The organism is Bowmanella yangjiangensis (genome assembly GCF_018531185.1).
GTDB lineage: Bacteria > Pseudomonadota > Gammaproteobacteria > Enterobacterales > Alteromonadaceae > Bowmanella > Bowmanella yangjiangensis.
On the sequence record NZ_JAHDJU010000002.1, the window covers coordinates 571932 to 629602 of the forward strand.

At 49.7% G+C, this 57671-nt stretch carries 43 protein-coding genes and 1 tRNA gene (2 of these 44 cut by a window edge); 13 read left to right on the forward strand and 31 right to left on the reverse strand.

What is annotated here, in order from left to right; translation table 11 throughout:
- Together KJY73_RS12235 and KJY73_RS12240 are read right to left on the reverse strand one after the other, a co-directional pair.
- Positions 1–167, reverse strand: partial view of an outer membrane protein assembly factor BamB family protein gene (locus KJY73_RS12235; RefSeq protein WP_214344015.1) — the 5' portion only. Its footprint begins 1012 nt before the window's first position; the window shows 167 of its 1179 coding nt (coding positions 1–167); its start codon is at positions 165–167; its stop codon lies beyond the left edge, outside the window.
- 206 nt (positions 168–373) lie between these two features.
- A complete protein-coding gene (locus KJY73_RS12240; protein ID WP_214344016.1) occupies positions 374–487 on the reverse strand; it encodes a helix-turn-helix domain-containing protein in 114 nt (37 codons plus the stop codon).
- Positions 488–799: 312 nt separating this feature from the next.
- Between KJY73_RS12240 and KJY73_RS12245 the strand changes: the two genes are divergently transcribed.
- Positions 800–2026, forward strand: coding sequence for a threonine/serine exporter family protein (locus KJY73_RS12245; protein WP_214344017.1), 1227 nt, complete (start codon positions 800–802; stop codon positions 2024–2026).
- Positions 2027–2067: 41 nt separating this feature from the next.
- On the opposite strand, the gene KJY73_RS12250 is transcribed toward KJY73_RS12245, so the two are convergent.
- The 6 genes from KJY73_RS12250 to pepA all read right to left on the reverse strand — a co-directional run bounded on the left by KJY73_RS12250 (position 2068) and on the right by pepA (position 10188).
- Entirely contained in the window at positions 2068–2421 is a 354-nt protein-coding gene (locus KJY73_RS12250) for a RidA family protein (protein WP_214344018.1), read from the reverse strand.
- The gene (locus tag KJY73_RS12255; RefSeq protein WP_214344019.1) at positions 2418–2747 is read right to left on the reverse strand and encodes a hypothetical protein; all 330 of its coding nucleotides are present in this window, start codon (positions 2745–2747) and stop codon (positions 2418–2420) included. Before KJY73_RS12255 ends, KJY73_RS12250 begins: the two co-directional genes overlap by 4 nt.
- Before the next feature lie 94 nt (positions 2748–2841).
- Positions 2842–5250 carry a S9 family peptidase gene (locus KJY73_RS12260; protein ID WP_332874197.1) on the reverse strand — a complete coding sequence of 803 codons (2409 nt, stop codon included), beginning with the start codon at positions 5248–5250 and terminating at the stop codon, positions 2842–2844.
- Between the two features lie 196 nt (positions 5251–5446).
- Positions 5447–8221: a valine--tRNA ligase gene (locus KJY73_RS12265; RefSeq protein WP_214344020.1), complete on the reverse strand. Its 2775-nt coding sequence runs from the start codon at positions 8219–8221 to the stop codon at positions 5447–5449.
- Position 8222: 1 nt separating this feature from the next.
- Positions 8223–8675: a DNA polymerase III subunit chi gene (locus tag KJY73_RS12270; RefSeq protein ID WP_206593525.1), complete on the reverse strand. Its 453-nt coding sequence runs from the start codon at positions 8673–8675 to the stop codon at positions 8223–8225.
- A 4-nt stretch (positions 8676–8679) separates the two neighbouring features.
- Positions 8680–10188, reverse strand: coding sequence for a leucyl aminopeptidase (pepA, locus tag KJY73_RS12275; protein ID WP_214344021.1), 1509 nt, complete (start codon positions 10186–10188; stop codon positions 8680–8682).
- A gap of 242 nt (positions 10189–10430) precedes the next feature.
- On the opposite strand from pepA, the gene lptF reads away from it, so the two are divergent.
- Together lptF and lptG are read left to right on the forward strand one after the other, a co-directional pair.
- Positions 10431–11543, forward strand: a complete 1113-nt coding sequence (gene lptF / locus KJY73_RS12280) for an LPS export ABC transporter permease LptF (RefSeq protein WP_214344022.1) — start codon at positions 10431–10433, stop codon at positions 11541–11543.
- A complete protein-coding gene (gene lptG / locus KJY73_RS12285) occupies positions 11540–12601 on the forward strand; it encodes an LPS export ABC transporter permease LptG (protein WP_214344023.1) in 1062 nt (353 codons plus the stop codon). Before lptF ends, lptG begins: the two co-directional genes overlap by 4 nt.
- Before the next feature lie 36 nt (positions 12602–12637).
- Here the strand turns inward: lptG and KJY73_RS12290 are convergent, their stop codons facing one another.
- The 3 genes from KJY73_RS12290 to KJY73_RS12300 form a co-directional block, all read right to left on the reverse strand.
- Entirely contained in the window at positions 12638–13087 is a 450-nt protein-coding gene (locus KJY73_RS12290; RefSeq protein WP_214344024.1) for a c-type cytochrome, read from the reverse strand.
- An 84-nt stretch (positions 13088–13171) separates the two neighbouring features.
- Positions 13172–13678 carry an RDD family protein gene (locus tag KJY73_RS12295; RefSeq protein ID WP_214344025.1) on the reverse strand — a complete coding sequence of 169 codons (507 nt, stop codon included), beginning with the start codon at positions 13676–13678 and terminating at the stop codon, positions 13172–13174.
- A 90-nt stretch (positions 13679–13768) separates the two neighbouring features.
- Complete coding sequence (locus KJY73_RS12300) at positions 13769–14689, reverse strand: SMP-30/gluconolactonase/LRE family protein (RefSeq protein WP_214344026.1); 921 nt, start codon at positions 14687–14689, stop codon at positions 13769–13771.
- 622 nt (positions 14690–15311) lie between these two features.
- On the opposite strand from KJY73_RS12300, the gene KJY73_RS12305 reads away from it, so the two are divergent.
- Both KJY73_RS12305 and KJY73_RS12310 read left to right on the forward strand, forming a co-directional pair.
- Positions 15312–15398, forward strand: a tRNA-Leu gene (locus tag KJY73_RS12305).
- A 205-nt stretch (positions 15399–15603) separates the two neighbouring features.
- Positions 15604–15906: a hypothetical protein gene (locus KJY73_RS12310; RefSeq protein ID WP_214344027.1), complete on the forward strand. Its 303-nt coding sequence runs from the start codon at positions 15604–15606 to the stop codon at positions 15904–15906.
- Positions 15907–16076: 170 nt separating this feature from the next.
- On the opposite strand, the gene KJY73_RS12315 is transcribed toward KJY73_RS12310, so the two are convergent.
- From KJY73_RS12315 to KJY73_RS12345, 7 genes are all read right to left on the reverse strand, one after another.
- Entirely contained in the window at positions 16077–22079 is a 6003-nt protein-coding gene (locus tag KJY73_RS12315) for an nSTAND1 domain-containing NTPase (RefSeq protein WP_214344028.1), read from the reverse strand.
- A gap of 969 nt (positions 22080–23048) precedes the next feature.
- Positions 23049–23891, reverse strand: a complete 843-nt coding sequence (locus KJY73_RS12320; protein ID WP_214344029.1) for a hypothetical protein — start codon at positions 23889–23891, stop codon at positions 23049–23051.
- Positions 23892–23909: 18 nt separating this feature from the next.
- Positions 23910–25700: a hypothetical protein gene (locus KJY73_RS12325; RefSeq protein ID WP_214344030.1), complete on the reverse strand. Its 1791-nt coding sequence runs from the start codon at positions 25698–25700 to the stop codon at positions 23910–23912.
- Between the two features lie 13 nt (positions 25701–25713).
- Entirely contained in the window at positions 25714–26865 is a 1152-nt protein-coding gene (locus KJY73_RS12330) for a hypothetical protein (RefSeq protein WP_214344031.1), read from the reverse strand.
- A gap of 307 nt (positions 26866–27172) precedes the next feature.
- Positions 27173–28267 (reverse strand): type 1 glutamine amidotransferase domain-containing protein, encoded by a 1095-nt coding sequence (locus KJY73_RS12335; RefSeq protein ID WP_214344032.1) that lies wholly within the window; start codon positions 28265–28267, stop codon positions 27173–27175.
- A 155-nt stretch (positions 28268–28422) separates the two neighbouring features.
- Positions 28423–29202, reverse strand: coding sequence for an alpha/beta hydrolase (locus tag KJY73_RS12340; protein WP_214344033.1), 780 nt, complete (start codon positions 29200–29202; stop codon positions 28423–28425).
- Positions 29203–29232: 30 nt separating this feature from the next.
- Entirely contained in the window at positions 29233–30801 is a 1569-nt protein-coding gene (locus KJY73_RS12345) for an MBL fold metallo-hydrolase (RefSeq protein ID WP_232848588.1), read from the reverse strand.
- A gap of 161 nt (positions 30802–30962) precedes the next feature.
- Here KJY73_RS12345 and KJY73_RS12350 point away from each other — a divergent pair, with 161 nt between their 5' ends.
- On the forward strand, positions 30963–31598 hold the full coding sequence (locus tag KJY73_RS12350; protein ID WP_214344034.1) for a glutathione S-transferase N-terminal domain-containing protein: 636 nt from the start codon (positions 30963–30965) through the stop codon (positions 31596–31598).
- 46 nt (positions 31599–31644) lie between these two features.
- Here the strand turns inward: KJY73_RS12350 and KJY73_RS12355 are convergent, their stop codons facing one another.
- Positions 31645–32205: a hypothetical protein gene (locus KJY73_RS12355; RefSeq protein ID WP_214344035.1), complete on the reverse strand. Its 561-nt coding sequence runs from the start codon at positions 32203–32205 to the stop codon at positions 31645–31647.
- A 138-nt stretch (positions 32206–32343) separates the two neighbouring features.
- Between KJY73_RS12355 and KJY73_RS12360 the strand changes: the two genes are divergently transcribed.
- From KJY73_RS12360 to KJY73_RS12370, 3 genes are read left to right on the forward strand one after another with little or no spacing between them, the layout of a single operon-like run.
- A complete protein-coding gene (locus KJY73_RS12360) occupies positions 32344–33747 on the forward strand; it encodes a S41 family peptidase (RefSeq protein WP_214344036.1) in 1404 nt (467 codons plus the stop codon).
- Positions 33748–33797: 50 nt separating this feature from the next.
- Positions 33798–34481 carry a response regulator transcription factor gene (locus KJY73_RS12365; protein ID WP_214344037.1) on the forward strand — a complete coding sequence of 228 codons (684 nt, stop codon included), beginning with the start codon at positions 33798–33800 and terminating at the stop codon, positions 34479–34481.
- Between the two features lie 2 nt (positions 34482–34483).
- Positions 34484–35761 carry a sensor histidine kinase gene (locus KJY73_RS12370; protein WP_214344038.1) on the forward strand — a complete coding sequence of 426 codons (1278 nt, stop codon included), beginning with the start codon at positions 34484–34486 and terminating at the stop codon, positions 35759–35761.
- Positions 35762–36277: 516 nt separating this feature from the next.
- Here KJY73_RS12370 and cspE read toward each other — a convergent pair.
- Both cspE and KJY73_RS12380 read right to left on the reverse strand, forming a co-directional pair.
- Positions 36278–36490, reverse strand: coding sequence for a transcription antiterminator/RNA stability regulator CspE (cspE, locus tag KJY73_RS12375; RefSeq protein WP_214344039.1), 213 nt, complete (start codon positions 36488–36490; stop codon positions 36278–36280).
- Positions 36491–36836: 346 nt separating this feature from the next.
- Positions 36837–37757, reverse strand: a complete 921-nt coding sequence (locus KJY73_RS12380; RefSeq protein WP_214344040.1) for a hypothetical protein — start codon at positions 37755–37757, stop codon at positions 36837–36839.
- Positions 37758–38067: 310 nt separating this feature from the next.
- Between KJY73_RS12380 and KJY73_RS12385 the strand changes: the two genes are divergently transcribed.
- Positions 38068–40098, forward strand: a complete 2031-nt coding sequence (locus tag KJY73_RS12385) for a toll/interleukin-1 receptor domain-containing protein (protein ID WP_214344041.1) — start codon at positions 38068–38070, stop codon at positions 40096–40098.
- Between the two features lie 11 nt (positions 40099–40109).
- Entirely contained in the window at positions 40110–42005 is a 1896-nt protein-coding gene (locus KJY73_RS12390; protein ID WP_214344042.1) for a DUF4231 domain-containing protein, read from the forward strand.
- Between the two features lie 80 nt (positions 42006–42085).
- On the opposite strand, the gene KJY73_RS12395 is transcribed toward KJY73_RS12390, so the two are convergent.
- Genes KJY73_RS12395 through KJY73_RS12415 form a run of 5 tightly spaced genes read right to left on the reverse strand, consistent with a single transcriptional unit; the run spans position 42086 to position 49750 of the window.
- Positions 42086–43339 carry a dipeptidase gene (locus tag KJY73_RS12395; RefSeq protein ID WP_214344043.1) on the reverse strand — a complete coding sequence of 418 codons (1254 nt, stop codon included), beginning with the start codon at positions 43337–43339 and terminating at the stop codon, positions 42086–42088.
- 9 nt (positions 43340–43348) lie between these two features.
- The gene (locus KJY73_RS12400) at positions 43349–44443 is read right to left on the reverse strand and encodes a serine hydrolase domain-containing protein (protein WP_214344044.1); all 1095 of its coding nucleotides are present in this window, start codon (positions 44441–44443) and stop codon (positions 43349–43351) included.
- A complete protein-coding gene (locus tag KJY73_RS12405; protein ID WP_214344045.1) occupies positions 44440–45633 on the reverse strand; it encodes a MalY/PatB family protein in 1194 nt (397 codons plus the stop codon). The genes KJY73_RS12400 and KJY73_RS12405 overlap by 4 nt, the downstream gene beginning before the upstream one ends.
- Positions 45630–47033: a Na+/H+ antiporter NhaC family protein gene (locus tag KJY73_RS12410; RefSeq protein ID WP_214344046.1), complete on the reverse strand. Its 1404-nt coding sequence runs from the start codon at positions 47031–47033 to the stop codon at positions 45630–45632. Before KJY73_RS12410 ends, KJY73_RS12405 begins: the two co-directional genes overlap by 4 nt.
- Before the next feature lie 56 nt (positions 47034–47089).
- Positions 47090–49750: a TonB-dependent receptor plug domain-containing protein gene (locus KJY73_RS12415; protein ID WP_214344047.1), complete on the reverse strand. Its 2661-nt coding sequence runs from the start codon at positions 49748–49750 to the stop codon at positions 47090–47092.
- A 205-nt stretch (positions 49751–49955) separates the two neighbouring features.
- Between KJY73_RS12415 and KJY73_RS12420 the strand changes: the two genes are divergently transcribed.
- Positions 49956–51353: a Na+/H+ antiporter NhaC family protein gene (locus KJY73_RS12420; RefSeq protein WP_214344048.1), complete on the forward strand. Its 1398-nt coding sequence runs from the start codon at positions 49956–49958 to the stop codon at positions 51351–51353.
- A 33-nt stretch (positions 51354–51386) separates the two neighbouring features.
- Positions 51387–52070, forward strand: coding sequence for a response regulator (locus tag KJY73_RS12425; protein ID WP_214344049.1), 684 nt, complete (start codon positions 51387–51389; stop codon positions 52068–52070).
- Positions 52071–52139: 69 nt separating this feature from the next.
- Here KJY73_RS12425 and KJY73_RS12430 read toward each other — a convergent pair whose 3' ends face one another.
- The 5 genes from KJY73_RS12430 to KJY73_RS12450 all read right to left on the reverse strand — a co-directional run.
- Positions 52140–53309 (reverse strand): porin, encoded by a 1170-nt coding sequence (locus tag KJY73_RS12430; protein WP_214344050.1) that lies wholly within the window; start codon positions 53307–53309, stop codon positions 52140–52142.
- A 137-nt stretch (positions 53310–53446) separates the two neighbouring features.
- Positions 53447–54496, reverse strand: a complete 1050-nt coding sequence (locus KJY73_RS12435; protein ID WP_214344051.1) for a cyclase family protein — start codon at positions 54494–54496, stop codon at positions 53447–53449.
- A 70-nt stretch (positions 54497–54566) separates the two neighbouring features.
- On the reverse strand, positions 54567–56018 hold the full coding sequence (locus tag KJY73_RS12440) for an NAD-dependent succinate-semialdehyde dehydrogenase (RefSeq protein WP_214344052.1): 1452 nt from the start codon (positions 56016–56018) through the stop codon (positions 54567–54569).
- Positions 56015–57391, reverse strand: coding sequence for a sigma-54 interaction domain-containing protein (locus KJY73_RS12445; RefSeq protein WP_214344053.1), 1377 nt, complete (start codon positions 57389–57391; stop codon positions 56015–56017). Before KJY73_RS12445 ends, KJY73_RS12440 begins: the two co-directional genes overlap by 4 nt.
- On the reverse strand, positions 57378–57671 hold the 3' portion of the coding sequence (locus KJY73_RS12450) for a hypothetical protein (protein WP_214344054.1). 1101 nt of this gene lie beyond the right edge of the window; only the last 294 of its 1395 coding nucleotides appear in the window; the start codon falls outside the window, past its right edge; the stop codon is at positions 57378–57380. The genes KJY73_RS12445 and KJY73_RS12450 overlap by 14 nt, the downstream gene beginning before the upstream one ends.

Below are 57671 nucleotides of genomic sequence, written 5' to 3' on the forward strand. Positions count from 1 at the left end.
AGCAGCGTACCGCTTTGGTTATAACAAAACACCGAGAAGTCACCATTACCATATTCCTGAGAAGTGCCAAGCACACATACTTGGCCGTTAGCACTGATGGCGGTTGAGTTAATTTGATAGCTTGCTTGCGGCTCTGTGGTCCAGACCGGTTGTGATGAGATTCCCATTTGTATACCCCTTCTTCCATTGATACATGTATTACGGAAGCCGCTGAAAACTGCGCTGCCGGTTAATTTGATTGAACCAGCATTCCCGTAATGGGTCAATTTGAACGCTGACCGTGGTGGATGTTCAGCTTTGGCCGGCTTTTTAGGGCGGACAGATACAAAACGGGTGCCTACTATGTCAATTGGTGTCCATAACTAGCAAAACATCAGCCCCATACCCCGGATAAGTATGATGGTTCAGTATCTGCCTCTGAAATCAGTTGCAGCCGACTCAGGCCGGTTTCATTACGTAGTTGCTTTATCCTTTCACCGAAGGTCATGTTTGTTCCTTTTGCTAAACAATTTAATTTGCAGTCAACGCTTTGATTGCATTGGTTATTCTTGGGAATGACTGCAGAAATAGATAGTGGTATTCGCTTGAATATACGGGAATACTGATATCGATCAGACGTTTTTTGTTTGGCAGCGCGTAGAATTAGTCAGGCTAATGCGAATTGTATAAAAAATATGCGTTGTATGTGCGGGGCACTGACATTACAATCCGCGCCCGATTTAGCCCCTTTTCCTTGGATATCAGCTAACTAAGCCTATCCGAGGCAGGCAAGACAGTTAGTTATTGAGGAACAGGTAAGGTGCATAAGGCCGATTTTATTCAGATAAGACGTTTTATCGTTAAGCTTGGCAAAATGCTGCATAAATACGGTACGCCAGCCTTTCGTCAGGAAGCGCACCTTACCGAAGTCGCTACTTATCTGGGCGTACATGCATCATTTATCTCCACGCCGACGTCACTGACCTTTGTGATCTGGAGCGATAAGCACGAGGATGAGTATACGCATGCCGCCAGAGTACAGCCAGGTGAGCTGGACCTGGGCTCCCTGTCGCGTACCGATGAGTTGGTGACACAGTTGCTGGAAGGCAAGTTGACGCTGACAGAGGCAGACAAGCTTCTGGATGAAATTGACGCCCTGCCTAACCCTTACAACCTTTTGGCGACTGGTGGTGCATTCTGTTTATCCAGTGGCGCCTTTGCTATGTTGCTGGGCTCCGGCTGGCATGATGTCTTATGGTCCAGCCTGATTGGCTTAGTGGTGTACTGCTGGGTGCTGTGGGCTAGTAAATCACGTCGCGTCACCCACATGTTGGAGCCTATGGTTGCGATGACAGCGGGCCTGCTGGCTTGTGCCATTAGCAGTTATTTGGATGCCAGTATCAATATCCGTTTGGTGGTGTTGTCTTCCATTATCGTGTTTATACCCGGCCTGGCCTTGGCATTAGGATTGGCAGAGCTTTCTTCTCGGCATTTGGTATCAGGTACCGCCAGGGTGATGGATGCCATTATGCTGCTGTTTAAATTGTACTTTGGGGCGTTTCTCGGCATTGCTTTTGGCTTCGGTATGTTTGGCCAAGCCGAGTTTGTGCCTGCTGAGCCTTTACCGCGATGGATGGCCTGGCTGGCTATCTTACTGCTCTGCACATCTTTGATTGTTATCTTCCGCATCCGTCTTAAGCACGCACCCTGGGCTTTACTGTCGGGTTTTATCGCCTACGGTGCGAGTATTTTCAGTGCCCCTTATCTGGAACACGGGCTGGCTACCTTTGTGGGGGCTTTTGCGGTGGGGGTATATTCTAACCTCTTTACCCGCTTGGCCAATGCGCCGGCGAGTATCGTGGTGATGCAGGGGTTGATTGTATTGGTGCCTGGCTCAAAGACCTATATAGGTTTGAATTCCTTTGTTTCAGGGCAGGACTTCGTGCACGCCGAGCATGTAGGTCAGGAAACCTTCCTGATCTTTATGTCTTTGGTGGCAGGCTTGATTTTTGCCAACGTGGTAATGCCAACCAAAAAGGCACTCTAGTGAAAGTGTTCAAGCCGAGCGGGGGCTCGGCCCGATGGGGATTATTGGTCGCCAGTCGCGGCGGTAAAGACTATCTCAACCAGCATGTCCGGGTTCACCAGCTCGGCAATAATGCAGGCCCTTACCGGCGCTTGGCCCTCAGGTAGCCAGGCATCCCATATCTTATTGAAGCCATCAAACAGGCTTCTATCCTTCAAATAGATGGTGGCACTGATAAGCCCTGCTTTGCTGCTACCTACTTGTGCCAACGTACCTTCCGCCAGCTTTAATAGGTCTTGGGCTTGTACTTCGATATCTGCTTGCAGATTTTCCGGCACCTCTGCCCAGTATGCGGTCTGATTGTGAATACAAATATCCGACATGCGTTTCCCAGGATTAATGCGCTGGATACTCATTTTGCGTGCTCCAATTTAATTCTGTGTACGCCGAAGCGACCAAAGAAAAAATACAAATAGGTTATGGCCAATATAATCAGGGCAATTGCCACTAGCTCCTCCATGGGACTTATGGCCAGCATGGTAAAGTCTATAAAGGCTGGTGTGGCGCTGTAAAATAGAAACCAAACGGCGTTGGTGAAACCATTACGACTCATTCGAAAGTAGCGTAACGGGATAAACAACAGCATCATGGCGCTGAATAGAAAAGGAATATTCAGCTCAAAGTACACCAAAAACAAACAAGTAAACGCCAGATTGGCGCAGAATATATGACTGATCTTCACAGATACCTCAAAACTCTATAAATATCAGTGTGTTAATTTTTATGACCGATTTTTCGCCGTCAGGCAAAAGGAGGGCATAAGCCCTCCATATAAACTATTTCGCTGTTTTAACGTGTGTTTCAAGCCATTGATGTTGCTCCCACAGCATATGCAGCAATGACTCTCGTGCCCGGTAGCCATGCTGCTCATGTGGCAGCATCACCAGCCGAGCTTTTCCACCCAGGCCTTTTAAGGCTGCAAACATACGTTCAGACTGCATGGGGTAGGTGCCCGAGTTAGGATCATCCTCGCCATGTAACATCAACATAGGTTCGTTGATTTTCTCAGCGTGGAAAAACGGCGACATGGTGGAATAAACATCCTGCGCTTCCCAGAAACTGCGTTCTTCACCCTGGAATCCAAACGGCGTCAGGCTGCGATTATACGCACCGCTTCTGGCGATGCCAGCTTTAAACAGGTCACTGTGTGCCAATAAATTTGCCACCATAAAGGCGCCGTAAGAATGCCCACCTATGGCGATGCGATTTGGGTCGGCTATGCCTTTATCCACCAGGGTTTTCACTGCCGCTTCGGCACTTTGCACCAGTTGGGTGCGGAAGCTGTCGTTGGGCTCGGCATCCCCGTCACCCACAATGGCCATAGTCGGATCGTCAAATACCGCAAAGCCCTGTGCAAGGTGAGGCATGGGGCCCCAGTAGCTGACCCGCACAAACTCATATGGGGAGTCTTTTACCTGACTGGCTACGTCTTTATCTTTGAACTCGCGCGGGTAAGCCCACATCAACACTGGCAACGGCCCCTGAGATTTATCATAGCCAGGCGGCAGATACAGTGTGCCATTTAAAGCGACGCCATCGGCGCGTTGGTATTGAATACGCTCTTTGCTGATCCCTACAAACCCTGGGCTAGGATGTGGAAAATCACTGAATTTATCCAACTTGCCTGAGCTCAGATCGCGCACAAAGAAATTAGGTTGCTCTGTTTGTGATTCACGCATGGTCAGCAACTTGCTGACCTTATCGTCCAGCACCAGCATAACCTGCTCATAATAAGGTGCTTCAGATTGCCAGAGGCGCTCTTTATTGGCGTTGCTAAAGTCATAGCGCTCAAGAAACGGCACATTGCCCTGAGGAGAGGCACCGCGTCCACTAAGGTAAACCTGGCTGGCATTGTCTATTTTGATCACCGACTGGCCATATTGATTGCGCTGGCGAACAAAACTGCCGGGATCTTTGTATCTGTCGTTGTAGGAACGCTCCTGGAACAATACCCACTGTGCTTTAGGATCGGCGGGCTGGAATTTCCAGCTACGCAGCATGCGATCGCTGAAGCGCCATTCGCTGACCACGGCCAGACTCTGATTTCCCCATTGAATGCCACTATAGCGACGCTCCAGGCGCAACATTTCACTTGGCTCAGCGGAGAAGGGGGCTGCCAAACTGTATACCGCGTCATGATGGGCGATTTCTTTACTCATATCGCCGCCATCCAATGCTTCAGCCCAGACCAAGGTGGCAGCCACATCGGCACGCCAGTGAACATCCCTGGGGCCTTCACGAACCGAGTCGAAGCCCTTCGGAATAGTTTCACCTGATGGCAGCTTGGCCAGGGTTTTAACCACCTTGCCGCTGGTATTCCAGACTTCAATCAGCTCAGGGAAACGGCTATAAGGCACCATATATGAGAAGGGCTTTTGCAACTGTGAAACCAACAAATATTGGCCATCCGGGGAGGGGGCATATTCACTGATCATCCCTGCTTCACCGAGAAGCGTAACTTTGCCGCTCAGGTCAATTCTGGCCAGTTGTGAGCGCGTAAGAAACTCAAACAATGCTTCATCGTATGGGGATTTAAGTAAGTCAGAATAGGTACGTACTGCTGCTTTTTTGCCGTCTGTGGTCTGAATCACTGGCTTAGTGGCTGCCAGTGTCTGTTTAGGGCGGGCATCAGCGGAGGCCACCGTTAATCTGGTATACAGACCACTTGAATCGTCGAGCCATAGGTATTTTTCACCCCGCAGTGAAGCACTAATGAAGCGGTCACTGGCCTTGTGCAGACGTTTGTTGGCTAAGTGGTAAACCCAAAGCGTTAGCCCCTGCTCATTTTCTAGCACGAAGGCTAATTTTTGTGAGTCTGGGGCAAAACTCACATCCATAATCTTACCTTGGGGCAGATTGTTTAAGGTGGTATCTACGCTGCCATCCACACTCTTAATGCGAATGCCCTTATAACCTTGTGCCCGGCTGGGCGCGAAGATGGTAGGGTTAATCTTCAGACCGGCCAGCTTTTCTTCTGGCTGTGCCAACTCGGCCAGCGTTTGGGTGCTTGGCCTTTCCATAAAGGCCAGCCACTTCTTGTCATCGGAAACGGTAACGCCGGGAGCGCGGGGCGCATCCACCAGATCGGCGATGATTTGCGGAGGGGAGCGGTAGCCTTCATCCTGTTCGGTCGTCGCCTGCAGGCTTAGCGGTATAGCCAGCAGAATGCATAGTAATCGTTTCACGCTTTGTCCTTTTTATAATTGCTATTGTATCCGCTTCGATAGTAGCGCAATTCTCCTATTGCTGGGGGAGGATTTTCGATAGATTGAAACTGCGGTGAGACGGAAATCTGGCCGGATGCGAGCGAATGCTGATACTAAGCCGTGAGATAAAAAAGCCCTGCAAAGAGCAGGGCTTTTAGATAACTAACGCAATGCGTTACAGGTTTTCGATGGTTTGTTTTTGTTCCAACAGCTTATCTACCTGAGTCTGGAACTCCGCTAGCTTGGCCTGCTCCTTTTCGATTACCGCAGGTGGCGCTTTGCTGACAAAGCTGTCATTGCTCAGCTTGCCCTGAGTACGGGCCATATCCGCCTGAAGTTTTTCCAGCGCTTTGCCAATTCGAGCTAGCTCGGCGTCTTTGTCAATCAGGCCGGCCATGGGGATCATCACTTCCATTTCACCAACAATGGCGGTGGCAGAAGCAGGGCCCTTTTCTCCTTCGGGCAATACTGTGATGCTTTCCAAGCGCGCCATTTTGCTCAGTAGCAGCTTGGTATCGGCCAGACGGCGCTTGTCTTCACTACCTGCATTACGCAACAACACCGACAGTGGCTTGCTAGGGCTGATATCCATTTCACCACGGATATTACGTACACCAACAATCACTTGTTTTACCCATTCGATATCGCTTAGTACTTGTTCATCAATCAGGCTGGTATCTTGCACCGGAAAGGCTTGCAGCATGATGCTGTCGCTATCCTGGTAATCAGCCTTACAAAGTGGTGCTACGCGCTGCCAAATTTCTTCAGTGATAAAAGGCATGATGGGGTGCATCAAACGCAGCAGGCTCTCCAGCACGTTTACCAGCGTATGGCGGGTGCCACGTTTTTGCGCTTCGCTGCTGGTGTCGGCATTCAGTACTGGCTTGGACAGCTCCAGATACCAGTCGCAGAACTGGTTCCAGGTAAACTCATAAATAGCCTGTGAGGCCAGGTCAAAGCGGTAATCTTTAAGTGCCGCTTCGAAAGCCGTCAGGGTTTGCTGGAAGCGCGCCCATATCCACTTATCGGCCAGGCTCAGTTCCAGCTCGCCACCATTGACGCCGGTATCCTGCTCTTCGGTATTCATCAGCACAAAGCGCGAGGCGTTCCACAGCTTGTTGCAGAAGTTACGATAGCCTTCTACCCGGCCCATATCGAAGTTGATATCACGGCTGGTGGACGCCATGGCGGTAAAGGTAAAGCGCAGCGCGTCGGTACCGTAAGCGGCAATACCGTCCGGGAACTGGGCACGGGTGCGCTTGGCAATCTTCTCGGCCAGTTGAGGCTGCATCATGCCGGCGGTGCGTTTGGCCACCAAGGATTCTAAGTCGATACCGTCTATCAGGTCGATAGGATCCAATACGTTACCCTTGGACTTGGACATCTTGTTGCCCTGCTCGTCGCGGATAAGGCCGGTAATGTAGATTTCTTTAAACGGAATACGGCCGGTGAATTTCTTGGTCATCATGATCATTCTGGCTACCCAGAAGAAGATGATGTCAAAACCTGTAACCAACACGGAAGAGGGCACAAAGGTATCCAGTTCCGGGGTTTTCTCTGGCCAGCCCATCGTAGCGAATGGCCATAGCGCCGAGGAGAACCAGGTATCCAGTACGTCTTCGTCCTGACGCAGTACCACATCCTCAGCCAGGCCGTGCTTGGCACGTACTTCAGCTTCGCTGCGACCTACGTAGACATTTTCCTTGTCGTCATACCAGGCTGGAATACGGTGTCCCCACCACAATTGACGGGAGATACACCAATCCTGAATGTTGTACATCCACTGGTAGTAGGTTTTGTTCCAGTTCTCTGGGATAAAACGGATCTCACCCGATTCCACCGCATCAATGGCAGGTTTTGCCAGTGATTCTACCGCCACATACCATTGGTCGGTCAGATAGGGCTCGATAACCGCGCCGGTGCGATCACCGCGAGGTACTTTGAGCTTGTGATCTTCAATCTTGACCAGCAGACCTAATGCATCCAGATCCTGTACCACTTTTTCACGGGCAGCGAAGCGGTCCAGGCCCTGATAGGCTTCAGGCGCGTTGTTATTGACCTTGGCGCCGCTGGTGAAAATGTTGATCATGTCCAGGTTGTGACGCTTGCCAATTTCATAGTCATTGAAGTCGTGGGCTGGTGTGATTTTCACGCAGCCGGTGCCAAATTCCGGGTCAACATAATCGTCGGCGATGACTTTGATCAAACGGCCGGAAAGCGGCAGGAGAATGTCTTTACCAATAAAGGCCTGGTAGCGTTCGTCATCAGGATGTACAGCCACGGCGGTATCGCCGAGCATGGTTTCCGGACGCGTGGTAGCAACCACCAACTCGCCGCTGCCATCGGCCAGCGCGTAGCGCATATGCCACATATGGCCGGCTTCTTCTTCACTGACCACTTCCAGATCGGATACGGCGGTGTGCAGCACAGGATCCCAGTTAACCAGGCGCTTACCGCGATAGATCAGACCTTCTTCATGCAGTTGTACAAAGACTTCCTGCACGGCATTGGACAAGTCGTCGTCCATGGTGAAAGCTTCACGAGTCCAGTCACATGAAGCACCTATGCGACGCATTTGCGAAGTGATAGTGCCACCGGAATGTTCTTTCCATTCCCAGATCTTCTCGATAAAGGCGTCGCGACCTAAATCGTGACGGCTTTTACCCTGGGCAGCCAACTGGCGCTCGACGACCATTTGGGTGGCGATACCGGCGTGGTCGGTACCTGTTTGCCATAAGGTGTTGTCACCTTTCATACGATGATAGCGGGTCAGCGCATCCATAATGGTTTGCTGGAAGCCGTGGCCCATATGCAGGCTGCCGGTCACATTTGGCGGTGGCAACAAAATACAGTAAGGCTCACCTTTACCGCTGGCTTTGAAATAGTTGCTCTGTTCCCATTGCTGGTAACGGCTTTGTTCGATGTTCTGTGGATTAAAAGTCTTATCCATCTCAGCTCTCATTTAAACTTGAAGCGGCCCGGGTATCCAACTGGTGGCCCTGACCTCGGTATTGTTTGTATCGCTCTCTGGCCTGCGGCTTTTGCTGCTCTGATGCCGGCACAAAGTCATAAATCTTTCTGGCTCGTTGATGTTGCGGTGGCAACAGTTCGGCAAGGTTAATCAGTACCGGGCGGGCATTGGCCTGTTGTCCAACCCAGCTGATCTCCACAGGCGTTCCTTTAGACGGGCCTTCTCCGCTAAGGTTATGCGGAATAAAGGCATTGCTGGGCCGCTGCCACAGCAGTTCATCCAAGGCTTCAGCCATCTGTTGATCCTGGCACCACAACAGGCAGGACTGCTTATTGCGAAATGCCTGGGCCGCTAATTGACAAGCCAGCGCAAGGGGCGCTGGCTGATTGTCGAGTTTATCCTGCTCCAGCAGGTAGAATATTACTTCTGCCAAAGCATCAGTCTTCCATTTCCACGCCGGCGCGGTTCATCAGAAACTGAGTCAGCATAGGTACCGGTCGGCCTGTAGCGCCTTTGGTTTTACCACCACTTACCCAGGCAGTACCGGCGATGTCCATGTGCGCCCAATTGTACTTCTTGGTAAAGCGGGACAGGAAGCAGGCGGCGGTAATAGTACCGGCCGGGCGTCCACCCAAATTAGACATATCGGCGAAGGGGCTTTCGATCTGCTCCTGGTACTCATCCCACAGCGGCAGGCGCCAGGCTCTGTCACTGCTTTGCTCTGATGCATTAATCAGCTCATGCGCCAGTGGGTTATGGGTACTCATAATGCCAGAAGCGTGTTTACCCAGCGCAATCACGCAAGCACCGGTCAGGGTAGCCACATCCACCACGGTATCAGGGTTAAAGCGCTCTACATAGGTTAGCGCATCGCACAATACCAAGCGGCCCTCGGCATCGGTATTTAGTACCTCAACGGTTTGACCCGACATAGTGGTGAGAATATCACCGGGGCGATAGGCATTGGCATCCGGCATGTTTTCACAGCCAGCCAGCACGCCGATGACGTTTATTGGCAAGTCCAATTGCGCCAACGAAGCCATTACACCCAGTACAGAGGCGGCACCGCCCATGTCGTATTTCATTTCGTCCATGGCTTCGCCTGGCTTGATAGAGATACCGCCGGAGTCGAAGGTCAAGCCTTTACCAACCAGTACAATAGGGGCCTGGCTGTTATTACCGCCCTGATAGTGCATGACGGTCATGATAGATTCGTTGTGTGAACCACGACCAACTGCCAGGTAGGTGTGCATGCCAAGCTCAGCCATCTGCGCTTCGCCAATGCCTTCCACCGACAGCTTACCGTGCTGTTCGGCCAGCTCTTTGGCTTGCTCCAGCAAATAGGCTGGGTTACAGATATTGGGTGGCATGTTGGCCACGTCTTTACAGATTTTTACACCAGTGGCCACCGCCAGACCGTGATTGATAGCACGCTCACCAACGGGCAATTCACGTCGGGTTGGTACGTTAAACACTATCTTACGCAGTGGGCGGCGTGGTTCTTCTTTCTTGGTCTTCAGTTGGGTAAAGCTGTACAGCGAATCCTGAGTGGTTTCCACCGCCTGGCGGACTTTCCAATAGGTATCGCGGCCTTTAACATGCAATTCAGTAAGGAAGCAGACGGCTTCCATGGAGCCGGTTTCATTCAAGGTACTGATGGTTCGGGCAATAATCTGCTTATACTGGCGTTCATCCAGCTCCCGCTCTTTACCACAGCCAACCAACAATACCCTTTCACTGAGAATGTTCGGCACATGGTGCAGTAAAAGCATTTGGCCGGCCTTGCCTTCCAAATCCCCGCGACGCAGCAGGTTACTGATATAACCACCGCTGATTTCATCCAGTTGTTCGGCGACCGAGCTCAGTCTGCGTGGTTCAAACACACCCACTACAATACAAGCACTGCGCTGTTTTTCCGGACTGCCACTTTTTACACTAAATTCCATCCTTCACCCCATTAACACTGGTGTTCAACCATCTGGTGCGTTAGCCTTTTTGTTGATGTCTGCCCGGGCAAGAAAAGAAGGATGTTGCCGGGCTACTTGATATGGCAGGGAATTTTTTAGATATCCCGTTGCCAAAACCGCTAAAAAAGGCCGGAATCGCAAATTAAACTTGTGAAAACATTAAGTTTACTTAAAAATTTACAGCATTCCACTAAAAATCCCGCTTTTCTATTGGACCGGACGTGCTGATTTTCCGCTATTTACTCAAAGAAACCCTTAAGTCCCAGGTCGCGGTTTTTCTGGTGTTGATGGCGATTTTCGTGATCCAGAAATTTGTCCGTGTGCTGGCAGAAGCCACAGATGGTGATATCCCGGCCGGACTGGTATTGGGCTTTTTAGCCCTGAATATGCCGGTGTTGGCGTCCTTGATCCTGCCCCTTAGTTTGTTCCTTGGCATTATGCTCGCCCATGGTCGTTTCTATGTGGACAACGAGATGGCGGTTATGCGTGCCTGCGGTATTAGTGAATGGTATGTCACTCGGGTAATGCTGGTACTGGCCGTCATGGTGGCTATGGTTTCCGGGGCATTAACCTTGTGGCTGGCACCACTTTCCATGGAGGTGGAATACCAGCTTGAAGAACAAATCAGTGCTGAGTCGGGGCTGACCAGTTTGATCCCAGGGCGATTCCAGCAGACTGCTAATCAGAAAGCGGTAATTTTTGTGCATGACATCGGCTCGGGTGACAACCAGCTTGAGCGCATATTCCTAGCTCAACAGGATGCTACCAAAGGCGAAAACGCGTTTCGGGTTATCTACGCCAGTAACGGCTCTGTTCAGCAAGCGTCTGACGGCTCCGAGAAATTAGTCCTACGTGGTGGTGTGCAATACGAAGGTGAACGGGACAAGCTGGATTATCACGTGGTGAAATTCGACGAGTACCAAGTGCAAATTGCTGAACGTACCCCCGAGCATAAGGCACGTAAATTGGCCGCTTACCCAACCAGCCAGCTATGGGGTGATAAGGATTTAGATGCTATTGCCGAAATGCAGTGGCGTCTGGCTATTCCTTTGTCATTGCCTTTTTTAGTGTTGATTGCCGTTCCTTTGAGTGCGGTAAACCCGCGTCAGGGACGTTTTGGTCGAATATTTCCGGCCTTGTTGCTGTATTTGGGGTACTACCTGTTGCTGATGGCCGGTCGTAAGGTGCTGGAGAACGGTAAGGTCCCACCAGAATTAGGCCTCTGGTGGGTGCATGCGGTGATTTTCTGCATTGGCGTACTACTAATTGTACGGGGGCGTTCGTTTGGCGTGAAATTGCGGGCAAGGCTTAAAGGCCAGGGGAGGCCGGCATGATTAAAACCCTGGATCTGTATCTGGCCAGAACCCTGATTAGCACCATTTTCATTACCTTGCTGGTGTTGGTAGGGCTGTCTAGCCTGATTAAGTTTGTCGAGCAGCTTAAGTACCTGGATCGCGGCAACTACGACATGATGGTGGCCGGTATCTATGTGCTACTGAGTATGCCGCGGGAGATAGAACAGTTTTTCCCTATGGCCACCCTGATTGGGGGGCTGATAGGCATGGGGATGCTGGCCAGTAATAGCGAGCTGGTGGTGATGCAGGCAGCCGGTATGAGCCGCTGGAATATTATTGCCTCGGCGATGAAATCAGCCTTATTGATGGTGGTGTTTGTAATGGCTCTGGGTGAATGGGTGGCGCCGGCTACCGAAGCCCATGCCAAGGCTATCAGAACCCAAGCTATATCAGGCGGTAGCCTGTTTTCCTCTGAGCGCCTGGAATGGGCCAAAGACGGCAGAAATTTTGTCAGTATTGGTGAAGTGGTCACCAAAGATCAGTTACTGGATGTCAGCATTTACGAATTTGATGAGCAGTTGCACCTGACTCGTATCGTGCATGCGGCGCAGGCCAACTTTGTCGGCCAAAGCTGGCGTCTAAACAAGGTTTCGACCACGGAGTTTTCCGAAAATCGGGTGAGTAAAAGCACGGAAAAACAAGGTAAATGGGAGTCGAGTCTGACTCCGGATAAACTGGAAGTGGTGAAAATCAAACCCGAGGCCCTGTCAGTACGGGGGCTGATTGATTACGTCACCTACTTGGAAAATAACAGTCAGGACGCCGCCCGCTATGAGCTGGCCTTATGGCGCAAAGTGATTCAACCTGTGACTGTGGGTGTGATGCTGCTGGTGGCGCTGTCCTTTATCTTTGGCCCACTGCGCAGCGTAACCATGGGCGCGCGGGTGATCATGGGCGTATTAACCGGTTTTGGTTTCTTTATTGCCAATGAAGTGTTCGGCCCCCTGAGCCTGGTGTATCAATTGCCCGCCGCGGTGGGGGCGCTGCTGCCCAGCCTGCTGTTTGCCTTACTGGCAGCACATTTGTTACGCCGCTGAATTATTAAGGCATGATAATTCATGCCTTAACCTTAATCAGGGAATATAGGTTGGGTAATCCGTGCGTTTATAGGGCACCAACTGATACTGGGGTTGCAGAAAGGCAACCAGATCAACTAACTCATTTACCGTCATCACATCATTATAATTTCGCATTTTCGAATGGCCCTGTTCATCCGATACCTGGGATGGCACATAATTTTGCGCAATTTTATGTGAAGGGTTGATTACCGAGGTGACGAGCTCGGCATAGGTTTTAATCTGGCTGACATTACCGCCAAGTAGGACTCTGGTTGCTATCTCGGGCTTTATGCCGTCCGTGTCGTAACCTTTAAGGCTATGGCAGGAAAGACATTGGTACTTCATAAATACCTGCTCTCCTTTGCTTACATCGCCCTCGGGCAGGCTAAAACCTCGTGGTGAGTCGGCCCCCTTGTCACAGCCTACAAGTGTCAGAACTACAGCTATTGGTATTAGTGCTTTCATGGTTCGCTCCCTTGTGTTTTCCAGCAAGGTTAGCATAAGCACCTGAGTTTGATTAAGTTTTGACCAAGAACAAAGAACCTCTTGTCAGAGATTCTTCCAGGACTTGTGGTGATTGGCATCCTTAGTCAGCACTAACATCTCTGTTTGTGCCAAGCGATCCTGCAATGACTGTTTGTTCTTAATATCTACCAGTACCAGTAAGGTCCCTAGGCCGCCTAAGGAACATACAAGCCTTAGCAAGGCTCTGCCGTAGCCCATGGGTTTATCATTGGTGCTGAATAGCCTTAGTCGCCAGGCGCGCATACCTATGGTTTGTCCACCATTGCGCCAGAACCACAGGAAGAAGCCCACTGTCCAGATTACGCCCCAACTGAAAATCAGTGTGGAAAGCGTGCGTGAATGGCCAATCACTTCCATGCTGTGTTGATAGCCGTTTTTGTCCAGTACGCCGTTTTCCAGCAAGATAATCAGCAATACCGTGATCAGAATACCGGCCACCATAAAAACTGCCAGCGCCACTAAGGCATCATAAATAATGGCGGCTAAACGGCGTAAAAATCCGGCGCGGGGAAAAGCGGCTTGTTCGGTCATAAGAAAACCCGGCTAGTCAAATCAGTGCGGAGTCTACCAGCACTGAAGCTGATGGGGTAGCCGGGGAGGGCCATTCGGCCCCATGGCTAGTTAAGGATAGGGCTGATCTTTCGCCTGCTCGCGGAGCATGAAGGCGCGGCCTGGGTGCTCTACTTGCAAAGTTTCAACAGCGCCGCGTTGCTGCATCGTGACGTATAAGGTTCTGCCATCGCTGCCACCAAATGCCACGTTTGTTGGATGCTGACCTTTAAGGCGATACTCCCGAACTAATTCCCCCTTAGGAGATAACACCGCTATCGTACCCGCGCCGTAACGCGCGATATACAGATTTCCCTGGGTATCGGTGCGCATTCCGTCCAAGCCATGGTCGCTGAATTGATAAAACAGGGTTTTGTTGACAGGTTTTCCTTTGCCATCCAGTTCATAGCGCCATACTTTGCGCTGCACGGATTCATTCACATACAAGAACTGCTCGTCAGGGCTGACTTCCACGCCATTGGTGGTGCCCATCTCAGCTTCAACCAGTTGCACTTTACCATCTGCAGTAATCATCCATAACTGGCCGGTGCTTTTTGACCAGTTAGGGTCACTGGCATAAACCGTATCGCTCGCGCTAATAGCGATATCATTGGGCTGGTTCATTGCAGGTTCATGGGCAAAGACACTGACATCACCACTTTGTATATCAACGGCCAGCACATTGTGATTCACATAGTCCGCAACCAGCAGTTGCCCTTTGCTGTTAAAACGCAGGCCATTACCAATAGAATTGCCAGGGAGCTTGACCAGTAAGCTTGCCTCGTCTTTGGCTGTAATACGACCGATAGTGCCCTGCTCAGCAAAATTCACGGCGTAAAGTACCCCATTAGCATCAACCACCGGGCCTTCTACACCTGTGGTAAAAACGCCGTCAGTGATGTAATCGGTACTGTCTGGTTGGGTGCCTTCCTGGGCGCAGGCAAACAATGGCACTAGTAACGCCGCAGTATAAAAAGAGGTGCGGTAATTCATTTATTGTATCCAGTCGGGGCAAAGACAAATTACCTGTGATCCTCAAAGCGCACAGCAATGACTTTGAATACGTGGGTAATTAACCAAACTGCCAGGTTAGATTGTTAATTATTCACATGATGTCTAAGCCTTATTAAAAATTCAACTGTCTTCAAGCGCCTTATCTTGATGAGCTTGCCTTACCTGGGGCTACCTGTTTCTTGCGCCTTTCAATAAACAGGGCTTCATCGAAGACCTGATGGTTTCAAACGAAATTGGATCTAAGCTCTGATAAGGTACAAAACGATAGCAGAAGCACTTTGATAGGTGAGAGTTGCCAACTGATTGGCATCATTGCATTAGCTATGTGAACTGAGGTGGTTGTTTATTAAGCATTTGTGACGCTGTTGCACACAAAGTACTTGCATGGCTAAAGCCAGTCGCTATAATGCGTGCCACTCTGATAGCCAAGCCCTTGGCATCATTATCGGAACTAAGACCTCACTTAACTGAGAGGCCAGATTGGTAGACAACGTGCAGGATGCACGAGTGTCGCGAGAAATAGGAAGTCGAAAGCGACCGCAGCGAGAGTGCAAAGCGCTCTTAGATATAGCAAAGCCAAACTGTTTAAAAGACCTCCCTTGCCTGGGTGGCGAAATTGGTAGACGCAGCGGATTCAAAATCCGCCGATGGCAACATTGTGTCGGTTCGAGTCCGACCCCAGGCACCATAACTTCTTCATCATTTTAATTTAAAAGACCTTAATAAGTTTTTGGCTCCCTTGAATAGCTAAAAACCATGCCCAGACCTATAGCGACAACGCTCGGCACAAACTGACCGGCTTTAGTGATGGCACCAATAGCCTAAGCTACCAATACAACCCCGATGGCGTCCTTATTGCCAATACCCTAAATGGCACTAAAACTCGCTATGTGGTGGATAGCAACCGCGACTATGCCCTGGCAGCAGCAGAGTTGGATAGCACAGATTCGCTGCTGAAGGCCTATTTGTATGGTACTGACCTGATTGCTGAGGAAGTTGAAGGTGATTGGCGTTTCTATCACTACGATAGCTTGGGAACTACCCGTGACCTTTCGGACAATTCCGGGCAGCTAACGGACAGTTATGACTATGAGGCTTTGGGGACCATCCTGAATCGGGATGGGAAAACAGATAATACCTACCTCTTTATCGGTGCGCAGCATGATCCTGAGATGAATAGTTGCCGAAAAGAGTAACTCTGGTTTTTAGAAAATCTTATTTTTAATAAGATTCGACGTCTTCACCCAAACCGGTCACGGATTGTCTATGTTGCAGACTTATCAGTCTTTGATTCATAAAAGATGTATAAGTCAGTAAGGTCAAGTTGTCACTGCTACCGCAGTTGGAGCGGGTAACAACGTTTTTTTCATCCTTTTTGCATTTTATCTCGCTCTGTTTCTATCTTTTCTTTTAGCTCTGGGGCCAGTTCTTGTGCTATCTCCAGCGCAACCGTCAGCAGACCAATTGCTAGCTTAGCTGTTCTACTATTATTAACATTTGATGGTGCCTGAACATCGGCAGTTTGCGTCGTGCTTTGCCACCAATCAATAGCAGTATCAATCACCTCATTTAACGTAGCTTGGGCATTGTCATCTGCCTTTAAATTACGCATCTCGTAGAACAAACTTTCCGCCATTAATTCGCGCCAATGCGACGGTCTCTCTGATTCAGGTTTTTGCAGGGTTGTGTTGATGGTTTCTCGATAAATATCTTTATTCGCACTCAGCGTGATTGACTGAAGGCGTTTTACTCCTTTTACGTTAACTAGTCCTCGTTTGGTCATCTTAGGCGGGTTAATAAATAGATTTTCAGCTAATGGTTTTTCACTTAGCATTTCAACCATGCCTGAAGGTGCAATACTAAAGTCCGCTTCAAACAAGGTGTTGGAATACTGAACGGTTGCTTTAGCTAGCCAATGCCCGCTATTTTTAGGATCTGGCGTTACAGTCAACGGGCGTACTTTACCCTCGACTAGCAGTCTGTCCTCAGCTTTCACACTTTCAGCCCAGGGCAATTCATCTAGAGATTCGACAAGCCGAAAAGGTCCTTCATCACCGTGTATATTTAAACAAAAAAAGCGAATGTAAATATCGGCAAATTCAGAACTGTTCAAAGAAAGTTTTTGTTCTTTGTTGATCTGATGAATTGGCGGACTTGTACCATTTAAGAAGGTTGCGCTATTGGCTAGGGTTACAATGGTAACCAACGCCCTTTCCCCTAACCCATCCATATAAGTTGCTTCAAGAAGCTGACCGTTTTGGTAAAACGGCAGGTTTAACGCTTTTATTTGAACGTCAGATGACATAAAAAGCGCCGGTGGTACACCGTCTGTGGCCGCTTGGAAGAAACGCTGCAGCGCTTGGCGATATTCATCACCTACTAGTGTTCGCCAGGCTCCTTTCATGTTCGGTACCGAGCTAGTCATACTGGTAAGGCTTGGTTCAGCACTATTCAAAAAGCTTGGAAGCTTATCAATCGAATCCTGTTGAACTACATAACCCGCCGACGTATAGCGCAGATAGTCTTCTGCCGTCGGAATAACCTCTGCCAATATAATCTGATCGCGCATAATCACATTTCCATTCGGGAGGAGATCAATAGTGACGGTGAACAGAGTGTCTTTAAGGAGCATTGTCGCCGATCCCGTCCAATAACCGTCCCGTGCTGGATTGATCGCCATTTCAATGGGGCGCAACAATTTGAGAATGCTAGCTCGCTGGCTTTGATTAGCTGTATCCAACCAGTCTATGTCCGCTTCATTTTCGACGATGATAAAGCGGCCATGGCGGCCCATAATGTAGGCAAAATAAAATCGAATGTAGTCTGTCGCAGCGTCCTTGTTTCGAATTGACAGCTCGTCGGCGGCGGCTCTAATGCTCGAATAGTGATCGTTTAGCTCATATACCTTATTCGGCGTAACCAGTATTGCCACTATTGGGGTTAAGCCTGTGGCACTGGCATATTCGGCTTCCAATAATTTAGCTTCAGGGAATGAGGTCAGATTGGTTTGTCGAATGTGTGCAATGCTGTCTTCCAATTTTATATTTTTGAATTGTTCTAACGAGGCAAAACTCTTAATTGCATCTTTCAGGGCATCACCGTGTAGGTCTTGCCAATTACCGCTCATCAATGGTTTGCTGCCTTTCCAACCGTCTTGTTTTAGCGCCGCGACTCTATTGCGAATATCCCTTGCTTGTTTCTTACTAAATTGCGGAAAAGGTGCAATATTGGGTGTGGTATAGCGGCTGACCGTTGTGTCGAAGTTGCGCATACGAGTTAAGCCGTCTCGTAATGCTTGCTCCAAATGCGAGTACTCCGCGCATAAATGCTGTTCAGCTATTGTTGCCGACGCTCCCACACAGGCGTTGGATTTGCTGGCCAATATATTGCTCATTGAACGCCAGTCGTTTATCAGTGTTTCTTGTTTCGCGCATGGAAGTCCGTCTGGAATTTTGAGAACAATAGTTTTGGCACGCTCGATAATGGGTAGATTGTTCCATCCGCTATATTTCTTCTGAAACCAAAATGCTGATTCTAGGCTCCACAAGGTGTTTTGCATGTCATTACAGGTTAAGGGACGTTCAATAGAGGCTTTTTCGATGACATTTAAAGAACGTAAAATTTCCTCAAAAGTTTTATTTTCATCTTCTAGCTTATGATAGAAGTTTGCTCTAACCCTATGCAGATAATTGAAATTTGCGTGATAGCTATTAATTCCTAGCGTTTGAAGCGTTTTTTCTGCACTAAAAATGTTATCAAAGAGTGCGTCAGGCACGCTTTTACTTTGGCTGGACATTAGTGACACTTGGTCGATAAGTAGCCAGAAGTTTTGTATTTCTTCTGAATCATTTTTTGGTGTACCTAGTGTTAAAGACGCACGTTGAAACGCTGCCTCTGCCTCTTTCCATTGCTGGTTGGCCATATAAAAATCAATTCGACTGTTGGAATGCAAGAAACGCAATCGATTCAATTGCTCACTTTCCGCACCTAATGCTGCGGCTAGGTCAATTAACATTTGCTGTTGCAGCATTAGCTCCTGAGCTTCCTTGAAGAGTGCAACTTTTTTATCTTGCTCATTTTCTTTTTTTTGCTTGGCGTCATTGATTTTTTGCTTAGTAACAGCCCAGTGATAGGCAAACTGCTCCAGCAATGTCTGTTCATCTATCGGGCCGTCTTCGCGCAGGCGAGCAAATAAGGCGCCTCGTGTGAGGGTGTCTATTTCACTTACTTCTTTTAAGCCAATTTGATCGGCAATCAGTTGATGATTGGTCAAATTATCAATAAGACTTTTTTTCCAGGCTCGATTGTCAGGGTCGCTGATAAGCAATTGATCGTAGTAAGTGATAACCTCATCAAGTAAGGTAATGCCAGCGCCTAAGTTGTCTTCTTGTTGCAGAATTGCTGCGCGTAGAGCTTTAATGCGATTCGCTAAGTGGGGAGAATTTCCCAGGTCAGCTTCATTGAAATATTGTTGAACTTTCTCAATGCCATTTTTCCATTCTGGGGTCAGAGATGAATTTTCACCGATACGCTCTCGTAGATATTTCTCTCTTTCATAGGCGGTAACTAAATGCCGCGTTATTTTGTTGCCTGTTTCTGGGTTATTTGTTGTGTTTTGTAGTGTTTTTAATTCATTTAATAGCGACTGGTTTAGATCTAATGCTTGGGTAAGATTGCCCTTGTCTGCAGCAAGATCAACTTGTACACGCTTAATTCGAGCATTCAGCAAGCGAGTCTTTTGTTGCAATAAATCATCAAGCCTATCGAAATTAACTTGGCTAATAATTAACTGAGCATTTTCAATACTCTTTATTGCCAACGGCTTGTCAAAAAAGATCCTGGCTGATTCAGCCATAGCAATTTGTGCTTCGGCCGATTCAATAAGGCTGCTAATGCCGTCCAATTGGGGCTGATTAGCGTATAGTTGGGTAGATTTTTTTGCGTAGGCATGAGCTGTGTCTGTCAGGCCAAGTCCTAACGCCATTTCAGACGTCGAGGTGAGCAAACGCCCATAGCTGCTCGTAAGATAATTCGACCCGGTAATGTCAGTCGCCAAAGTACCTAAGCGATTGTCAATTGTGGCGGCTAGTGCCATTTTTTCTGGAGCGGGGGTGTCCCACGTATCTTTGAGCTGGTCTATCACTTCGATGGCGAGTTTATCAACCGATTTAAGTGATAGATCTAATGCTGAAGAGGCTTTGTTCGATTGATTAAAGGCAATGCCGCCGCTAAATATAGCAAGTGTAGACAGCACCAATAATAGGCCAATTGCAAACTGATATTGATGCAGTCTTTTTCGGCGGCGTGACTGGTGGTGCGCATCAGATAAAGTGATGTATTCTTGCAGTTCAGGCTGAAGCTCTGCTCGCCAATGTACCAACATATCTTGAGCTTCTGCCAGAGGTTTACCCTCTGGGAGCAGATAATCGTCGGCCCTTTTCTTATCACCTTCTTTTTGTCGCTCTTCGTTCCATCGGTTATAGGCGTTTTCCATTCGAAAACGGGCTTGCAGAAATTCCTGTGAATCGTCTAGCCATTGCTGCAACCTGGGCCAACATCGAATGATGGCTTCATGTGCGAGCCGAATAATTGTACCTGAACCATTGTCACTGCGAGATTTGACAAGTAACCTAGCTTGAACGAATGCTTCATGAATCCTTTCATCTTGAGCTACACCAATGGTTAATACCTTGGCGCCAAGTTTTCTCTCATGATCAATGGTTACCAGAGAACGAAATAACCTGGGGACAAGGATATCTCGCGATGTGGTTGGCAAAGATTCCCATACGGCCTCTGCACGTTTTCCCAACGCACCTGTAACACCACCAATATTTCGGTATGAGTCAAACGTCAAAACACGGCTATCGCCCCTTTTTTCATATAGTTCCCTTAAGGTGTACTGTAGTAGCGGCAGCGCATCTGGCTCTTCGAGAGCATCGCTAAGCAGATATTGGTCGAGTCTCTCGTCGGATTGGGGGTGTTTTTCAAATTGCAGGCCGGACAGCCAGGCGGGTTCGGTAATCACCCTATGCATGTATGCAGCGCCAAGTGGCAGAACATCGTACTGACTCCCTTGTCCTTTTAGTGTCATCCACTTGGCATAGTTTTGTAGGTCTCCATAGAAATCGCTTCGTAGCGTTGCCATTACCCAAACTGAACCACTGCTTGCTAATACGCTGATAACCTGGGCAAATGCGTTTATTTCATCTTCAGTGATGGTTGGATTGCTTAGCAATTCCTCCAGTTGATCGATAAGTACAACCAGACGAACAGCACCTCCGGCAGTCTCAGCTATTCTCCTAAATGTTGGGAGTAAGGTGAGTTTGACGGCTGTAGTGGGATTCTCGCGCAAGGCTTCTATGAGGTCATTTTGAGTAATTCTGTTGTTCGCACTGTCGAACAATTCTGGCAAGGCAGTAGCTGAGGCAAGAGTTTTAACTAAACCTGTTATCAAGTCTTCGGCGTATTCGCCCGGCGTCATTACCATATAGCGACACTGCGCTATGTTCGAATCGTAATGTCTTATCGCTGGGATAATACCGGCTTTTGCTAAGGAGGACTTACCGCTACCGCTGGCGCCGACGAGCAAAACAAATGCAGATCCTGCTTCATTTTGTTTTTCGAAGAGTATTTGAACCTCGGCAATTTCTTGCTCGCGACCAAAAAATATCTGCTCATGTTCAACATCAAAGCTTTCCAAACCTCGATAGGGAGAGCCTTGTTCGGCAATATCCCAGCCTTCTTTTAGTAAATGGTCGTTTTGAAGAAGTTCATCCAGTTTGGTTTGCAAATGCACCCGTAGCCTAGCGGCGAAGCTGCTGGGCCCATCATAACTGGTATATGCCCTTTTATTGCTACCATCCACCTCATCATAAAAATATTCTTGTATAAATTCTTCAGCAAGACGATTTTGAATAATCGCCTCTTCAATTTGGTTGTTTGATTGATCGAGCAAACGACGATTGAACGCTTTGTCGTCTTCCCGACGATAGGCGAGGATGGATGGCCGGCTGCCAAGCCCTCTTTCTTTGGCTTTTTCTCTAGCCTGAAGCATGAGGTCAAACTCTCGCTCCGTGCCTGATTTATATTGGCTCCCGTCAGGTCTCAATATCTTACAACCCAGCGGTGAACCTAGGCGCGACCACAAAATAAACACAGCGATATCTATGCTGTAGTCACTGTCAATTATCTGTTCAATTCCCTCCTGAAATGAAACCTCAGCATCAAGAAACATGTCCTCCCACATTACAGGGACGAGTTCTAGCTTGTGGGTGTATCGTCTTTGTAAACGACGGACGACCTCTTTGGCTCTCTCTCTCTCCTCTGCTACATCACTTGGGGATGAGATGAAAATCCTTATAATCTGCATGCCAATTCCTTTTGTTTTTGAGCTCAGGAGTTATATATCGAGTAACGCTAGTAAATGTCGGGGGCTGTAAGCTTACTCGCCATTAAAAATTGCATACATATTTAGCAGGAAGGCCTGATGGGAGAGTTACTTTAGCGAAATGTATGAGTAGTTGATGAATCACGCTAATTCCTTTTCTGATTACCCACAATACTCAGTTAGCTCTTAGATAACGAATCTGAAAGCCTTATCACTTAAGGCTTATAGCGAATCTACATTTATTGTTCGTGCAATCGAAGGATAAACAACTTTCCTCAAATGCCAGAAAAATAGCCACTTTCAGGACGTTATTGATAGCATGACTAAGCATTGTGGGTAGTCAGGAATCTGTCTGGTTGTTATTTGTTCACTTATATGAGTTTGCGGTACAAAAATCAACCATTCCAGCGCAAGTGGATTTATTAAGAATAAAAATGGGTGTTTCATAAGCTCGGCTTCTGCCCAAATTCAGTGGACACATCTACAAAGGGACATACTGTGTCTTAGAGGAGCGTCTATGACCAAGCGATGAAAGTATTCCCCACAGTTCAAACGTGAAACTGTAGTTTAGGCCCATTAGCGTGCAGCTAGTTGCGATCAAATAACTTTAGATTTCAGTATCAACCCTAATTTGCTGAGTCGCTGTAGGCGTGAGTCCAAAGTGGCTGGTTAAAGGCTGCGGCTCGCCTCATGATGAAGAACTGGCAAACACTAAGATAAATCGGTTTCTTGAGAAAAGAAAAACTCAGCAGTTACGTGCAAAGGGTTTGCAAAGCACCTCTTAATTCTAATAACCTTTTGATTTTAAACAATTAAAATAGGCGCTGGATTTTCAAAATCTGCCGATGGCAACATGGTGTCGGTTCGAATCCGACACCAGGTACCATAACTTTCTCAAGATTCTGGTATACACGCTGTGAATTAAGCTCTTATTCAGCCGTATTTGAAACTTTACTCTCCCCTTGATTTGCAACTGGCGACTTTGCTGCCAATCAGGTATTCAACACGCTCTTGCTGCGAATTGACCGCCTCACCAGGGATTGTCCTGTACGACTTATATAGGGGATGGTCTGCGAGCAGTTGGTCTTCCGCCTCAGTGCCCTTTGCATTCTCGCGATAAGGTGAGATGACGCTGACATATTTAGCAAAGGCTGCGGAGAGGTTGTCGCATACATACTGGTTTAATGTCGTGTGATGGCTGAGGAAGGTTTGTTGGGCAATTGCCTGATTGATTAAGTTGGGCAAAGCGCCATTGTTAAAATCAATCCCGCCTTTACTTTCACCGCCCAGCTTGAACAGCGCAGCTAAGCCGCTTTGAATCTGTGCGGTTGTGGCGGTAGAAAATTCAATAGGTGGTTGTGCGAGTAGGGCTTCTTCAAGGCTTGCCAGTAATGGCGTGAAACGTATAACAAAACAATCCCGATCCGGGGCTTTTTCGGTCATCGCATCACACACACGCTCAGCGGCATTGACCACATCAAACAATTTCTGGTTATTGGCCGCTATGTCATCCCGCCAGAAACCAATGGCAGCAATGCGATAGTAACCCAGCGCCAGTTTGGCTTCGTTACTTTTCACGGCGGCAGTGGCGGCGTCATATGCATAAATGGCGAGCAGTTCTATGGCAGGCTTGGGCGTTTTGTCATCCTTGGCGTTGGCCTCAATTAACAGCCTTTCTAATTCACTGTCGGTGGTATTTAGGTCACTCGCCTTCTCATAGCGTTCAGTGGACAGACACCCCTGCATAACTAACAGAGAGGCTACTATTGCAGCGCATTTTAACAGTATGTTCATGGATAAAACGTCCTTATATCAATCTGCCAAAGGTAAGCCATTCGCGACAACGTCAAATACTGTCGCCCGGATATAGGCAACTATAGTTTCGCTGCCCCATTTAGCGGGTGAGTCATTAATGTCTGCAATTAGCTCGGCAAAATAGCTATCGAGTAATGTGGGGTCTTGAACCAGCTCACTGATGTCACCAGACAAGGCCTCCAGCAGCAATTGCATGGCTGAATAGAGGGTGTAACCACGCAGCGGTAGTTGTGGTGCCTCGCTCAGCGCATTGTTGGTGAGTATGAGTAGCTGTTTTAATGCTGTTGTGGCCAGCTGGTTGGGGATGCTGCTGTTGTCTAAACCGAATAAGCGCTGCGGATTGACGGCGGCCAGCTCGGCTGCGCTGGCTGCGATCTGGAGCCATTCATCGTTGGAAAGCAACAAGTTGTTGTCATTTGCCATGACCTCCGCGATGCCTTTGATAATTCGTTGATACTCAGGGTGGTTTGTTCCCAGCATCGCGGGAGTGTTGGCGACTTGCTGCAGGATGATGCGCGCGTATTCAAACTGCTGTTTCTGGCTAAACAATTGCAGTCGGCGGTTCTCGGAAATTGCTTCACTTAGATCTGTGGTCATATGCTGAATGACCTCCAGCGCGACATTCTCCCAGGGTTTGTCCGGATCCAAGGCCAGCAGAAGTTCGGCTTGTTCGCCTAAAGTATCGATAACCATGGCGCAAAGGGTAACGCCGAGATTCTTATCAAAGCCTTGGTTGTTTGCCGTTTTCACTGCTGTGGCAGTATTTACCAATAAACTCGTCAGCAAGGCGGATTTGGGATTTCCCTGCTCATCAATGAAGAGTTGGGGTTTTTCTATTGCGACCGTTAAGGCTGAGTTAAATAACGCCGTTACCCCATGTTTACTAAACACCGCGGCAATACTTGAACTTGCGGTGGTATTCACACTGGCATTCAGCAAAGCCTGTGTCACCGCCTGCAAGGCGGTGCCATTCGCAAACTTGTTGCCAAGAAAGTCCTGGGTATTCGACGAAAGCATGCTGAGTGCCGCTACGGCGGATGGCCCCATCAAGGCTTCGGTGAGTTTTCTATATTCAATCTGCGCTTGAAAGCTGTCAGGAAGGCTATCGTTCACTGGCTTTATTATGCCTTTCACTAATGCTTCAACATTTTCGTCTTCAATGATAGTGCCGTCGTCTTCAAGCAAGGCAGTGAGACCCGCCCTTAGAAACATGCCGAGTAGGCGGCTTTCAAAATCATGGCGACGACCCATATCACTAACATCGTCTGGGATCAGTAAGGTTAAGTTGTTGGCAAACGCCAGAATAAGTGCTTCCCCTTTACTGTTTTCACCCATGATGGATGGGTTGGCGGCAACGAATTCCAGGCCAATATCGGTAATGGTCAGGGCAATACGGGCCCAAGCTGTTGGTGGCTGGTTGTCATGTCGCCACTGCTCTATCATTCGGCCACCAACTAACTGCTGCTTCTCATCCTCAGTGATGTCTATGAAATCTTGTGCAGAGCGAATCTCAATCATTCTGGCAATACAGGCCTGTTTGTTCACTTCAGATGGTGAGTTCCAGACAAAATCAACAGGATCCCAGCCCAGGCTGAAGGGGGGCGTAGTTCGAAATTGTTGGTTGGCATTTAGCCACGACGTGATTTCATCTGCGATGGTAGCTCGGGGCAATCTGATGTTCGGCAAAAATATCGGCTTGTCTTCGGCGCGTTCCACGTACAGATCGATACCGACCTGAGCAGCCCGAAGTGCCGCTTTGATACCTGACGTGACTAACAAGATATCCATTTTTTGTCTCCCTTTATCTGACGATTTTGCCTAACCTGATACTGCTGGGGGCGGGTGGCTTAACAATGGTCGGTGGGCCTTTTATCATATTCGCCGCAAGATTGGCGTTGGTAAACAACGCCAGGTAGTCCTTTGCGACTTGCTCGTCGGTTTTGCTGTCCGTAGTGGTGTTTTTTCCTGTGGCAAAATTGCTGAGTGTGTTGCGAAACAGACTGATGCGTTTAACCACATCAAACCAGAATGGGCCGCCCAGGCCGACAAGCAACCCCGTGATGACTGTTGAAAATAGCCAGGCCATCCCCGCAAATCCCCAGAAACCGACTTTTTGTGCGTTAGATTTGCAATTGGTATAGGGCTGGGGAGCTGCTAAGTGATCGCCTGATGGATTGGCTGAAGGTTGTTGCGTTGGTGGCGTTTGGGATTCTGTGTCTGGTGTCGAGCACATCAATCCAGCCGCGGTTTGTTCAAAGTATTGCAGGACATTTCTTGACCAGCCTACAGGCAAGTCCAATCCTTTTGACTCCTCAACGGTTTGTTTGAGCCTTTCCACTGCTGCTTGGAATGCCTCTGCATCTTCTGCATCTTTATCGAGGTGTTGCATTCTCTCTTGCTGGGCCTGAGCACTTTCCAGAATCGCTTCAGATCGAGATACCAGCGATTCTGTGAGGCCTCTGTTGTCCAGAAAGGTCTTAGTCATGGCTATCACATTGACATTCAGCAAGATGGCGGCTGCTACTCCGATAATCAGGTTGTCCCGCTCGGCAAACTGTTTGAATCTGTGAGAAAAGGCGCTTCCGTAATCTTCGTAACGTCGGACGATATCGTTGATCAGTATGTGCATTTCCGCGGTGGTTTTATTGGCTATTTGTGCGGCGATTTCGCTGGTAGCCAGTCTCTGAATAAACTGACTGGTGGATAATGCGTGGTTTTCTTTGTTCAACCGAAGTATATGTTTGACAAAATCGTCCGAAAAATCAGTAGCTTTGGTCAATCTGTGGTGCAGTAATGGTGTGAGTTCAGACTCATAAAAGTCCTTCAACATCAATTTGAGCCCGCTGTATCGGGTCTTCTTAAATCGATAGAGCACTTCCAGAATCATGGATGAGATAGTAGAAAAAATCAGAAAACACAGGGCGATCGCCAGGGCGACTTCCATTTCTCTCATGTGCAATCTCAGCCTGCTTTTTTGTTCGAAAGTAATAGGGTAGTGTGTTTTTTGCACAGGGCAAGCGAAGTGAAAGAGATGAGTTTGCTGATGGCCTGTTTATCAAAAGCGGTGTCGGCTTATCGTAGATAAAGTGCCTTTTGCAACGGCCTAAAGACGATGTTGTCAATCTGCACAGCACGAATATACAGGTAGCGCCGAAAAGCATCACCGCTACTTGTCCCAGAGTGTTATCTTTTGCTCGGCCTTGTCAGCCCGCCAAGCTGCCTAACTTGTCTTGTTCAGCAGAATTGCTTTGGTGGCAGGTTTACTCGGTTAATTTGGCTTTTAGTTCGCTAACATAATTGTGCTCTGGATAGCGTTCAACAAATTGCGCATACACCGCGCTAGCCCTTTCTAACTGACCTTGTTCAAGTGACTGCAATATTAACTGGGCATCATATTCAGGGTGTGAAAAATGTTTGCTAATGGCATGCATAATGGCCAGTTCCCGTGCTTTGTCGGCCTCGTCGGCTAAGCGGTAGGCATAGAAACCATAAAGTGCCAGGTAGTTAATATCTATGTTGTGGTCGCGGCGTTGTAAGGCCAGATCTATAACTATTGGGCCGTTCTGGCGAGCTTTAGATAACAGCTCCATCGTACTTTCATCAGAGAAAAGCTGGCGTTTATTTACTGGCAACCCCAGAGCAAGGACCATGGCCTCTGCGGCTTTGGCGACCGAACCTGGGTTTTGCGCGGTGATTAAGTTGCCATCAACGGCAACATAAGGAAGCATCGGCGCATTGTGTACAAAGCGGGCACCGTTTTGAATCAGACGGTCTTGTAGTAAAAATGGGAACTGTGACAGGTGCTCCCCACTAAAGGCATGCTCTTCGCTGTTAGTGAATCCATTTACCTGCTTATCCGCAACAAAGTAACTACCATCCGGCAGTTTTATATTGGCGATGGCTGCCGGGCCGTGACATACCGCCGCAATGACTTGATCATTGATAGCCGCTGAAGTGAGCAAAGCCTGAGTTTCTTTATGTGTGGGCAGGTCAAGCATCGCCCCGGCTCCACCAACAATAAACACACCGTTGTATTGGGTAACATCTATGTCACCTGTGGCCAGGGTTTGCGCAAGTTTGGCTGCTGCCAGTGTTTTAAAGCGCTGAATATAAGCCAGAGAGTCTTTATTATTCTTGACCAACACGGCGCCACCTTTGGGGCTGGCAATGTCCAACTGAACGCCGTTATCGTGCAATACCAAGTATGACTGCGCCAGCTCTTCCAGATCGTAGCTCAGCTCGGGGTTGGCCTCAGTGCCGTAACTGGAAATCAGCATCAGCACGCGCTTTTCATCGGCGAACACCGTCTGACTGAATAGCAAAATGCCTGACAATATAAAACTTATGTATCTCATTACCATGCTCCTGTTCGTTAACCGGGGCAGAGTAGCAAGGTGAACGTCGCAACTTTGTGAAGTAACTTGGAAAAGGGGTAATGCACCAGTGTTGAAGCAAAGCTGTTGTATGGCGCTTTACCATTCCCCTGCCTAGCTGCATGCGCCATGGCTTATCAATTGAATACCCAAAAAATGCCTTTAAAAAAGCTGATGTAGTAATTGCTAATATGGCTTTGAACTGCCATCTCCTCGGCTTTCCACTTTAAATTTGCCAGTGTCTGTGCTGATAAGTGTTGTACAAACTGGTCATAGGCTCTGTAAACCTGCTCGCCTTCCGCCGCCTCTGGAGCCATGGTGATATAAAGCTTTTTGTTCTCGGCGAATTTTCTGTTGGCCAGATTGTGGTACATATCCTTAACCTGGCCTTGCAGCGGCGGGCCAGCAAGAATGTAGTTGGCAAATAGATCCGGTTCAGTGGCCAATAGGTTGAGCGCAAAATAGGCTGCCAGTGAATGACCATACAGGGTTGAGCTACCTGTTGTTCTGTAAGTATTGTTCATATATGGCTGTAGTTCCTGGCCGATAAACTTGCTGAACTTTTCCCTGTGGTGGTAAAAGTCGTTCTCTCTTGCGTCTTCCTCGGTGTGATTATGGATGGCGACAATAATCAGCTCAGGAACGGCCCCCAAATCTTGGTAGAGCCGTGTTGCAAGCACTGCGTGCGGTAAATGCCTCTCTCCATCCAGCAAGTACAAGGTGGGATAGGCTTTTTTGGCGTGATGATAATTTTCCGGTAGGTAAACCGAAAGCATCCTGGCTTGGTTCAACACCTGAGAGGGAAATTCAATTTGCAAAATATTGCCAACCGACAGTGCTTTTTCTGTGATTGTTTGGGCCGCGGCTGGCACAAAATGGCCAATAAAAATCAGCAAGATCAATAAGCTACTTTTCACCATATTGTCCTTTAAGCTGTGATCAATTATTTACCCGTTGGCACAGATGTCATAACCGGCGGGGCAGCGTTTGGTTTTAAACTCGTTCGTCCACAGGTTGAACTCATCTCTGCTGAACTGTCGCCATCCGCGTATATCGACCAGGGTTTTCACCTCAATATTCAGTTCATCCAAGGCCTCTCGAAAGCGCACCATATCCTGGTAAATTCGTGGCTTTGCGGATACCAGGTCGGTGACATAATGATCTTCTGCAACGACCATTTGCGCGTCAGGTACATATGCCAGCAAATAATGCTGCGAGTGTGCGGTGGCGATATCAAACAGATTCAGATTGCCAATGGTGAGCGACGCACCTGGCGGCACCAGCAACAGATTATCCTCAACTGCTGTACTTAATGCCTTTAAGGCGCTGTTCTGGTGTGGTTCCGCCAGCACTAAGGTGGCGCCTAACGCCAGTGCATTATCTAAGCCTCTGAGATTGGCATTATGGTGATGGGTGACGACAAAGTATTTAATCGGTTTGTCTTGCTGGGAGAGTTTTTTTATCTCGGCAAAATTCTCGGCTAACCCGTCTGCCGCGCCCATGGCGATATAAAAGTCGGGCTGCTCAACAAATACCGACAATGCGCGGCCTTTGCCGGCTTGATAAACGCCGTCTGCCAGTTTCCTTGCTTGCAGTGTTGAACGATCAAACTGCTCTCCCCAGGGCGTAAAGTGGGCAAAGCCGGTGAAGGCGTCGGTCAGATCCGGGTTCAGCTGAATATCCCGCTGCACCGAGAGCAGGCGCAATTGTCCATTGACGAAGAAATTCATATCGCGGGCAAACGCCAGCTTGCTGTCGGTACTGTGGTTGGAAAACACATACAGCATTTCCCCTGCCCGAGGATGCTCACGAAGGATTTTATTGATGAGTCCGGAGGCTTTATCGATAACGTAAGTGTATGTTTCGCCAGAGGCCAGTTTCAGCAGTAACTTCTGCTGCAGTTTTCCCCGGTAATATTCTTCGCCACTATATTCCAGTTCGTTTAGCAGCCCGGCCAGTCTTTTTGCTTGCAGGGTGTCGCTGCTGCGTACTAAGGAACTGCCTAGTCGCTCAAAATCCGCCCAATCTTCAACAGAATATTTCTCATGCAATATGTCATACATCAGGGTGGAGGTGCCGTCATGAACCCATTTTTCCAGATCCAAGGTGGTACGCGGCACACGATAGGACAATAAGCTTTTACGCTTTTGCACATAGTCGATAGTTAACTCTTCGTTGATGCGCCACAACTCTGGCACATCGGGTGTTTCTCCTTCGCCGGGCCAGGGGCCCTTGTTGTAATCGACCACTTTGATGCTTTTGGCATTGAGTAATGTTTCGCCGCCATAAGCACTGACAACTTTATCAACAATGGCCGCTTCTATGGTTACTTGCAGGCCAATGTCTAAGGTCAGGCTTAAGGCCGACTTGCTGGTAAGTAGCAAGCATCCGCCGAGCGCGAACTCCTTGATAAAGCCAGGAAGCCGATTCGCAGCCACTGCTTTTGGACGTATGCCGCTAACTAGTGTCTCGTTGCTGGCAAAGAGTAAAGTGGCCAGATAAGTGAATGGTTTCATTGACGCTATTCCTGTTATTCAACAGCTTCACGCTAGCAGGCAGAACGTCGCGGTAATGTGAAGATAGATAGGTTTTTTCCCTTAATATCGCTCCTCTAATGCTCACGAAATCTTCACACCACCTGAACTAAGCTGGTATATGGCAACATAGGGAAAATAATATGAATCAACTGATTTGGGTGATAGATTCGCCCTACTCAAGAGCAACGAAGTGGCTGCTGACGGCCCATAACATTGCCCATCAAGACCATATCTTGTCGTGGCAAACGCTGAAATCCGACACACTGTTAAAACGCCATAATCCCAAGCAGCAAGTGCCTACCTTTCTTTTGGGAGATGATGTTTGCGGCGATTCATTGTTGATTGCGATGAGGTTGTTGCCTTTTCAGTGGCACCAAACCGACGACGCTTACATTTTCCGTTTGGCAGATTCTGACTTTGAAGCTGCCATTCTGTTTTTCTTTCGGGCCAAATTGCTGGCAGAGAAATTTGGCCCTAGTGACAACAGCGCCCTCATGTTCGCTGCAGGTAAAGAGACTTACACTAAAGCCGTTGATATTTTGTTTGATCATCTGATGCCAGATGAAACAGCCTGGCGGCTAAATTTTGGCGTGGTCATGGCGTTTTCTACTATTCTGGCTTGCCGCATGCTTTCCATGAGTGCGGAGATTGCGAACTATAGATTGGATGATCTGCGCCGGCTTTCCACATGGATAGGCGCCGACGCACACTACCAGTATTTAGCCGACAACTATTCAACCTCTGCTGAGACTGAACTGCCTTTCTTTATTTTGTGAGCTATGGCATGGAGAGAATCGGGCTGAACAGCGGGAAACTCATCGGCTAGGTAGCGTCTATATAATCCAATTCAACCTTTAAAAAGTGGGCTAACTGCCGTGCTTCATCTTGCAGAAAATCCTGCTGGCAATGGTCTAACACCTTAAAGCGCTTTCCGTCCTGGCGCAGCACATTTAGTTCATAACTGGCATGCCTTCTTGAATTGGCATAGACGACCTTAGCAATGACCTGAACACCGCACACTTCACCTAATCGTGCTTCGCGCTTTGCACTGTTTTTACCGTAATAAAATGCATCACACCGGCGGTCAAACACCACCGGCTTCAGCGCTACCCGATAAATCCACCCTGACAGCAGCAAAAAGCCCAATAGGCAGCCTGCATAGACCATGGCTCCTGAACTTTGTGCGGCTTCTGCCAATGTACCAGCGTGCCACTGGGCTATTACCGGGATCATAAATACGGCCAGAGCTGCGGTAAATAACACCAGTAGCAGAGCCTTGTTTGTCATGCTGGGCACAAAGCGCATACGCTCGGCTTCGGCAACCAAGCGGTAGTTGCGGAAATTGGCATAACTTCGGCGATTTAATGGCTGCTTGTGGTGCATAAAGGCTCCGTTTGCCTGATCGCCGCACATTAACATAGTGAATATCGTGATACTGTGAAGAATCCGCCTTGCGCATGCCGACAAAATCTTCACGGGACGCCGGTTAGGCTTTCGGGTACGTCTTGTGGAGTAAGCGTTATGAAAGCCATTATTATGTTTTTGCTAAGTGTGTCCTTGCTGTTAGGCGGATGCACAGGTGCGCATCTGGATATATTCCCCAAACTCGATAACCCAGCGCTAATGCAGGAGAAAATCGCTCCCGAACTGCTGCGACAGGATATCGATGCTTTTGTGGCAGGTGTCAGGGTAAGGCATCCGGATTTTGCCGGCTATGCCGATGAAGCGGCCCTTAGTCAGCTGACGGATGAGCTGAAAAATGCCATCACAACGCCAATGACGCGCGTTGAGTTTTTTCGTTATGTCGGTCAGCTATCCCATGCATTTGGCGATGGGCACAGCTTTCTCATTTGGCCTTATCAGGAGCTGAGTGCCCTGAAAGAACAAGGCGAAAAGCCTTTCCCTTTCGCGGTAAAACTGAGTCCAAGTGGAGTGTTTGTCCCGCAATCCTATGTTTCGGGCGATCTGCAATTACCGGGTGGAAGTCAGATTTTGAGTATTAATGGTGTTGCCATGTCTGAGATTTTCGCTGGGGCGCAGCGTTATGTGGGCGGCGAAACCGCCGCCTTGCGGGATGCCTTTGTGGCTGAACGCTTTCCACATTTGCTATGGGCGGTATATGGTTTTATCAGTCAATTTGAGCTTGAACTGCTTTATCAGGGCCAAGTGCAAAAGCTACATATTAATAGTGGCCAAGCCTGGCAAATATCGACGTCGCCATCCGAGCAAATAGGAGGCGATATGACATATCAGCGCTTGGCAGGCAATGTGGGTTACTTAAAAGTCGACAGTTTTGATGTTGATCCTGATGATTTTTCAGACCAGCTTGAAACCCTCTTCGGCCAAATTGCACAGCAACGGCCCAATGCCCTGATTATTGATATTCGCAACAATACCGGCGGTAATACTGATACCGCAACGGAGCTGGCTCGTTATATTGCCAATAAACCGTTCAGGTTAGTGTCCAGCATGACCGAGAAGCTGAATGACGATAATCGTGGCCTGTTTGGTTACAAAGGTCAGCCCGGCGCGATGCATAGTGCGGAATTACATTACTATGTTGAGCCGATGGAGAAGGACAAGCTCTTCGATGGTGATGTGGTGGTGCTAATCGGTCCTGCAACCTACTCGGCTGCCATTGTTTTTGCCACGACGGTACAGGATAACCGCTTTGGTCTGCTGGCCGGCCAGCCTACCGGCGGCTTTGCTAACCAGAGTGCGCAGGGAAATTTGTTTAATCTGCCACATTCGCAGCTAAGAGCCTATGTTGCTACCCGCTTGCTGGTGCGTCCAAGCGGCAATCCAGAGGTCACTGCAGTGGTGCCGGATCTGCTGGTGGACGATACCTTGGAGGACCTGCAGGGTGGAGTCGACACTGCACTACAGCGCGTGTTACAACGGTTTAACGAAAGAGAAAGCACGTAACGCGTTAGATGGGTTAACGGGTCATTCTATAAACAAAGGGAAGCATAAGTTTGGCAACCTTGTCGGTACTGGTCATTGAAGATACCGCGCAGATTGGTCAGGAAATCTGCGACTTTCTGTGCACTCGGGGGATGCTGGTGGACTATGCTGCCACTGGCACTTTGGGTCTGACGCTGGCCGCACAGCAAGCTTACGATGTTATCGTGCTGGATGTGATGCTGCCCGATATTAACGGCGTGACAGTCTGTAAGCTGCTAAAACAGCAGTGCGACCCCATGCCAGCCGTGTTAATGCTAACCGCGCGAGACAGTATTGCAGACAAGAGTCTGGGGTTTGATGCCGGGGCCGATGATTACCTGACCAAGCCCTTTGATTTAACCGAGTTGCTGCTGCGCTGCCAGGCATTGGCGCGACGTCACCAACTGCACCAGTCGCAAACTATCCGCATTGGCGAGTTACAGATTAACGAAAAGCAGCAAGTCGCTACACGTCAGGGGCAAAGCTTAAAACTCAGCAGTACAGATTTTTCAATTCTGATGATGCTGGTTCAGGCTTACCCCAATGCCGTCAGCAGGCAGCAGTTGATTAACCGCATATGGGGTGATGATGCCCCCGACAGCGACGTTATCCGCTCACATATTTATACCTTGCGTCAGGTGCTGGATAAGCCATTTACCTCAGCCATGCTAACTACCATTCACGGTATCGGCTTTAAACTGACGGCAACGGACTGAACATGTTTGAACAGCGCAGTCTGAAAGCCACCCTGCAGTACAGTATTGTTGTGTTTACCCTGCTGTTAGCGCTCTGTTTTATGTTGCTGATGCTTAGTTATGCCTGGATAGTGGAAGACAATGTGTTTAACCGTTTGGTGTTGTCCGAGGCGCAATTTATCCAGCAACAGTTTCAGAATACGGGCGACATCGTCAACCCGCGCCATCCTTTTATGACCCTCTATCCGGGGTGGCAGGCCCTGCCCGAGCAGGTGCAGCAGCTACATCTGCTATCGCCGCAGCGGATAGAGTTTCCCAACGGCAAAGACGGTACGCTGCATTTGCAAGCCCTTGCGCTTGGCCCCCATGAGTGGGTGCTGGCTGCCGACGTATCTGGCTTTGAGGTCACCCGGGATTACCTGCCTAAACTGATGCCCTGGCTGGGATTGGCACTGGCGCTGATCTGGTTATTGGCCTTTGCGTTGTCTCGGTATTTAAGCCAAAAAGTGATCCGGCCGCTGGAGCATATTAGTGCCAGCGTAAAGCACCACAATCCGGGCCAGCCGCTGATACTCAGCGATACCTTGCCGGATAACGAGATAGGCTATCTGGGCCGTACTATTCAAAACAATATCCGGCAATTGCAAACCGCATTGGCTCGCGAAAGTGATTTTACCCGGGATATTAGCCACGAGCTGCGTACCCCGGCCACCGTGCTGAAGATGGTGTTAAGTCGCCTCAGCCCTTCCCAGCCGCTGGATAATGATTCCCTTACGCAACTGAGACAGTCGGCCCTGCAGATGGCGCAGACTCTCCATGTGCTGCTGGCATTGGCGCGTGAAGAGTCGATGCAAAAAGAGCGCTTATGTCTGCTCGAAGAGATTGAGCATTGTCTGGTAAATAATCCGCAGTTAACACAACAGCCGCAGTTGGCCTTGGAATTACAAGTGCCGGCAAATTACCAAATACAGGCGAACAGAAACTTACTGCATATTTTGCTGGGCAATATCATAAACAATGCCCTGACCCATGCCAGCACCAGTCAACTGCATATTCGCCTGACCGACGACACCTTGATCATTGCTAACCCTGTGGCCGGTGCGACTCCGACAGATTTGTTAACCGCAGGGGTGAAAAGCGCAAGCAGTCCCGGCATTGGCCAAGGTATGCATATCGTTAAACGTATTTGCCAGGTGTATCAGTGGCAGGTGACCTCACTGAACAAGGAGGATTGGTTTTACCTGAATATCGACTTTTGCACCGATATTGGCCCAACGTCTGGCCAAACGGCAGATCCATAATCCAATAACTGAGCTCGCCAGAGAAGCCATGCAAGAGCATGCGGAATGGAATCTGCTGGGCTGAAAGTGATCTGGCAACACCTTAACGGTTGGCGCTGCGTTAAAAGCGCCAAGCCAGGCTGTGGCCCAAGTATATACGGCATAAGACTTAGGATCGCCATATAGGCAGTGATGACAGGTCGATTGGGCTGTTAGCTTCCTTGATTATTGGAAACTATTGCAACTTAAATTGCTATTAACCAGCTGATAAATTTCTTTGTTTCAATTGCATTCTGAAATTTAATGCTTTTTAGTTTTTGGTTATCTTTAAAAACAACACTGAACTTATTTACAGATATAGTAGAAATAGGCGGCTGAGCATTAATGACGTCGCCATTGTATTTATGAATCATATATTAAAAGCTTATTTGACGAGTGAGAGGTAACTGTAAGACAAAATTCTGAGGATTAATTCAAGGAGAAAGTATTACGGTAAAAAAGGCTAGTTTAGACTAGCCTTTGTCAGTGGCTGTGTAATTATTCAGGCATCACGTTGGTCGCTTGAGGGCCTTTTTGTCCCTGCTCAACTGTGAACTTAACATGCTGGCCTTCGGTCAGAGACTTGTAGCCTTCTGCCACAATTGAACGGAAATGAACAAAAACGTCTTTACCACCGTCACTAGGTGTTAAAAAACCGAAACCTTTATCTTCATTGAACCACTTAACTACGCCATTTATTGAATTAGACATATTTGAAACCTTTTATTATTTAAAAATATTGATGAGAACTCACCAACCAAGCCATAGATAAAACAAGTAAAACATTAACCAGTAGAGCAAATGAAAATACAAGTTCGACTTAATAAACTAATAAAAGAAGAAAAAGAAATGCAAAGTGCAGTAGTAGATAAGGATTTAAATTTCTAAAGCCAGGGTATATTACGTTGTTAATATCTAGATGTACAGTCGTTTATAAATTTATTTTTCATATCGGTTCTTTTTCAAAAGAGTGAAAGCATTGATTCTTGTGCCTGATGGCAAGTCCATTACCACTTATTCGCGCTGTGAATTTGCAGCTCACCGTCCTATCCTAAATTCATGGGGTTAAACAAATGGATAAAGCGTAGGGAAGGTGGGATGCCAGTCGCTGCTCGTTAGTCATTTTTATTGCGCCGTCCTGGCCTATGGTGAAAATCCCCGCAAAGAGTGAATTTCCATAATAAACCAGTGCGCGAACCCGGTAGTTGCCTGCATCGTCTGGTGCACTCACCTCCGGGGAGAAGTAATAAGGCTCGATACCACTATCAAAGCGAAGTTCACTCTTTTTTTCCTTGCTGAGTACTTCCGGCAGCGCACATTGCTCGGGACGCGTGATAAGGAAAAAACTGCCTTGTTCACCTTGGCTGAAAAAGCTGAAGAAGCTCAGGTAATCAAGTACTTGCGATGGATGCAGGCGTAGCGACGCTTTGCGGTTAACCTCAATAATAGGGGCCGCCAAACCGTTCAATATATAGAAGTCACCCTGACAGGCCAAAAAGTAGCGCCAGTTATTGCTGCTGGGATGGGGCTTTGGGGCAATGGCAATTAGCGTCACATCATCATAAAAGGCTAACCTCAGTTGCAGGGTGATATGTTCATCGGTAGCCAGTCCAAGCTGGCTGAAAAGGAGTGCGGCCAGTGAGTCTGTTGGCTGCTGCCAATTCTCTGTGCTGGTGCTAAATAACGGTGGCGCATTGTTAAATCGCGCCGGCAGGGCGTTGAGCCTGCTGATTCTAGCTAACTGGGTTTGTATCAGCTGTGATATTGCCGCTGACTTGTCTCCCTTATTTTCTGCCAGGCAATGCTGATACTCATCAAACTGGATAGTAAATCTGAAGAAACGGCCGTCAGGGCAGAGCTTTACCCTGCCGCTGTAGCTGAATTCTGAAATCATGCAGCCAAAGCGGCTGACGTGCGGTGAATCTTGCAGTTCAGCAAAGAAACGTTGCGAGGTTTCACGGTCAAAGAGGTGGCGCATGTCCTTATCATGGTGGCTGAGCTTGCTAACGTCTGAGCGTTTTTGGTGTCCTGTCTCGTTTAGGTGTTGAGCCAGGCATCGGTAGCACAGTGAACGACCACATTCACAATCCTGTAAATTTTCAGATAAGAAGCTGTCTTGGCAAGCATCACATAGCGCACGGAACATGCTGATCTCTCTGTAAGAGCTGACATCTCAGCTACTTCTTTTATAAATATCATAGCCTTAACTGACAAGTAAGAAAAAATAGGTTAATAATTGAGCTCAACGTTTCACGAACCACATACTCTGTTGATAAGAGAATCAGGCCATGTCAGGAAACACAAGCACGAATCCCACGTATGACGTGTTCATCAGTTATTCGAGTAAGGACGAAGCTAGAGCAAGGGAGTTAGTCAATGAACTGGAAGCTAAAGGCTACCGGTGTTGGATAGCTGTCAGGGATCTATTTCACTCCGGCAATGATTACAGCCTGACCATTCCGCGGGTGATTGCCCAGTCTCGTTGTGTGCTGTTGTTACTTACCGCTGACGCCAACCAGAGTCGTCACGTACGCAATGAGCTGGATATTGCCTTTGAAAAACAAATCCCGATCTTCCCTATGAAACTGGATGCCACCGACGGCGCGCAGCTTGAGTGGTTTCTGCGTAGCTCTCAATGGTTTGATGCTGTGGATGCCAGAGTTGATGAGATGGTTGATGCCATTGTCGCCAAATTGGAGAACAAAGAGCTGCAGGTTTCATTGAAACCTAAGCGCTTCCCTTTTAAAAAGAACTGGCTGGGTATAACTGCGGCGCTGGCAGTGCTGGCTTTTGTGCTGTTCTCAGTGTGGGAATGGTTTTATCTGTCGCCCATGCCAAGCCCCATAGCCGACATTCGGGAACTAAAAGCTGAAGACTTTGTTGCAACCGTTGAGGAGAGTTACAAAAGTGGCCCTGTACTGCTGAGGCTGCGGGCAACAGGTATGGGACTGATGTCCAGTTCAACGCTGGCGACCAAGCAGTATGAATTTATTTATGAGTTTGACACCGGGCAGCGGACCGAATCCATCCAGATGCTGGTGCTGGCGCAAATAGAAGTGGATACCAGTTTTGCCATACCCAACGAAGTTAAAGTGACAGTACGAGATCTGGACGGCTCTCTGAGTAGTGATCCCCTGACATTCTCCTTACCTCAAATGAAGAAAATTATGGGGCCCAGGGGGGCAGAGAAACTGGCCGAGCGTAAGCGGCAGTTAGATGGACGGTTGTCTTGCGACAAAGGGCTGGCTTATACCGCAGGGTTTCCTCTGTGCCAGTTTGGTTCTCTGGGGCAGGGTGAGTCACTTGAAACGCTGCAACCCGTTATTGAGCGTATCAGCTTCGGTACGGAAAAAGACCATTTAACCGACATCTTATATTTGAACCCGTTAAAGACCGAAGGAGAGTTGCTGGCGCGGGTTAGTGAGCGGCAGGAGTTGCTGGTTTTACTCCCCAGAAAAGCAGAGGAGATTTACTATCGCTTGCATTTTAGTGATGGTGAAAAAGGCCAACTTAATACGCTGAATTTGCACGTGGGTCTGGTTCCAGTAACGCGCTTGTCGAGTAATAGCGAGTCTGCTCCACCGCTGTTTCTATCCCCTGATTTCAATATGCTGAATTTTATTCTGGTGCCACTGAATAGCGCCGATGTCAGCCACATCAGTTGGAGTGTCTACCCTGGCGTGGACAATGCCATGCAGCAAAGTGATGGGCTGTTTTACGCCGATAAGATAACGAAAATTATGCTGGAAGATGCTTCTCAACTGGATGTTACTTATGTGGACGACAGTGGCAAGGCTAGTCGCTATAGCTACCAGTTGAATCTGGCGCAAACAGAACAGGCTGCCCGTGTTGATTCACTGAAAAATAAACCACAGTCACTGATTGAATGCCAACCGAACGAGTGTCATTTCAAGTGGATGGCTGCGGGGCAGGCGGAAATTGACACCATAGACGATATCTTTATCGGCTTGGATGCGCAGGAGATGTTCTCTATTAATCACGACGACCTTTCTCCCTTGGTTGCTCAGATGGAGTCCCGGCGTCAACCTTTGTATGCAGAAGCGCAGCGCAGTGCCTCAGCTAACCCCAGAAGCTCATTATCTTTTGGTACCCCGGTAAATACCGGCAGTGTGTCGTTGCTGGACCGTTTGGCAAAACCCTCGGCTTTCACTGTCAACCCGAGCTGGAAAAAGCGTGAGGCAACGCGGACATCCCCTATTGTGAAATTTTCGTGGCCAGTGGGACCTTTATTTATCCAATTGAAATGGATAGATGGAACTCGGTCTGACACTGCCGTTTATAAGGTTCCTTACAAGTGATGAATCATTGTATGCCCTTGTTGATTGGCATTACTGGCCACCGCAATGCCTTGCTGCGCGATGCCAGCGGTAAGGCCGATGACAACCAGATAGTTCAGGCCATTATGACTGCGCTTAAACACTGGCGGGCACAAGTGGGTGAGCAAACCCCCATCTGGCTGCTGACCGGCATGGCGGCCGGGCCGGATTTACTTGCCATTGATGCTCTGGAAGCGTTGATGGAAGGCGAGCCGGACTGGTATACGGGTAATTGCGATGTGATTCCGGTTTTGCCTATGCCCAAGGAGCACTTTCGGGCGGATTTCGCCGACGTTGAGCCTGCCTGGCGAACCAAATATGACTATTACATTAACAAGTACGATGAAAATCATATTGTTACCGCGGCAAATATGTCAGATGAGGCGCTGCAAAGGGCCTACACCGATTTGAGCTATGGCGAGAGCCGAGCTCAGTTGTACCTCAACCAAGGGGCATTTTTAAGCCGTTACACCAATGTGTTGCTGACGCTATGGGATGGCAAAGACAGCGATAAAGTTGGCGGTACGGCCGATGTGGTTAAGCTCAAGTGCGGCATACCCGGTGTTTCCACCGATAGGGTGCATCCTGGTTTGCACCCGGTCGGGTATTTTGATGGCCTGCCGGGGGGCGTACTACAGCACATTTTGGTTGAACGTACAGCAGAAAATCCCGCTTTGGATTTGACCTCTGGCCTGCAGCACCTGAACCCGGATGCCGAGGAACAAGCGCCGGTTTACCTTAGCCATAGCCATCCTCCTGCAGAAGCTTCACCTTTAACCTTGAGCCTCAGGGAGGAATTTATCGCGCTGGTGCGACAGTTGAAACAGTTCAATGGTGAGAGAATGCAAGGCGACTGTGCTAATGACAAACTGCTGGAACAGGGGCTGGACGGGCGCTGTGGTATTTTCTCCAAGGCCGACAAGGTGGCGATTAAGGCGCAAAGCCGTTACCGCTCGCAGCTCTTGTTCTTTATGGCCTTTGCCTTTTTAGGTCTGCTAGCCTACGAAACCGTGTCTAACTTGCTTAATACCCTTGGCGGACTGCTTGTCATAGGTGCTGTTTTAGCCGTGGTTTTGTCCTCCTTTATTATTATTCTTGGGGCCAAAATGGCCCGACTGAAATGGCGTTATCAGCTGAATCGCATGGTGGCCGAATCCCTGCGCTTGCGCGGTTACTTGAATCTTGCTGATGTGCCGCCGTCTTTACCGCCCATGATTCCCCGGCGCTATCGCAGCAGTTTTCCGCTGGTTAGCCAGGCCAACGCCCTGGGCGAGATGGTCTGGTGGAAAAAACGCGAGACCTTCCAAATGAGCTATCAAGGCAATCTTGGTCATGTGAAAGAACAGTGGATAGGCGGTCAGGCCAGTTATCTGGACAGTAAATTGCAAACCACGCGCCAAAGTAAAATTCACTGGATTAACAAACAGCCGAAACTGGCCATGCAGATTTTCAATCGCACTTCTTATCAACTCTTTATTGCCGCCGTGATACTGGGGGCCGTGATGTTGCTGGTGCATGGCTGGCTGTTGTGGCAATACCCGCTGGAAGCCTATGCGCACAACATTAACCGCTGCGAACTCAATCAATTGTCCAATGGTTTCTTACCCTGGTTATGGTGTGAATGGGACACAGGTGTGATGCTGACCGTGCAGTTTCTGGTGATGCTCGGCGGTGTGATTGCCCTGTGGGTGGAACTGGCTAACTATCGCTCGGCGAGCGCGGGTTTCGCACATATGCAGGTATTTTATGAACGGGCACGGTTTTTATTGGCGCAGAATCTGACGAAAGCGCAGACCGATAAACTACTGACTGAGCTGGCCAGAGAAGCAATGCAGGAGCATGCTGAATGGAATTTGTCGGAGTCAGAAAGTGACCTGGCAAGGCGCTAGCGGCTTGCCAGGTGATCACAGGGGAGCTGTATATGAAGGTGCCACTTTCCATCAGTTCTTATTGTTGCATGTGTCTGGGCTTAGGGAAGTGACAACTCCCGTTGTATTTTGGCGGCGACTTTTTCAACTTCTGCCATCACTCTTAAGGTGTTTTCTCCCCAGAGTTTGGCAATGTCTTTTTTTGAGTAGCCCCGGCGCAGCAACTCGGTTGTGACATTCTGGCTTTCATCTGCCGCATTCCAGCCCTGCACACCACCACCGCCGCCAAAGTCGGAAGCAATGCCAATATGCTCGATGCCGGCAATTTTTACTGCATGATCAATATGGTCAACAAAGTCCTGAATATTTACTGCCGGCCATTTGCTTCTGACTTCCTGTTCAATACGTTGGTGGTATTGCTGGTAAAGCTCGGCGGGCAAGAAGGGAATGTCCTTGTACCCTTGCATGCCCACTTCCCGGCGGATCTTGCCGATAGTTGCCCACATTTCATCGGGCTGATTGAGCAGGAACTCGTCTACGGCTACTATCTGGGCCACGCCACCATTGCGCCGAATGGCCCGTAGCTGTTCGTCGTCAAGATTGCGGGCATGTTGGTTAACAGACTTAACTCCGGAGTGTGAGGCAATAACTGGCGCTCTGGACAATGCCACGGCCTGCATCATGGTGGACTTGGCTGTATGTGAGACATCGACCATCATACCCAGACGGTTCATTTCACTGATGGCCGCTTTACCCAGGTTGCTGAGGCCGCCATGCTCGTTAGCTTGGTCCTGCAATGGTCTGGATGGATTGGAACTATCCCCCAAATCATTGTGGCCATAGTGGGTTAATGTCATATACCTGGCGCCCAGCTTGAAGTAGTCCTCCAGTAACGACAGGTCTTTGCCTATGGCATAGCCGTTTTCAATGCCGATTAAGGCAACTTTCTTTCCGGCTTTGTGAATATCCCTGACATCCTGAGCGGTGCGGGCCAGGGCAATTTTATCACTGTTGTTATCTACCATGCGATGGATGGCTTTAAACAAGTGCCGGGCTTTGGCCTTGGTTTGCTCGTAATTCCAGGTGTCACGGGGCTGCTGGGCGACAAACACAATAAAAAATGCCGCATCCAGCCCACCTTGTTGCATCTTCACCAGGTCCACCTGATGCAGTTGCCTCTTGGCCGGATCAACCAGCAAGGTGGCATAGTTAGGGGGAATATCCACATGAGTATCAATGGTCAGCAGACTTTGATGAAAACTTTGCATATCGGCCAGCGGTGCTTTGGCGGCCAGGCTGTGAGCCGCTGCCGCACTGAGGGATGCGGCAATCATGAGTTTGTTATGGCGCTTCATGTTCAAACCTCACAGTGATGCTTTAACAATGGCAACAAGATTGTCCGCCAACTCATGGTAGGGGCTATGTGCCGTGTTGGTGAGAAATACGATGCCAATATTCAGCTCTGGAACCAGTGCGGCATAGGCTTTAAAACCGTCATTGCCACCGTGGTAGATGACCAGTTGACCGTCTTGTTCCTTGCGATGCCAGCTCAGGCCAACATTGTCGAATTTGCCCAATGCCGGGGCAAACATGGCGTTCACAGCGGCAGGGCTAAGTAGTTGTCGGCCGTTTAACTGCCCTTTGTTCAGATACATCTGCAGGTACTTAATCATGTCGTCCTGATTGGAGATCATGGTGGAGCTCGGCCCATGTGCACGGTTGTAAGGATAGATATCGTGCACCGCGTTCTTGCCGTCTTTTTTGTGATGCAGCGAGTTCAGTTCACTGAAGTCGGCATCACGGATAAGCAAGGTGCTGCTGTTCATTTCCAAGGGTTTGAGGATGTGTTGGTGCACATAGTCTTCGAAGGTCATGCCGGACGCTTTGGCGATAACGTCGCCCAGTAGTTCATAGCCGGTGTTGCAGTACTGATACTTAGTGCTGGGCGCTTCGGTAAGGAATTTATGCGAGATAAAATCCCGAACAAAACGTTCAAGGGCACCATCGTCATATTCCTTGTGATGCCAGGGATCGCTGTCGAAATCAGGCATGCCGGAAATATGGCTGGCAAACTGGCGGATGGTCAGGTCTTTATAGCGTCCGTCCACCAGTTTGAAGTAAGGCACAACTGTGGTGACAGGCGCATCCAGGTCAAGCTTGCCCTGCTCATGCAGTTGCATCAGTGCGGCACCGACAAAGGTTTTGGTTACCGAGGCAATATGGAACAATGACGTTGAGGTGACCGGCTCCTGGGTGTAGATGTTTTTTACCCCAAAAGCGCCGCGATACAATACGTCGTCGGCACTGACCACAGCAAGGTTGAAACCCACCACGTCTTTGCTCATTACCGCCGTTTCTATGTAGTTATCCAGCTTCTTTTTCAGGTCACTTTGCTTATTTGCTGCCTGCAGCGACGAAATACACAACAGACAGGCGAGTAGGGTGGTTATTTTTCTCATTTTGATGATTCCCGGGCTAAGGTTAAGGCCGCCACAATTTGGCTTAGCGCTTGTTGTAACAAGTGAGTGGAACAGGCCAGGTTGACTCTGAAAAAGCCCTCATAGGCCTGCCCAAATTCGGTTCCTTCGTACAGTGCAACCTTGGCTTCTTCCAAAAGAATGCGTTTTAACTTTGCATGAGCAATGCCCAAGGGGCGTAGATCCAGCCAGGCTAGGTAGGTTGCCTGCGCACGGCTGATGCCGATCTGTGGCAAGGCGCGCTGCAGCTCCTTTCTGAGCAGGCGATGGTTGTCGTTGATATAGGCCATCACTGCATTCAGCCAGGGGGCACCACAGCGGTAGGCTGTTTCGGCGGCCAGTGCGTTCAGCGGCGGATCCAGGTTGAGCTGGGAAATATCCATATGGGCTTTAAACTTGGCTTTTATCTCGGCGCTGTCGGTGATCAGGGTGCACTGCGGCAGGCCGGCCAGATTAAAGGTTTTGCAGGGTGAAATTACTGTTACTGCGGGGATTTGATACCGGCGCGCTATCTTCCCAAAGTGAGTGTGCTGCTGCCCGGGCAGCAGCAGGTCAGCATGCACTTCGTCACTGATCACAGTGATCTGCTGCTGCCGGCAAATCTCCGCCAGCGTGCTTAGCTCTTCTTCGCTCCAGACCCGGCCGGTTGGATTATGTGGGCTGCACAAAATAAGTAGCTTGGTCTTATCGCTCAGGGCTTCTTTGAGCTGCTCAAAGTCAAAGCGATAGTCGTTGCCGTCCTGAATCAGCGGGTTTTCCAACACCTTGCGTCCGTTGCCGCTAATGACATTAACCAGCGGTGTATAAGCCGGCATTTGTACCACAATTTCGTCGCCCGGCTGGCTCAACAGGGTTACCAGAGTATTGATAGCCTGGATGGGACCGGGCGGACAAAACAGCATATCGGCTTCATTCACCGACCAGCCATGGCGCTGTTGCAGCCAGTCGCGAATGGCACGGACGTAACTGCTACTGCGTTTGGCATAGCCAAGTACTCTGTGTTCGAGGCGCTGAGTTAGTGCACCGATGACTTCATCCGGGCAGGGGAAGTCCATATCGGCCACCCACAAGGGGATCAGATCGTCATGGCCGAAGGTTTCCTTGCAGCCGTCCCATTTGTAATTGTCAGTACCGCGCCGGTTGGGCGGATTGTTTAGTCGGTCAATGTTCATATGGCTAAGTACAGTAAGCTGGTAAGTAGGGCGATGAGCAGGGCATAGGGAAGCTGAGTGATCACATGGTCCATATGGTCACTGCCGGCTCCTGCTGATGAGAGTACCGAGGTATCCGACACCGGCGAGGCGTGGTCGCCGAATATGCCGCCTCCGGCAACGGCCGCCACGGTTTGATAAACCAACGGCGTAACGTCATTGCCTGAAAAGCTGTATGCCAGTGGCAGCGCGATAGGGATCATCAAGGCATAAGAGCCCCAACTGGTGCCCGTGCAAAAAGAGATAAAGGCGGTAATCAGGAACGTCAGTGCGACTAAAAAGCCTGGGGTCATAAAGTCGCTGGTAACAGCAATCACATAGTCAGCGGCCCCTAAGCTCTTAGTCACGGCGTTGATACTATACGCCAGAGCGATAATCAAAATGGCGGGAATCACCGCTTTCATGCCTTCGGTGCAAATGTGCACCAGTTGATCGATGCTTTGAATGTGCTTAGTGACAAACAGACTGATTGCCAGATAGCTGACCGCCAGCATAAAAGCTTCAACAATGTAAATTTTCTGCACCCATACATAGCTGATGATAGCGGTGCCAAAAAGCAGCAGCACCGGCACCAGTAAATGCCACAGTAGTGACGCATTACCTTGCTGGGCGCTGACAATCTGCTCGCCTTCAGTGTCAATCAGTGGGGTAGCTCCCTCGCGCAGCAGGGCTCCGGTTGTTTTAGCCCGGTGTTCGGCCTTTTTCATCGGCCCAAAATCGGGCAGCAGCTTAAGGCAAATCAGCAAGGTAAAGAGCACCAGCAGTATTGGATAGAAGTTATAGGGGATGGCGTTAATGTAGATATCCATTGCCTCGGCCGTGCTCTCTACCGGCCCCCCCTGGGCGATAATCAACGCCACAATGTACGCCGCCCACGCGGTGAAAGGCACCAGAATGCATACCGAGGCGGTGGTTGAATCGAGAATAAAGGCCAGTTTTTCTCTGGGAATATTTGCCTTGTCGGTAAGCGGTCGCATGACCGCCCCTGTCATGAGTGGGCTGAAATAGTCGTCCAGAATGAAGAACCCCATTCCCCAGGTGGTTACAGCCGTGCGTCTTTGCGACTGACCTTTGCGTGCCAATCGGTTGGCAAACAGCGCGATAGCGCCAGAACGCTTCAGTAATGAAAACAGCATACCTATCAGGCAGATAATCAAGGTAATCTTGATAAAGTCGCCGTTACCTAAGGTGGTTTGAAATAGCTGACTCGTTCCCTGAGCCGGATTGGTGCCCAACATCACAACACCAACCACTACCCCTGCCAGCAAAGCAAACGCCGCCGACTTGGTCGTAAAGGCGATAATCAGCGCCACGGCCAAAGGGATAAGTGACCATATTCCCCAGTCCATCGTTTGTTCCATTGAATACTCCATTGAATAGCACAAGCTGCCCGGGTGGGCAGCTCAAGTGCGCAGGGTTAGAAGCTGTAGTTGAGCTTTGAATAGATGTAACGTCCTTCAAAGCCGAACCCCGTGCTGTAACGGAAGGATTCAATCCGATCCCATACCGAGCAACCGTTTGCCGGGCACTCAGGGTTGTCCTTCTTGGGGTATTGGTCGAACAGGTTCATGGCGCCGAATGACAGGCTCAGGCCGTTGTCAAAGCGGTAGGTCAAGTCCAGGTCATAAACCATGGCAGCCTGATACTGACGCTCGTTTCCCTGAATCTGCAAGGGCTGAAGTTCGGCACCGTAGCGCGTGCCAATAAAGCTGACGCTCAGGTTGTCATATTGCCAGATCATGCTGCCATTGAATTTGTGCGGCGGATTGGCTTTTTCGACACTGTTCACCCGCTCCGGGTCGGCATCGAACAACATCAGCGGATTGCCGTCATCGTCCACTTTGCCTTTCAGCGCATCAGGTACGTCCTTGATGTTTTTGATGTCCAGTTTGTTGTAGTTGTATACCGCGCCAAACTGGAAGGTACCGAAATTTTCGGTAGGCACATCATAGGTCAGCACCATATCAAAACCTGTGACCTCCTGATCGTATAGGTTGGCCTGATACTGGAAGTGACTGGCGCGGGTGGTCAGACCGGCATCGGCAATGATTTGCTCAACATCATGACCGCTGAGGAAGCGGGTACGGCGAATCATATCTTCGATGTCGATACGGTAGAAATCCAACGACAACTCCATACCGGATATGGGCATAGAGGCAAAGCCCACAGACAAGTTGGTGGACTTAGTCGGCTCCAGGGTATCGGCCCCCAGCGCCTGCGCAACCGGATGGGTGGTGGAGAACAGGCTGACATCAAACAGGTTGCCGTCGGCAATCTCTGTGTTGGTGGACTGGGTGTAGTTTTGCACTAGTGAAGGGGCCATAAAACCGGTGCTTAGCGCAGCCCGAACGTTGAACCAATCGGTAATGGTGTAACGGGTGGCCAGTTTACCTGTCAGGGTAGAGCCAAAATCACTGTAGTTTTCATAACGAACCGCCGTCGCCAGGTTCCAGTCGTCGGTCATATCCATGTCCAGGTCGACGTAGGTACCAAAGCTGTTACGTTTACCAACCACGGCATTTTCGGGGCTAAAGCCAGGCAAGACCTGTGAACCCCCCGGATAGGAATACTGGTGCAGCGGATTGCCATTATCATCCAGGATCAGCTCTCCGTTGCCATCGGTCTGAAATATCGGATTGCCATCGTCATCAATGTCGTAGCGGGTGTGCCAGGATTGCATCTCACCGGCTTCAATTTCAAAACGCTCATTACGGTAGGTGGCACCAAAGGCAACGTTCAGGTCTTTTTGCCACAAGGCATTCTCGACCAACTTAGTGGTATTGGCCGTAACGTACCAGTCCCGCTGTTTTTGTACGCCGTTAAACAGGGTGGTTTTGCTGTCGGTGCCGTACGAGCGGTTAAGGGTGTTTTTGATGAAGGTGGTCACGTCACTGACGCCGTAGTAGACGCTCAAGTCGGTTTCCCAGCCATTGATGTCACCACGCACCCCGTTATTCACGAAGTAGTCGATAATTTCCACCGCGATATGCGGGGTATAGCCTAACGGGTAGATCTCCGGCACGTTGCGGCTGTCATTGGGGCGACGGGTGTAACCCCAGCTCAGGCTGTCCTGGTTGTAATATTTGCCTGTGCTGAAGAAATTAAAATTCTCATTAATCGGCATTTCGGCGTTGTAAAGAAAGCTGTAGTTGTCCAGTTCAGACTGGCCATAGCGCATACGATAGCGCTCAACGGTTTCTTCTCTGGGGTCAAAGATAAGTTCGCCGGTGTTCGGATCCTCGATTTTGTTAAACATCTGGCGGGCGTCAAAGCCACCCCGGTTGCTGGGGTCCTGCTGCTTCAGCGATAGGCTGAGGTTTAGGAAACCGTCTTCGAACAAACTCATGCCATAGTTGGCATCTATGGTGGTAGTGCGACCGTCGCGTTTTTCCACTTCGCTGCCAGTGCCGATGAACTCCAACTGGCCGGTTTCATTGTTGGCATTAACACTTTGCAGGTCTTCAAGCCCTTCCACACTGGTGTAATACATGCCATGGCTGACACGAACCTGACCGCCCTCGTCCGCGTCCTGCAATTCAAAGTTAATTACACCACCAATGGCGTCAGCACCGTATTGAGCGGCCGCACCGTCTCTAAGTACCTCTACCCGTTTGATGGCCAGGGCCGGAATGGTGTCCAGATTAACGCCGTTGGTGCCGCCAGCCTGACCCCAAATTGACATCATGGCGCTCGGGTGGTGGCGCTGTTTATTCAGTAATACTAAAGACATGCCGGGAGGCAGGCCACGCATGGTAATAGGCCGCTGGTGATCCAGGGTGTCGGTACCTGTGGATTTTCTGAAGTTGATACTGGGTACTACTCGCTCCAGCATGCTGTTGGTGTCTGTGTATCCAGATAATCTGAGCTTTTCGCCGCCAATAACATCCACGGGCACGTTACTTTCTATCTGTGTGCGGCCTTTTACCCGAGAACCGATAATCACGATTTGTTCAGCGTCTTCGTTGTTTTGCGCTGCATTACTATCCGACTCCTGCGCCAATAGGGCGGTGCCGGGTAATGTGCTGAACGATATGGCGATCACCAGCGCCAGTTTGCTTGGTTTGAATGACCTTTTCATTTTTCCCCCACGACGTTGCTGTTTGTCTTGTTTTCGTCTGTTTGTTTTTTCGACGTAAATAGTAATAACAGATAAAATTATCATTGTGAACTAAATGGTTTAAATGGATTAAATGTTGTGTAAGTTTCATAAAGGGAACAAAGGAGTTTACTTGGCCGGTGAAGTTGGCTAGCGTAGCGGCAGAGTATTTAAGTCAGTTGCGTTGATGAGCATCGAACCTGGAATTTGGTCAATTCTGCCCTTTGTCGTGGCTATCAGTTGTGCGTTTATCACCCGCGCGGTGATTATGTCGCTGGTGGCCGGTATTGTGGTTGGTGCGCTACAGTTGGGCTTAACCCCGGTTAAGGGCTTTAGTTATGTTTTTCAGGAATCACTGGCGAACAAAGAGTTTATCTGGCTTTGCATTGTGGTTGTGCTGATCAGTCTGCTTTTCGAGCTACTCAAAAAAACCGGCGTAGTGGCGGAAATTGCCTACAAGCTCAGTCGGCGGCTGTCTAATAAAACTCAGGCAACCAGCGCCGCCTGGGTGATGGGCATGGCCATCATTGATGATTATTTCAGTCCGCTGTTGACCGGCACTATTATGCGACCAGTCACAGACAAGCTGATGATATCCCGAGAAAAGCTTGCCTATATTGTGGATGCAACCGCGTCATCTGTGTGCATTTTGGTGCCATTTACCGCGTGGGGCGGTTATATCGCCTCCTTGCTAATGATCGACGGCAGTCCAATAACCTCCATTGAGCAGGGGTTGTCAGTCTTTACCCATAGCATCTTCTATAACTATTACGCGTTGTTGATTATTAGCTTTACCTTGCTGATTTGCCTTAATCTGATCCCGGATTTTGGCCCTATGAAAGCGGCCGAGTTACGTGCATCAATCAAAAAGCAGGTAGTCAATCCGCATACCCTGAATGCCAAATCCATGCCGGTAGAAGAGATTGAATCAGGCTGGACAACCAGCACCTCTTTAACGGCGAACCTGGCGGTGCCCTTGCTACTGATGGTGAGCGTGGCCTTTGTAGGGGCCAGTGTGTTTGAGCAAAACTGGGTGTTGGATGCGTTGCTGGTGGCGGTCATTTACCTGTACATCAGCATGGCGGTCAGAGGGCAACTGAAAAGCTTTGTTGAGGCCGGGACCATCACCAATAAGGCCATTACCCTGATTACGCCAACGGTCATTATGATCGCGCTGGCGCATTGTCTGAACTTTATTAGTCTGGAATTGGGGGCGGCGGATTATCTCAAGGCCATCCTGATTGATGTGGTGAGTTTTGAAACGCTGCCGGTGTTTGCCTTTTTGCTGGCCGGTGTTATTGCATTCTCCACTGGCTCCAGTTGGGGAACCTATGCCGTTCTGTTTCCGTTATTTTTACCCCTGGTGCATCAGTTGAATGACCAGCAGATCACCGACATGACCTATGTGGTGGTGGCGGCGATTGTAGGCGGTGGGGTGTTTGGAGACCACGCTTCGCCCGTATCTGATACGTCAATGCTTGCGTCGGTGGGAGCTGGCTGTGAACATATAGACCATATTGTTACTCAGCTACCTTATGCATTGTTAGTTGCGACTATTTCCGCTGTCTTTTATGCCTTTTACTAATGGGCATGAGGCGCAGGAAAGAGAGGAGGCCAATTGAAAAGAGTACTAATTCTGGAAACAGACAGCCGTGTGGCTCAGCTTAAGAAGCGCTTTGTGGATGACATTCAGGGGTTTGAGACGGTGGCCATTGCAGAGACAGTGCATGAGGCGAAGACCAGTGTTGAAATACTTGAACCCGACCTTGTCATCATGGACGTTAAGCTGCAGCAGGAAGATGGCATTCCATTTATCCATTGGGTTAGAGCGCAGGCGCTGGATATCGATTTTATCGTGGTATCGGCAGCCCAGTCGGCCGACTGTGTAAAAACGCTGATTCGACTGGGGGTGATGGACTTTATTCTGAAGCCCATGCCCTTTTCTCGTCTGCAAAAGAGCCTGCAAGCTTATCAACAACGTGATATTGGCCTGCAAAGAACCCAGTTGGATCAGCAGGAGTACTTTGATCTGGTGTTCCACAGTATTGCCGTCTGTGCCGAAGGGAATGTGCTGCCTCTGCCTAAAGGCATTGATGAGATGACCTTGCAATCGGTTCGTCAGGCATTGACCCAGCATTCTGATACCTTTTACAACGTCGATGAGTTCGGCTCGTTCACCGGTTTGAGTCGCACCACCATGCGCCGTTATCTGGACTATCTGGTGGAGCTTAAAGAAATGGATGTGAAGAATATTCACGGCTCCATTGGTCGTCCTGAGCGAAAATACTGTTTTAAGGTTTGATGGGCAAAGGTAGGTTACTGGCGCGCAAAAGAGCAGACGGCGTAGTTTTACGCCGTCATGCTGCAGCCATCAGAAGCTGGTCATTACGCCAACGCTGAAGGCGGTATTGTCCAGTTCATCACCCAAGTGATTTTGCGCCTGCACATCTGAGATTTCCACCGCCAGGGTAAACAGATCCAAAACCGGGTGATACACGCCGAATGTCGCCTTGGTTTGATCTTTAACCTGTACCAGACTGTCGTTGGCGGTTAAGTCGACGCTGGAACGACCATAGTTAATCCCCACTTTGGTTTTGCCGAACAGGTGGGTAGCCTGGGCAAACCAGCCATCACTGTCCCGCGCCTCACCCGTGGCATCCGCAGCGTCAATTAACAGGCCATAGTAGCCCATGCCCTTGGCGGTGAAACCGGACAGCACCAGGTGAGTGTTGCCCAAATCGAACGCCGCCGTAACGTCGATAGCCGACGCCGTGTAGCCGTTTTGCGGGAGATCGACATCCTGGCTGATAAAGGTGGTGGAGATATAGCCTTTTTCTGCGTTGTAGCGCAATTTGCCGTGAATACCCGGGCGGCTGGAGCCAGTGTCGCCCACGTAACCGTTACCACCGAATGAAACTAAATCCAACGGCTGGTAAATACCCACTACTGCATCAATGCCGCTTTCACTCTGGTAGCTATAGGTGATTTGCGACAATCTGTCGGTAAAAATATAGCCATAACCGGCACCACCCAAACTGGTGTTCAGCGGCGAGGTAACACTGGCTGGCGCACCCACACCACCCAGCGACATATCTTCCAGCACGATATCAATGCCGAACACCCCATAGTCGCGCCCGGCTTTTAAGGTGCCGTATTCGGCATTACCGACGGTAAAAAATGCGCGGTAGGCTTTGTTATCGCCACTGCCGTTAAACGCGGTGTTATCGGTATTACCGGGTTCGATGGCCAGGGTGGCCTTAAGATCCCAGCCGTTTTTTGAGGTGCCCGCGCTGAAACTAAAGCTGGCCGGGCTATAGCCATTTGATACCGAGCTGGCGTCGTCGCCCTGGCAAAGCAGGGCATTACCGGCCACCGTATTACCACTGTCATCACAGCTCACATACAAGGCGTGAGTGTTGACAAAACCGTTGAAGTTAAATGTCCAGTCGCCCTGAGTAATTTCAACCGCTTGGGCGGGAGTGGCAAGATAAGCGGCCGTTGCTGCAGCCAATGCAGTGAAGCGTAATTGTGTTTTTTTCATTGTCTTTTTCCACTTGTGTCTTGTGCCCGGCATGGGATGCCGGGCCGATAAAGGGGTATTTCAGACACAGCGATCCCGTCACGCCTTCTGAAAGTGAAGGCGCTGCGTAGTTTGCAGAAAACGGGAGCGGTGTGTGGTTAGCGGATCGCCAGTGGGTTAACCGGTGAGCCTGTGCCGCCTTCCATTTTCAGTGGCGTGGCGGAGAAGAAGAAGCTGTATTGGCCGTCTTTGGCACTGGCTTCGGCAATATCGTCCAACCAGTACAATTCGGTCAGCACCACACCCAAATCGCGGATCAATGCACCGTGCAGCGGGATAACATAGTCCTTGCCGTCAATCTTCTGGAATGACTTCTCAACCGCTAGGTTGTCAGACGCGATAACCGGAATTTCCATATCGTCAATCCATTTGATCAGATCCTTGCCGTAACACAGGCCTGGCTCGGTTAAGGCTGACCAGTTTTTGGCATCTTCTTTGTCATAGAAGCGGCCCATGGAGCCGGTACGGATCACCAGAATATCGCGCTTCTCTACCTTGGTTTTCTGGCGCTTTTCAGCAGCTTTCAGATCCGCCAGGGTCACGCATTCATTGGGGGCCAGACGGTGATTCTTATCACCTTTAAGGCGGCCAATGTCCAGCAGAATACCGCGGCCGACTATGCCTTCATCACCCAGTTCGGAAATGCTGACAAAGCTGTGCCCATGTACTGTGGTATCGGAAGATTTACCGTTATATACCTTATCGTCATACCAGGCATGTCCCAGGGCATCCACGTGCGTGGTGCCTTGCAGGTACATAAAGACCGCATCGTCTGAATACTTCATGCCACCGGCCAGTGGGGCTGATTTGTCCGCTGAGTACAGACCTTCATCCTGAGACATAAAGTGCATCACGGGAACACGGCCAGGGAAGACCGGGCCGACACCGTGGATCATGGGCAACTGTAGAGTGAACTTGGTACCTTGTTTAGCCGCCGCCAAGCCACGTTTTACCTGGGCTGCATCAAGGTAGTTGAGGGCACCAATCTGGTCTTCTTTACCCCATTTACCCCAGTTATTAGGCATGTCCTTTTGAATACTTGCCATTGGGCTTTCCTGCGCAATGGTCTGCGTGGCGGTGGCACCAAGCAGTGTGAAACCGACAATCGAGGCGATAGTGCCAAGTGCACGGGTGTGGATGTTGAACATGTTTTTCTCCTGTTGTTATTAATTCTCTGCCCGCTTCTGTGAGCTTAGGCAGGGAGCATCCGGTAGGGTGTTATTGGCGTTTAATGCCGTAACACTGGTACTTCATTTCCAGATATTCTTCGATGCCGACATGGGCACCTTCGCGTCCAAGTCCGCTGGCTTTCACCCCACCAAAAGGAGCGTTGGCAGCAGAAATTACGCCGGTATTGATCCCCACCATGCCGCTTTCAATTTGTTCTACCACACGTTGTACGCGGTGCAGATTGTCTGAAAACAAGTAGGCAGCGAGACCAAATGGGGTGTCATTGGCGTAGCCAATAACCTGTTGTTCGGTACTAAAAGAGATAAGCGGCAGCAGCGGGCCAAATGTTTCTTCACAGGCACATTGCGCTGTGGGCGGAACCTCCGCTAATACGGTTGGCTTGTACCAGTTATGTTGTTCCGACAAGCGTTCACCACCGCACAGCAAGGTAGCACCAGCGCTCAGCGCATCAGCCACATGGGCTTCCACTTTAGCAACGGCGGCCGCATCGATAAGGGGGCCAATCTGTGTGTCAGGCGCTAGGCCATCGCCCAGGCGCAGTTGTGAAACTTGCTCGACTAACTGAGCGGTGAAGGCCGGCATCAGGTCTTCCTGCACATACACCCGGTTGGGTGATATGCAGGTTTGTCCGGCGTTTCTGAACTTGGCTTTTATCAGTTCGGCTACCGCCAGTTCCACATCGGCATCGTCGAAGACGATAAAGGGCGCATTGCCGCCGAGCTCCAGCGACAGGCGTTTTACGTCTTTGGCACACTGCGCCATTAACAACGAACCGATGCGGGTGGAGCCGGTAAAACTCAATTTTCTGACGATAGGATTGGCGGTGAATGCTTCACCTATAGTGCGGGCATCACCGGTAACAATCTGCAGTACCCCGGCAGGGATACCGGCCCGGCAGGCCAGTTCGCCCAGAGCCAGGGCGGTCAGCGGGGTCTGCTGGGCCGGTTTAACCAGCATGCTGCAACCGGCGGCCAGGGCCGGTGCAACTTTTCGGGTGATCATGGCGGCCGGGAAATTCCAGGGAGTAATGGCGGCGCAGACGCCTACCGGCTCCCTGCTGACAATAATACGTTGCTGCGCATTGGCGGCAGGCAGCACTTCGCCTTGAATGCGCATGGTTTCTTCGGCAAACCATTCCACATAGCTGGCGGCATAGGCAATCTCGCCTTTGGCCTCACTCAGGGGTTTACCCTGCTCTGAGGTCATGATCAGCGCCAGTTCATCCTGATGGGCCATGATCAGGGCATACCAGGCTTTGAGCAGTGCGCCGCGCTGAGCCGGTGACAATGCCCGCCAGCTGAGCATGGCCTGCTGGGCATGGACTATGGCTTCATTCACCTGCGCTGCGGATAAATCAGGCACCTGGGCGATAACGTCGCCGCTGGCCGGATTGGTCACCGGCATGCTGTGGTCGGCGCTTGTCCACTGGCCATTGATAAGACAATGCTGTTTAAAAATCTCTAGCTCGGTTAACTTCACGATGATGCCTTGTTCGTCACTTGGAAAGCCTGGCGCTTTTTCACCAGGGTGGATTGATTGATCCCCAGTGCCGCTGCCGCCGCCCGGGTGGTACCGTATTGCGCCAGGGCCGACTCAATCAGACGGTGTTCCAGTGCGGCCACCTGATCTTTGAGGCCGCCGCCCATATGTTCGTTGGGGGATACGTTTAAGAAACGCAGTTCCGCTGGCAGATCCTGCACCTGAATTTCTTCCTCTCTGGTGCTGATCGCCAGGCGCTCAGCCAGGTTGATCAGCTCGCGGATATTGCCCGGCCATTCATACTGCATCAGCAGTTCGGTGGCTTCCGGGCTAAGCTGGCGCGAACACTGATACTGCTCGCAGAACTGCGCCAGATAATGGTTAAACAGGGGCAGGATTTCCTCCTGTCTGTGTCTGAGTGGTGGCAGGGTTAGCGGCATCACACTGATGCGGTAGAACAAATCTTCCCTAAAACGACCTTGCTGTGTGGCCGCCGCCAGGTCATGGTGGGTGGCCGTGATCATTCTGATGTTGGTGGATTTCAGCTTAGTGCCGCCGATGGGTAGGTATTTATTGTCTTCGATGACCTTGAGCAACTTAGCTTGCAAGGCCAAGGGCAAATCGCCGATTTCGTCCAGAAACAAGGTGCCGCCGTTGGCCACTTCCAATAAGCCGGCTTTGCCTTTAGTGGAGGCACCGGTAAAGGCACCTGGCACATAACCAAAGAGTTCGGCCTCAATCAGGCCTTCCGGCATCGCCGCACAATTCAGGGCGATAAAGGGGTTATCTGCCCTGTCACTTTGCTGGTGGATATAGCGGGCAAGCTGGGTTTTACCTGTGCCGGTTTCGCCCTGAATCAATATCTTGACCTGAGTTGGGGCAATGCGCTTGGCCAGGGCGTAACATTCCTGGGTTTTCTTGCCGACCAGCAAGCCGTTTTGCTGGCCGGTTTCGGGTAACTCATTGGCATATTGCTCAAAGCGACTGAGCAATTGTTCCAGTTGTTCTTCGGCATGTTTGGCTCTGAGCAGTTCGGTCACATCGCGCACGTTGGTGACGACCAGCTCAATACGTCCCTGATCGTCAAACATGGGGTTACCACTGACCAGGATCTTGCGATCGCCCATAATGGTCTGCACCAAGGTGACAGGCTGACGCTCGCGGATCACTTCCAGGCTGGCCGACTTGGAAATATAGCCCTGCTGCACCAGTTCACTCATGTGCTTGCCGACTATCTTGTGGCGCTGCAATCCGGTAATACGTTCATAGGCCTGATTGATGGTCAGGGTCAGACCTTCACCATTGGTGATATAGACACCGTCCTGCAGGGCGTCGAGTACCGGCTGCAGTGCATCGACATCAAAGCGCGTCATGCTGGTTATCCTTATACTGTTGATCTTTTACAAAAGTGCGGTCCACTTCACCGCGAAACGCATCCCGGCCGTAGATAAGGACGACCAGCGCCAGTCCCACGGCGAATGCCCAGGCCGCGCCTTTTACGGTCAGTACGGCGGCAATGACTCCTGCTATGCCCAAGTCTCGCTGACTGCGGGATTCCATAATGCCGATTCGCACACTAACAAAGCCTTGAATCAGCAGTGTCAGGGCCAGGGCCACCCCCAGTATGGGCTGCACCAGACTGACGATGGGCAG

Coding starts and splice junctions, on each gene's coding strand:
- KJY73_RS12395 (WP_214344043.1), bottom strand. CDS start 43,339: ATGAAGCGCCATAACAAACTCATGATTGCCGCATCCCTCAGTGCGGCA.
- KJY73_RS12315 (WP_214344028.1), bottom strand. CDS start 22,079: ATGCAGATTATAAGGATTTTCATCTCATCCCCAAGTGATGTAGCAGAG.
- KJY73_RS12390 (WP_214344042.1), top strand. CDS start 40,110: ATGCCCTTGTTGATTGGCATTACTGGCCACCGCAATGCCTTGCTGCGC.
- cspE (WP_214344039.1), bottom strand. CDS start 36,490: ATGTCTAATTCAATAAATGGCGTAGTTAAGTGGTTCAATGAAGATAAA.
- pepA (WP_214344021.1), bottom strand. CDS start 10,188: ATGGAATTTAGTGTAAAAAGTGGCAGTCCGGAAAAACAGCGCAGTGCT.
- KJY73_RS12250 (WP_214344018.1), bottom strand. CDS start 2,421: ATGAGTATCCAGCGCATTAATCCTGGGAAACGCATGTCGGATATTTGT.
- KJY73_RS12430 (WP_214344050.1), bottom strand. CDS start 53,309: ATGAAAAAAACACAATTACGCTTCACTGCATTGGCTGCAGCAACGGCC.
- KJY73_RS12380 (WP_214344040.1), bottom strand. CDS start 37,757: ATGCGCCACCTCTTTGACCGTGAAACCTCGCAACGTTTCTTTGCTGAA.
- KJY73_RS12290 (WP_214344024.1), bottom strand. CDS start 13,087: ATGAAAGCACTAATACCAATAGCTGTAGTTCTGACACTTGTAGGCTGT.
- KJY73_RS12410 (WP_214344046.1), bottom strand. CDS start 47,033: ATGGAACAAACGATGGACTGGGGAATATGGTCACTTATCCCTTTGGCC.
- KJY73_RS12420 (WP_214344048.1), top strand. CDS start 49,956: ATGAGCATCGAACCTGGAATTTGGTCAATTCTGCCCTTTGTCGTGGCT.
- KJY73_RS12435 (WP_214344051.1), bottom strand. CDS start 54,496: ATGTTCAACATCCACACCCGTGCACTTGGCACTATCGCCTCGATTGTC.
- KJY73_RS12370 (WP_214344038.1), top strand. CDS start 34,484: ATGTTTGAACAGCGCAGTCTGAAAGCCACCCTGCAGTACAGTATTGTT.
- KJY73_RS12405 (WP_214344045.1), bottom strand. CDS start 45,633: ATGAACATTGACCGACTAAACAATCCGCCCAACCGGCGCGGTACTGAC.
- KJY73_RS12335 (WP_214344032.1), bottom strand. CDS start 28,267: ATGAGATACATAAGTTTTATATTGTCAGGCATTTTGCTATTCAGTCAG.
- KJY73_RS12345 (WP_232848588.1), bottom strand. CDS start 30,801: ATGAAACCATTCACTTATCTGGCCACTTTACTCTTTGCCAGCAACGAG.
- KJY73_RS12330 (WP_214344031.1), bottom strand. CDS start 26,865: ATGAGAGAAATGGAAGTCGCCCTGGCGATCGCCCTGTGTTTTCTGATT.
- KJY73_RS12400 (WP_214344044.1), bottom strand. CDS start 44,443: ATGAGAAAAATAACCACCCTACTCGCCTGTCTGTTGTGTATTTCGTCG.
- KJY73_RS12295 (WP_214344025.1), bottom strand. CDS start 13,678: ATGACCGAACAAGCCGCTTTTCCCCGCGCCGGATTTTTACGCCGTTTA.
- KJY73_RS12320 (WP_214344029.1), bottom strand. CDS start 23,891: ATGAACATACTGTTAAAATGCGCTGCAATAGTAGCCTCTCTGTTAGTT.
- KJY73_RS12385 (WP_214344041.1), top strand. CDS start 38,068: ATGTCAGGAAACACAAGCACGAATCCCACGTATGACGTGTTCATCAGT.
- lptG (WP_214344023.1), top strand. CDS start 11,540: ATGATTAAAACCCTGGATCTGTATCTGGCCAGAACCCTGATTAGCACC.
- KJY73_RS12360 (WP_214344036.1), top strand. CDS start 32,344: ATGAAAGCCATTATTATGTTTTTGCTAAGTGTGTCCTTGCTGTTAGGC.
- KJY73_RS12265 (WP_214344020.1), bottom strand. CDS start 8,221: ATGGATAAGACTTTTAATCCACAGAACATCGAACAAAGCCGTTACCAG.
- KJY73_RS12240 (WP_214344016.1), bottom strand. CDS start 487: ATGACCTTCGGTGAAAGGATAAAGCAACTACGTAATGAAACCGGCCTG.
- KJY73_RS12445 (WP_214344053.1), bottom strand. CDS start 57,391: ATGACGCGCTTTGATGTCGATGCACTGCAGCCGGTACTCGACGCCCTG.
- KJY73_RS12325 (WP_214344030.1), bottom strand. CDS start 25,700: ATGGATATCTTGTTAGTCACGTCAGGTATCAAAGCGGCACTTCGGGCT.
- KJY73_RS12355 (WP_214344035.1), bottom strand. CDS start 32,205: ATGCACCACAAGCAGCCATTAAATCGCCGAAGTTATGCCAATTTCCGC.
- KJY73_RS12300 (WP_214344026.1), bottom strand. CDS start 14,689: ATGAATTACCGCACCTCTTTTTATACTGCGGCGTTACTAGTGCCATTG.
- KJY73_RS12350 (WP_214344034.1), top strand. CDS start 30,963: ATGAATCAACTGATTTGGGTGATAGATTCGCCCTACTCAAGAGCAACG.
- KJY73_RS12415 (WP_214344047.1), bottom strand. CDS start 49,750: ATGAAAAGGTCATTCAAACCAAGCAAACTGGCGCTGGTGATCGCCATA.